Here is a 55,244-nt window from a genome sequence, read left to right on the forward strand (position 1 = left end):
CCCCCACCAGATCAGCCAATTCGGCCCGCATCGCCATCAGCCTGGTGGCGCTGCCGGCGCAGTCCCCGTCGTGGGCGACTTCCTTGCGCATGGCGCCTTCGGTCTCCCGCATTTCCAATCTCAAGGCACTGATTTTCTTGCGGATTTTATTAACTCTATTGTCCATGGCGAGACCCCTTGCGGTTGTCACGCAAAGAGAACAAATATAGAACATAATTGCAAGTGGCAGTTTTGCCGAAACGGAGGTTTCGATGACGTACGACCGCTATCCCGACCGCCTGCAGGGCCCGATGAGCCGCGGCCAGGCCAGCACCCTTCGCTCCCTTTCGATCGAGGCGTACCAGCCCAAGCAGTTTGCGGAGGATCTGACGGCCGAGGAAGCCGCCAGACGGATCGAAGCCCTTCGGCAGGAGATCGAACTGGCGAACTCGTTCTGACGGCCCTTTGTTCGGAGCCGTCACCCCCGCGCCCGCCTCAGAGTGGATCGGCGCCGAACCGATTGGGGCCGGCGGTACCGCGCTGGCAAGCCCAGTAGATCAGCACGAGCGTACCGATGATCGTGAACGCGAGCAGTATCCACCAGAACGTCCGATCGATATCGTGAAGCCTGCGGGCGCTGACGGCGAGGCCCGGCAGAAACAATCCCAGTCCGACAATCGTACCAACCATCCCGATGCCGAGCGTCGCATCGATGATATTCGCGACAATGGACGCGATGACGACAAAGAGCGTCCAGTACCAATATTCGGACCGGCAGGCGCGGCCTCCGAATTGAACATACTTGCTAAAGCCCGACGAAATCGCCTCTGCAAAATTCATGTGATGCCCCCCCCCGTGTCCGCCGTGAGATTCCAATCGCGGGATTAGGTCACAATACCCGGTCGTTTTCCAGCTTGGCGTTGGCAACTCCAGCTCGCGAAGTGTTGAATCGCTCAACCACGCAAGATGCCAAGGCGGCGCGCAAACCCCTGCCCCATGGTGCAATTTGCTGCTATTGAAGCCCCGTCACGCCGAAAATGGCCAACAACTTTGTCACGTTCCCAGGGAGCCAAGAAACATGCGTTATCTCCACACCATGCTGCGCGTCCGCAACCTCGATGTCGCGATGAAGTTCTACCGCGACGCGATGGGATTGAAGGAAGTGCGCCGGGTCGACAACGAGAAAGGCCGCTTCACGCTGGTGTTCCTGTGCGCCGCCGAGGACGAGAGCCTGTTCAAGGCCGCCCCGCAGAATCGCGGCGCGCCGCTGGTCGAGCTCACCTACAACTGGGACGAGGAGAAATACGGCGAGGATCGCCATTTCGGCCACCTCGCCTACGAGGTCGACGACATCTACGCGACCTGCGATCGCCTGATGAAGGCCGGCGTCACCATCAACCGCCCGCCGCGCGACGGCAACATGGCGTTCGTGCGTTCGCCGGACCTGCATTCGATCGAGCTGTTGCAGAAGGGCGAGCCGAAGCCGCCGGCGGAGCCGTGGGCTTCGATGCCGAACACCGGCCACTGGTAAGCCGATCGCCACGGCTATTCGCTGTTTTCGAATCGGAATATCGTTGTCCGAAATTCCACAATCGTAAAGCGCGCGGCACGCAGAGATTCCAGTTTCCATCCGGGAACCGGATCGTCCTTCAAAGGTTCTCCTCTCGATTACATCTTGAGGAGGCTGCGATGGGAAAAGGACTTCTGCTGTGGTTGTTGGGTGTGCCGATTCCGGTGATCATTCTGCTGTGGTTGTTCTTCGGCCGCTGAGTGACCGAGGCAATTGCATTTTACGAAAGATCAGGCTCCGCCGTTGCCTCGGCGGGGCCTGATTTTTGTTGGGCCTGCCTCACCTGAAAGCGCGCTTTTTCGCTGATCTTCGGCTATCAACGCTGCAAGACGATCAAAGGGAGCGACAACGCGTGGCCGATAACAACAAACAACAACTCACCATCTGGGGCCGGGCCAATTCGGTCAACGTTCAAAAAGTGCTGTGGTGCCTGCGCGAACTCGATCTCGGCTATGACCGGATCGATGCCGGCCTGCATTTCGGCAAGAACAACGAGCCGCCCTATCTGGCGATGAATCCGAACGGTCGGGTGCCGACTCTGGTCGACGGCGACTTCGTGCTGTGGGAATCCAATTCGGTAATGCGCTATCTGTGCATGGCCTACGGCAAGGACTCCGGCAACGGTTCGCCGATCTATCCGAAAGAGCCGAAATTGCGTGCCAGCGTCGACCGCTGGCTCGACTGGACGCTGTCGACGCTGCAGCCGGTCGACCGGCCGGTGTTCTGGGCGCTGGTGCGCACCCCGCCCGACAAGCGCGACATGGTCGCAATCCAGAAGGATGCCGACGCCGAGGCCGTGGTGTGGCGGATCGTCGAGGCGCAACTGGCGACGCGGCGCTTCATCGAAGGCGATCAGTTCACCATCGCCGATATCGCGATCGGCGCCTATGCGCGGCGCTGGCTCGGCGTCGAAGGCGTGACAAAACCCAAACTGCCGAACCTGGAACGCTGGTTCGCGCAGTTCGAAAGCCGACCCGGCTTCGTCCAGTTCATCGCGCCGCCGATGACGTGAGCTGAGTTGGCTAGAGCGTTTTCAAGCGAAGTGGATGCCGGTTCGCGTAAAGAAAACGCGTCAAAACAAAAAGCTTCGACGCTCAGCGCGCGCCCATATAGGCGCCCGCGCCGGTGCTGACGACGCCACCCACTTTCACGCAGGTATCGGTGCCATCGACCTTGACGAAGCCGGCGCCAAACGCCGCGCACGAACCGGCCGATGTCGCGCCCCTCACCGGCAGGAGTTTGCCCGGCTTGGCCGTGTTTGCGGATTTCGGAACAGCCGGCTGTTCGGCCAGCGCGCTCACGGCTGGCAACGTCGCGGCAACGATCGCAAGCAGGAATTTTCGCATCCCGGCTTTTATCGCCTGCCGTGCCGCAGCGCTAGTCTGGCGGTCCTGGGCAGGTTTTCAGGATGGAGCCCATGTCGTCAATGGCGCTCGCAGTCAAATCCGTCTCACGGTCGAATAGCGGAAAGGGTGCGCGGCTTTACCCAAGGTGATTGAGGCATTAGAAGTTAGACCGCCTCTGCCGTCAGGGGCGGAGCAACACGGCGACGCCATTTTATCGCGCTTCCGGGCGCTACGGCCTGCATGCCCGCTCGGTTCGCGCGCGTTCCACCCGACCCGGGTCAAATCAGGACAGAGGGTGTAATCCTTTTTTGCGTATTCCGTTTCGTTCAGATCTGCCCTAGCAAGTAACCTTCAGAAGTGAGGCTAATTGCCAGGTCGCTTGCGCTCTTAGCCCAGCTGCATGTGGCGCCGCTCGATGTCCAGTTCATTTCATAATGCTGATCAACGCACGCACCGAAAAATAATGTTCGTGGGCTTACTGTTTTGCGCGGCGTTTGTAGCCATCAGCTACTTTGCAAGAGAACAGCCTGACAATGACTACGTTCTCGTCAAAGCGGACAAACTGGTTCGTACTGCCGGCACGCCGTTGCCCACCAAATGAATTCCTTGATCGCGAGCCGCTGCCTGGTACGCACTGCATCGCCCATGTGTTCCAGTCATTAGCGAACCCTGCGACCACTGCACCCGAACGGGCGTAACCGATATCACGTCTAAGCCCGAACGCTCCAATCCGAATTGCCGTCTCGGCTTTTGGCTAGCCGAGGACGAGAGTTCTCCTTGAAGTCGGGAGAGGCCCGTCGGGTTGTGCGGAGCGATTGCGACCAGGGAGAGCGACGATGAATTTTTGGCAGCTGTCGGATGGAATCCGACCGCATCATCAGGCCCATCATGGGCATGGTGGCGGGCCTGCTTCCGAATGGCCGGACTCTCTGTCGTATTCCAGGATTGACACTGGGGACGGCGGCGCCGGCGATGGTGGCAATGGCTTCCTTTCCGGATCGGGAGCGAACGCGCCAGTCCCGATCTTCAGTCCGTCAGAGCCCGCTGGCGGAAACAGTTTTGTCCCCGAGCCCCCCGCCGGCTCAGCCCATCCCGATACCCATGCCTGGCTTGGCTCCGGTACGATCGACAGCGGGGCCAATACGGCCGGTAACGGCGGTGACGGCTATTTTTATGGAGGCATCATTCACGCGTCCATGGTCGTGTATGAACCCGTCAACATCAGCGTGGCGGCGGGATACGGTTCCATCGCCCTGGCCAACCAGACGAACAATGCAAGCTTCGATCAATCCGCCGTTCAGATGGCCGGTATCGGCGGGAACGGCGGCAACGGCAATATCGCGTCGGGGGGCAACGTCAGTACGGCTTCCTCCGGCGCCGACGTGATCGCGACCGGCGGCAACAGCGCGGGCAATGGCGGCCACGGCGTCTTCTCAGGAACGCTGGTCGATGCCCCTATCGTCATCTACCACCCGATAAACATTGCGGTCGCGGGTCCCGGCGGCACGGCCGAAGCTTCTCAGTCCAATACAGTGGACATCAATCAAGCCGCAATCCAGGTAGCAGGGGTCGGCGGCAATGGCGGAAGCGGCAACGCCGCCATCGGCGGTGACGTGTCTATGACCGGATTCGGTTCTGCGTCAGGTGGTTGGGAGATCCAGAGCGGCGGCAGCCATGCTGGCAACGGGGGGGACGGCTACGCTTACGGAGGGCTCGTCCACGCATCTTTCGCGCTGTATGACCCGATCAACATCGCGGTGGCGGGATACAATTCCAGTGCGAACGCCACCCAGACCAACAACGTGCATCTGGATCAATCCTCCTCACAGATGGCCGGCGTGGGGGGACATGGCGGCAGCGGCAACGTCGCAATGGGCGGGAATTGCAGCATCCCTTCCTTAGGCTTGGGCGGCGGCTCCGACGCGATCGCAACCGGGAGCAACGGCGCGGGCAATGGCGGCAGCGGCCACTTCTCGGGGAGCCTCGTCGATGTCAGTGTCGCGATCTATGCTCCAATCAATATCGCGATCGCGGGGCCCCATTCGACGGCCGAAGCGGATCAGGTCAACAACGTGCACATCGACCAGAGCGCGATCCAGATGGCCGGAATCGGCGGCCACGGCGGCTACGGCAATGTTGTGCTGGGCGGTGACGTTGCCATGCACCTTCTGTCCGATCTTCATTTGATGTCATAGAGCGACAACGCGCACCGGTTGTCCGGCTCGATGTTCAGGCCAAGGGTGTGCCGGCGCTCCGGCACGCCGCCGATCCACGCGCCATCGAGACGTCCACGAGGCATGTAAGCCTTTCGTGTGTAGCCCATCGAACCGGATGACATCCCATTTGGCATCTATCCCACTCAAGCAAGCTCGGATCACACTAGGCGCGCAAATCCGTCATCCTGATCCTGGATGGCTGATGCAAGAAACACAAACTCATCACGGAGGCTCGCATGACGATTGCAAAACCATCAATTAACGTTTCCGACTCGATCCATTTCAAGTCGATCGACACTGGCGGCAACAGCGCCGGCAATGGCGGCGATGGTAGTTTCAAGGGATACGTCGTCAATGCGCCGACGCTCAACTTCGATCCATCCAACACGGCGAACGGCGCCAGCGTGCATGTCAACACTGGCGATCACGTTGATCAAAAGGCCTCTTGGGACGCAGGCAAGGCGAGCGCGGAGGCGGAGAAGTGGTCAAAGGCCTATGCCAACGCCAACTCGAACGGCGATCAGAGCTCGAAGAGCGGCCACGATACCTCCAAGGTGTACGCCAATACGACGGCCGATCAGACAAACACACTCTCGGTGGACCAGCACCAGGACGTGATGGCCGGCATTGGCGGCCACGGCGGTGACGGCAACCTCGCAATGGGCGGGAACGTAGACTTCAGTTTTGACAGCTCGATCTGATCGGTGATCCGTCCGGCTGGCGGAGACCGGCGGCACACGCTGCCGGTCTCCGATGACCGCCAGTCTATCTGTCACGGCATCAGATCGACGATCAAGTAAAGGCCGAATTTCAAATCCCTGGCGGTAACGACAATGCTAATGCCGCCCATCCGCCTCCACATCGCTCCGCCTCCACAGACCCCGCTACTGGCGGCCCTGTGGGCCTGCGCGGGCCCGCTTGGTCTCGTGTTCGCATACAGTTGCAGCTACAATCTGCTGCTCTTTGCTCCGTCCATCTACCTCCTCCAGATCTATGATCGCGTCTTGTCGAGCCACAGCAGCGACACGCTGCTGATGCTCACACTGATCGTTGCGCTTACGGTTGTGGTCGGAGGCGTGCTTGACGCTTTGCGGCGCGCTGTATTGGGCCGGCTCGCCGCGTGGTTTGAAGATCGGCTTCGCCCCAGCGTGCTGTCGGCTTCCCTGGAATCCGCCTTCCGCGGCGATCCGGCACGCGCGTCGGACATCTATCGGGATCTTGCCGTTCTGCGTCAATTCATCGAATCCGGCGCTTGCCCGATGCTGTTTGACGCGCTCTGGGCGCCTCTTTTTCTGATCGTCCTCTTTCTCGTGCATCCCCTGCTTGGCGTGGTAGGCGCCTGCAACGTGCTCGCTCTCTTCGGCCTCACACTTGCCGGCGAGTTCCTCACGGAAGAGGCACTGGCAAGGTCCGGCGCTGCGCTGTCGAGAAGCTATGGCCGGCTCGCGACAGCTGCCGGCAACATTCACGTGATCCGGACCATGGGAATGTTCGACGGCGCCGCGCGCCGGATCTACCAGTCCGCGCAGGAGGCGCGAAGCGAACAAGACCTGGCCCAACGGCGATGCGAGATCATCATGCTCGTCGCCAAGCCGGTACGCGGGCTGGGGCAGGTCCTGATGATGGGCGCGGCCGCGTGGCTTGTCCTTGATCACGGCAGAAGTCCCGCCATCATTTTTGCCTCGACACTGCTATTCGGCCGCGCACTTGCGCCGGTCGAGGGCGCTATCGCGGGTTGGAAGGCTCTCGCGGCGGCCTTGCGCGCCTATCGGCGGCTCGGAGGCGTTCTTGCCGCCAATTCCGCTGTACCAGGAGAGACAGACGTTCCAGCGGATCAACCGCGGGCCGGTCTCGTTGTCGACAATGTCGGTGTAGCCCTGCGGGAGCCGCATTGCTTCCTGCTAAACGGCGTCTCGTTCAGTGTCGCGCCTGGCGAATGCCTGGGCATCATTGGTCCGTCGGGTTCGGGCAAATCAATGCTCGGCCAGATCATTGCTGGAATCTCACGGCCTACGCGCGGTCGAGTCCTGCTCGACAATATTGAGGTGTCGGGTTTGCGCGAAGGGCGGAGCGGCTGTCACCTCGGATATTTGCCCCAGGACATCAACCTGTTTGGGGAAACGATAAGGGAGAATATTGGGCGGCTCGGCGATCCCGATCTCCAGAAGGTCATCGAAGCCGCGAAGCTCGCTGGAATCCATGACACGATCGTGCGTCTCCCAGAGCGGTATGACACCCCTGTTCCCAACGGGGGCTTTGGCTTTTCGCGCGGATTTCGCCAGCGTCTCGGCCTCGCGCGGGCCTTCTTTGGTGACCCGCGCCTTGTGGTTCTCGACGAGCCAAACGCCAGCCTCGACTACGTCGGCGAACGCGTGCTCCTGGATGCCATTGAACAAATGAAGATCGCCAACAGCACGGTGATCGTCATCACCCATCGAATGGGTATTCTCGCCGCTACGAACAAGATTGCTATCATGCAGGATGGCGCGGTCACCGCTTTCGGCGACAGCGAGGAAATCTTCGAAAGGCATTTAAGCCGACCTCAGGTTCCGCCGCAGGTCACCCTGCCCGGGAGTACCGGCACGGCCGCGAAAATATCGGCGGAGCGAGTTGTCCCGTGATCTGGAAGCCACAAGATGTGCAGTCGCCTTCGCCCGACCTACTCCGCGGGCGTCGGCTCGGGGGCGTGATTACCGGAATCGACGAATTCGTGCCGCTTGAGTTTGCTTGGTGCTCGGCTCCGATGCCGACCTCGCCTCGCACGAGGCTTCGCGGTGTCACCCTGGCAGGCAATCTGCTTATACTCGGATTTGTGCTTGGTTTGGGAACGTGGTCGGGCTTCGCGCCACTTGAGAGCGCCGCGGTCGCTTCCGGCGTCGTGGAATCGGAGTCGAGCCGAAAGACGATCCAACACCTTGAGGGTGGCATCATCAGGGAAATCTTGATCGCAGACGGCGATATTGTCCGCGCCGGACAAACACTGATCTCGTTGGAGGACACCAAGGCCCGGGCCGAAGCCCAGAGCCTGCAAGGCCAGTTATGGGACGCGACGGCGCGAGAGGCACGGCTGCAGGCGGAACAGCACGGCGAAGAGCGGGTCTCGTTTCCGGAGAAGTTGGAGATGGCGCGGCACACGAACCCGTCCGTCGCGGCGGTCCTTGCGGGCCAGCAGAGTATCTTCGAAACGCGTCGGCAGGTCTTTCAGTCGCAAGGTGCCGTAAATCGGGAAAAAAGGTCGCAGGTAGAGAAAGAGATCGAGGGCCTCAGGGCGCAAAAAAGCGCGGCCTCGAGGCGCATCGAAATTGTCCGCGAGGAAGCGGATACGGTTGCCATGCTTGTGAGCAAGGGACTCGAGCGGCGCCCGCGCCTTCTGAACCTCGAGCGGGAAATGGCTGATATCGAGGGCCGGCGGGGTGAGATTGTCGCGCAGATCTCGCGTGCCGAGCAGGTTATCAATGAATCGAAGGTAACTCTCCTCAAATTGGAAAATGATCGTCAAAGCGAGATCGCGCAGTCGCTGCGCGAGGCACAAAGCCAGATTTTTCAGATACGCGAGCGATTGCAGGCGGCCGAAGATCAACTGCTGCGAACGGAGGTCAAGGCGCCCGAAGACGGCGTGGTCACCGACCTGCGGATCCATACCCCGGGTGGCGTGGTCGCGGCCGGCGCACCTCTCGTGGATTTGGTCCCCCGGCAGGATCGTCTCATCGTGACTGCGCGCGTCAGGCCCGAAGACATCGATGTGGTCCGTCCCGGGCTAACCGCCGACGTGAATCTACTTCCCTACAACCAGCGCCGCGTGCCACGGCTCATGGGAACCGTGATGCACGTTTCTGCCGACCGCCTCGTCGATAGACGCACCGACCAGCCTTATTACGCCGCGAAGATTCGGGTCGAGGATCCGCGGATCGCTGAGATCGATGGTCTCCGGATGGTTCCGGGAATGCCGGCCCAGGTGTTCATCAAGACCGGCCGCGGGACCGTGGCACTCTACGGCCTCAAGCCTCTGCTCGACAGCTTCAACAACGCGTTCCATGAGGATTGAACCACGACCAGGATAGCCTTCGATGAGATGAAGGGAATCATGAGCGTGGGTGACCGTTATGACCAAGCAAACGTCCGCTCCAGCGAAGGACCGCCTCGGTGCGGTTATGAGCGGAGTACTTCCGCAGGATGTGTTGAATATGCATTTTTACCGTGTTTTCCGAAAGGTTGAGCTTGGCGGCAATCAACTTGTTGGGAAGGCCGAGCTCCAGTAGCGCGAGAACGTGTTGCTCGCGGGGCGTAACGTCAACCATCGTCTTGTCGGGCACGATCGTTGTGGCGCCATTACCCTTGTTGATTATGGATAGCTCGGGAACGTCGGTATATGCCGGTATCGTCTCGAGACGCGATGCTTCATCATGTCTGATAATCGGCAGTGGTCGGTACACCCCACCGGCAAGAACCAGGCGCAATCCGGCGATAGCGACCTCGACTGGGATCGAGGTCGGAAAAAAGCCCCGGACTCCCCGCTGCAGCGCGGCTGTGGCGGTGGCCTCGTCGTCGCAATTCGACAAGAGCGCGATGTAGGCATTCGGAAAGGATTCGGCAACGAGCGGGAGACTTTGCTCGATCGAAGGATCCGTGATCGGCTTGTCCCCGATATTCAGCGCGATCAAGCGGACGTCTCTTCCTGATAACCAGTTCAGACCACTCGTCGTTGGCATTTCGACGATTTCGAACTCTGGGAACTCCCTCCTGAGGATACGGAGGATGCAGGTACGCGCCAGGACGTGATGCTCGATGATTACGAGCGTCGGCGGTGCATGTGACGCCAGCGCTAGTTCTGCAGGATTGGTAAGATCGTCCATGATGTCCCCGAATTCAGAAAATGCCGAGCCACTCCACCAGTCTGGATTTCCATGGAACAAATTGGCTTCATACGACCTGCGGCGGTTTGCTTTCCAATCGCGACGTTGCCATCGATGTTCGAGCGCAAGCGCAGGGAGCGTCGATCAGCGGATCCGTCAGGTCCACCGCGGCAAGTTTCAGCAGGAGTTCAACTGTTCCATGCTAGTTGCAAATGTTGCGATACGCGGTCGCCGCCGCTGAGTTAGCGGAGCCGTCGACGACGTATGCATCATCATCCCGCACGAGATATAGAAACGGCCTGTCTCCGATATCTTCGCCCGACGCTTTTTTTCCTTTGACGCGACCGCAAATGCTGTCGACGGATTCTCCCAGTAAGTTCTTTCGCATGGCGCGTTTCATTTCGCCGAACTCGGCAGACGCCGGGTTCTCCAGCTTCGCGGCGATCGTGGTTTTTGCCTTGATAAGGACCGGATCGGACGTTTCAGCGGCCTGACCAGATGTCGAAGGTTCGCCTCTCGCGGCAATCATGGCGACTTTTTTCACGGCGGGATGGGCCCTATTGCGGGCGTCAGCAGACGGCGGTTTTTCGGTCTTCGCCGCAATGCTGGACTTGACCTTGATTGTCGCAGAGTGGGCCTTGAGTGACGAAGGCTCTGGTTCAATCGGTTGATTGGCCGGTGTCCCGTCGTAACAGAATCCGTTCGCGTCCGGACATTGGTCCAGGCTCACTTGCCGTAGCAAGGGGCAGCTACATCCGACCAAGGTTGCGGCCAACGCGACAATGACAAGCGTTCTCATTCAGTCCCCCGAGAGTCGGAGTTCCGCTCGCAATTCTTGCTGCGTCATAATGTTGTGCGCTGATAGGTTAAATCTTGCGTACAAATATTAAGCGCTCATTAAGCGTCCGGCCTTCGCGGCGGGAAGCTCTCGCATGGTTAATAATCAGCACAGTGTCGCGGAACGATACACGACTGGCGACGCGGAAATTGGTTGGTCTGGTCTAGCGGACGAATTTGACGCCGACGGATTTGCCGCGGCGCCAGACCACTTCGCAGGGCCGCCCGGTCCGCGCATCGCGCGAAAATGCCAGCCGCAGTTTGGCAGGCAGCGAGTTGGAATCCTCGATCGTGACCTTGGCGCCGGTACTGGACATGTCATGCACCACGCACGGCCGCGCCGCAAAGCCACCTTCGAGCGTGATCCAGCCTGCCTGCTGCAGCGATTTGCGCAACTCGCGCTTTTTGGTGCCAAAGGCCATGTCAGAAGTTCCCCTGGTCACAGCCCTAAGCCACGCGGCTTAAAAAGCCGTTGCGGAATACCCGGATTTTCGGCCTACCGGGAGGCCGCGCGGCACGCCTGCCGGTGGCGTCGCACAGCGGGAGCGGCCGCGATCGTGACGTATACCGACCACAACGATGTCCAGGCCTGTCTTAACAATTTCTGTTAGCGCGCCTAGCCAAGGTTATCGGCGATCACCTTGTCGATTAAGCTTTCATTGTGCCGGATAAACTCATCTCGCGTCATTCTGGAGGCTTGCCACGCGGCCTGAAGGCCAGCGTCTTTTTCAAGCCATTGGTTTCGCGTTTGATGGTCAAGCTTATGGCGCCGCGCGTCCTGTGATCCATGCGAGGCTTTGTCATGATCCTTGGACATTGTATATCCTCGTATATCTAATCTACGTTGATACTCTCGTCGGCTGTGGCGCAAAGCCTTTGCCACGTCGGCAGCGAACGCGCGGTCGTAGGGATAAATTATGGAGCCCACCGCGCAAGGAGGTACCCTTCCATAATATCAGCATGGAAGTTCGTTTAACAATTGCCAGCGCAGAAAACTCTTGCGGAACCGCCGGTCAACAATATCCGTGGTCAGATCATCTTGCCGACAACCGCCGTCATCTCCGCCGCCGAGAAAGCTCGCAACGACTCGGTGCGGACGTTACCCAGCGCGCCAAGACTCAAGCTAAGCGACATGGCGGAAGACTCATCTGGCGCTTCGACGATTGTCACGACGTCATACCGTCCCTGCGTCCAGAAAAGGTCCTTCACGGTCACTCCAAACGTCTTCGCCATTTGCTTGAAGGCATCTGCCCGCTTCGGGGATTCCTTGGCGTTGCGGATTCCTTGATCGGTGAAATTCGCAAGCACGACATAAGTTACCATGGTCGTCCTCCCTGGTTAGGACTCTATGCAACTTCGCATGAGGAAGTTGTGCCACAGCATCTCCATTGCGGCTTGATTTATAGCATTGCTGCACCCGACATGCATGGCCAGGAGATCTTTGGCTTGGAAGTATATGCACGCTATCCACCAAATGTTCGCATTTGCGGCGCGACCTCTTAAAAGCCCGCCATCGGGATCCGGCAGATAAATCGCAGAAAAGTGAAATCAATTGCCGACACCCAGCGCTAAGGTCTGGGGGTCGCATGAGCCACCGTCGCGCCTGAACGCGATGAAGAGGAGTCTCCGGCGCTAAGTTGATTTTGGATCACCGTCTAAGCGAGCGTGGCTTCGAAACGACGCTGACCATCACGGCAGTAGTTCTGACCCAACATCGGTTTCTTGCAGCCAATATGCGAAGCTTTGAAGAGGGAGCGGATCATGCGCCTCTTGATCATTGCATTGTCAGTCATTGGTATTCTCGCCAGTTCAAATGTCGCCAACGCCGAGCGTCGCGTGGCCTTTGTGGTCGGCAATGGCGCATATAAAAATGTTGCACCGCTTCCCAATCCGTCAATCGACGCCAGGTCGATGGCGACCGTGCTCCGCAAAGTGGGCTTCGATGTCGTCGAGGGCACCAATCTGACTCGCGACCAGATGACCGAACGGCTGCTCGAATTCGGCGATAAGGCCCAGGGCGCGGAATTGGCGGTATTCTTCTACGCCGGTCATGGTATTGCCATTTCTGGCACCAATTACCTCCTGCCAGTGGATGCCGACGTCAAATCCGAAATGGACGTCAAGCTCGGCAGCGCGATCAATGTCGACGTGACGCTCGACCAGACCATGCGCGATGCCAAGGTCAAGCTGGTGTTCCTCGATGCCTGCCGCGACAACCCGTTTGCAGCAAAAATTCGCTCGTCCGCGACTTCGCGCAGCGTGAATGTGCAGAGGGGACTGGCCGAGATGAAATCCGGCGAAGGCACCCTGATCGCATTCGCCACTGGCCCCGGGCAAACCGCGCTGGATGGCAAGGAGGGTACAAACAGCCCCTTCACCCGTGCGCTGATCGACAATATCACCAAGCCGGGCGTTGAAATCCAGCAGGCAATGACCCAGGTCCGGGCCCAGGTCAACGAAGAGACCAACAAGGGTCAACTGCCTTGGGGCCATACCAATTTGATCGGATCCGTTTATCTCAATCCGGCCGCTGCGCGGCCAGCAGCCTCGGCTGCCGAGGCACCGAAAACACCGGTATTCTCCACGAGCGCCGCATCCGATGTCGAACTCGAGTTCTGGCGTTCGATCAAGGACTCAAACAAACCGGAAGAACTCGATGCCTACGTGACCAACTATCCCAACGGCCAATTCAAGTCGCTCGCCTTGGCGCGCATCGCCTCGTTACAGGATGGTTCAAGCACGACGACGACGCGCAATCTGACCAAAGGCATCGATCCTGCAACTTTTACCGACGAAGCCACACTACTCACCGAAGACCAGATTGGCCTCGACAAGGGCCAGCGTCGCGACGTGCAGCGCCAACTGACCGGTCTTGGCTTCGACACCAAGGTCAGCGGCAAGTTCGATGATTCCACCCGCGCGGTCATCCGGCGCTGGCAGGCGGCACGCGGCTATCCCAGCAGTGGCTTTTTGAACAGACTGCAACACAAGGCGCTGCTGAGCGAGATCGTCGCTACGGTGGACGCGAGCGCAAGTGACGATTCAGGCGATCGTCGGAGTCGTCCGCACCACAGCGGGGGCGGCGGCCATCATTATCGCGGTGGCGGAGGAGGTGGTGGCGGTCCCGGTCCGGGTCCCGGCGGTCTCCTTGGCGGCATGATGGGCGGATTATTCGGACGAAGGTGATCCGAAATGCGCTTTGGACAATCGGGTGCCTCCGGGCAAGGACGCCAGCTACTCCACACCGGTTTCAAGATTGTCGCCGCTTGCGATGGCGGGCAGATGGCTCGCAACCGCGCAAGTCCGCCGTCATGGCGTTCCAGGTCAAATCGAATTGGCAAACCAGCAAGAAGCGCGATTAAAAACAGGCACTTCGGGAAGCCTTGGCGCTCCCTAGCGGAATCGAACCGCTCTCTCCACCGTGAAAGGGTGGCGTCCTAACCGATAGACGAAGGGAGCAAAAACAACGAGAAATCAACACCTTATGGGCCTGATTGGTCGCGTTGGTCGCCGACCGACAGGTCAATCAAGGCGGCGACGGGCGAACGTATAGTGGCGTTTGGCCGAGCGGGCAAGCCGCCCGGCAACCTCTTTTTGTGGCCGATTTCATGCTGTGCGGATTGGACGTTTTGTCGACCGCTGGAAAGCGTCAATATGGTCTCGCCCGATCTTCACCCGGACCGTTGCCATACAGACGTCCTGACCGATATTGTCGGCACGCCCGACCGATTGAATGTTGATTGACGATCGCGCTGAGCCGACGAGTGCCGTCGTTCCAAACAGGCTATGGACGGACCATGATCCCCTCGCCCACCGAGCGAGACGAGCTTTTCAAGCGCTTCGCACGCGCCCTGTTCAGGGGCGATATGGATGCGCTCTATCAGGTTGTCACGCCGGGCTTCCTCTGGAGTTTCCATGACGGTCTCGCCGTGACCAAGTCCCTTCAAGGCCCCGACGCCATCGTCGCGCACCTTGACGAGCAGAAAGCGCTGCTCTCGGCGCAGCGTTTTCACGACGTCGCCTTTCATCATGCCGGTGACACCAGTTTCATGACGTTCCGTGTCAGCGAGACGGTGCGGGAAACCGGCGAGCAACGCGAACAACTCGGCATCGAGCGCTACAGTTTTGGGGACGGACGGCTCGCGGCCAAGGACGTCTATCGCAAGCCACTCTGATTTTGGAAACACAGCAAGGGCACGTCATGCCTGACAATCATTCAGGCGTCGACGGCGCCCAGGTCCTGGCGGATCTCAGTGCGCTCCGTGCCATCGGCGCCTACAAGACCGGCGTGCACAAGCCGACCTTCTCCGAGCCGCATATCCGCTCGCTGCAGTGGCTGGCGCAACGGCTGCCGGAAGCCGGGCTGACGGCCGAGATCGACGGCATCGGCAATGTACTCGGCACCAGCGACAAACCGGGACCGAAATTGCTGGCCGGGTCGCATCTCGAAAGCCAGAATTACGCGGGCTGGCTCGATGGGCCGCTCGGCGTCGTCTATGCGCTTGAAGCCGCCCGCGTCATCAACTCCGACCGCAACGCTCACGGCATGATCGAAGTCGCGGCCTGGTGCGACGAGGAAGGCCATTTCGGCAGTTTTCTCGGCAGCCGGTCCTATGTCGGCGGCGTCACGGATGCGGAAATCGACGCCGCGCGCGACCGCAGCAGCGGCAAATCCATGCGCGATGCGCTGCGCGAAGCGGGCCTCGCCGGCCGGGCGCGCGTAGCGTGCGAACGCGGGCGCCACCTCGGATATCTGGAGGCGCATATCGAGCAAGGTGAGAGGCTTGAAGGCAGCGGTCTCAAGATTGGCGTCGTCACCTCCATCGTCGGCATCTGGCAATACCGGATCGCCTTCACCGGCGAACAAAATCACGCCGGCACCACAAGGATGGCCGTTCGCAGGGATGCCGGACTGGCGCTGGCGAGGTTTTGCGTCGATATCGACGATCGCTTCCCGGCGCACTGCGGACCGCGCACGGTCTGGACCACCGGCCGCATCACCCTCGATCCCGGCGCGCCGAGCATCATCCCGGGCGCCGCCGAAATGCTGTTCCAGATCCGCGACGACGACGCTGAAGTCATCGCCCGCCTGGAGGATCTGCTGCGGAGCATGGCCGCCGATATCAGCGCGCGGGGCCGGTGCACGGTCGCAGTGGAGCGTATTCGCACCGGCGCACCGGCGCTGATGGATGCCTCGATCCAGACTGCCGTCGAGGCAGCGAGCGCAGCCTTTGCCGGCGGCAAGTCGATCCGCATGCCGAGCGGTGCCGGTCACGACGCCCAGGTTCTCGCGACCGTGATGCCATCGGGCATGCTGTTCGTGCCGTCGATCGGCGGCATCAGCCATCACTGGACCGAAAACACTGCCGATGCGGATATCGTCACCGGCGCCGAGGTCTTTGTTGACGCGTGCCGGCGCCTGCTGAAGGGTCATAGCGTTTTCGAGCGAAGTGGACGCCGGTTCGCGTAAAGAAAACGCGTCAAAACAAGTAAGCCGCGAAAACACTGCGAGCGCCCCAATGGCAGCCGACACCGGGCCGACCGGTTCGATCAGGGATATTCCGGTCAGCATCTGGACCCTGGGCTTCGTCTCGATGCTGATGGACATCTCGTCGGAGATGATCCACGCCTTGCTGCCGGTCTATCTCGTGACGGTGTTCGGCGCATCGATGGTGACGGTCGGCGTTATCGAAGGCATCGCCGAGGCGACGGCATCGATTACCAAAATATTTTCCGGCGCGCTTTCGGATTGGCTCGGCCGGCGCAAATGGCTCGCGGCGTTTGGCTACGGCCTCGCCGCGTTGACCAAGCCGGTCTTTCCTCTGGCGCCGACCATCGCCTGGCTGGTCGCGGCGCGCTTCGTCGATCGGATCGGCAAGGGCATTCGGGGCGCGCCCCGTGACGCGCTGGTAGCCGACCTCGCGCCGGCCGACCTGCGCGGCGCAAGCTTTGGTCTGCGCCAGTCGCTCGATACGGTCGGCGCTTTCCTCGGCCCGCTGCTCGGCATCGCGCTGATGTGGTGGACATCCGACAACTTCAAGGCGGTATTCTGGTTCGCGGTCATTCCCGCCTTTCTGTCGCTGGCGCTGATCAGTTTCGCCGTACGCGAGCCGGCACGGCCGCTAGGCCGGCGTCGCGTCCGCAATCCGGTCAGCCTCGCTGAGATCAGGAAACTCGGCGCCGCCTATTGGTGGGTGGTGGCCGTTGCGACCGTCTTCACGCTGGCGCGCTTCAGCGAAGCCTTCCTGATTCTGCGCGCCCAGAATGTCGGACTGCCGATCACGTTGCTGCCGGCCATCTTGGTGGTCATGAACGTCGTCTATGCCGTCGCGGCCTACCCGGCCGGCGCGCTTTCGGACCGCATCAGCCGCGTGCCCCTGCTGGCAACAGGCATTCTGTTGCTGGTTGCCGCCGATGTCGCGTTGGCGCTGCTGCCTTCGCTCGGCGGCGTCGCCCTTGGCGTCGTGCTGTGGGGGCTGCACATGGGATTTACGCAGGGGCTGCTGGCCGCGCTTGTCGCGGACACCTCGCCGGCCGAGTTGCGCGGCACCGCCTACGGGTTCTTCAACCTGCTGGGTGGGCTGGCGATGCTGGCAGCAAGCGTCATCGCCGGCGGCCTGTGGGATATCGCCGGCCCTAGAGGCACCTTCCTTGCCGGCGCCGGTTTCGCTGTCATCGCACTGGCGGGTTTGCTCGCTGTGCACGGCAAGGTTGGAGCCAAGGTCTCCAGCAAGGACGCCGGCTAGCCGGCTGCCGGACCAAAGCGGCGATCACGTAAAACCGGCCTCACCGATGCCCCCAGGAAATCGCGCTCCAGACCCGTTCGTGCAGGTAGTACCAGGCGATCTTGGTGACGACCTCGAGGCCGGCGATCGAACCGGCGATCTCGACCCTACCGGTCATGAACCAGCTGATGGCAAAGGTATCGAGCGTTCCGAGCGTCCGCCAACTGACGGCCTTGAGAACCGACCTCGTATGTGTCTCCGTTCCACGAAACAGCACCCGGCAATGCCTCCTGTATGTCGTCGGGCCGAATCTACCACGCCGGCGTACCAAGCCGCTTGACCATCCTCGGTTCCCGCCGACTTTTCGGTTCCGTCGCTGCCACACAACGGTCCAAGGTGTCCGCTTCTTGGACGGCCGAACGTGGCTCTGATATGCCCGCAGTGTCGGCGCGCGATGCGCAGCCAGACACCTCTGGATCGGACGTGGAGTTGAAATGCGACTGGCTATCGTCCTCGGTGCGATCTGCGCGCTGACCCAGGCCGCTTCTGCCGAGATCGGCGACTGCAGCGCGATCGCGGAGACCGCCGCAAAGCTCGCCTGTTACAACAATGAGCCGCAGCGCACGGCTGCGCACCCGGCGGCAGCAAGGATCCCCGGCGTCGCAAGACCTCCGGCCGCCGCCACCAATAGCCCACAACGGATCGATCAGCCCGGAGACGAGGACGCCGCTCTCAATGCCAAGATGCGAAGCATCTGCCGCGGCTGCTGAGCGGCGGCGTACCGATATCGCGCGCACGCGCTTCGTTGAGGACGCCGCTCTCAATGCCAAGATGCGAAGCATCTGCCGCGGCTGCTGAGCGGCGGCGTACCGATATCGCGCGCACGCGCTTCGTGCGAGCCGTGCAGCGAATCGCAACAGTTCCTCCACACAGCAAAAAGCCCCGGCGATGCCGGGGCTTTCAACTGGTCTGGAGAGGACCTTAAGTCCGCTCGGCAGGTCTCAATACTTCGCGACGACCGGGCCACCCCAGTTGAACTTGTAGTTCACGCCGACCAGAGCGGTCGAGGCTGTTTGCTTGATGCTGACGTGCTCACCAGTCGGCACCAGTCCCGGCGCTGCGATGAAGTTCACCGTTCTGGTTCCAAAGTCCATGTAGTTATATTCGCCGAACACGGACCAGCCCGGTGCGAACATCCATTCCAGGCCGCCGCCAACCGTCCATCCACTAGCATTCCAGTTGCCTGAGGCTTCCGAAAGCCCACCTCCCGGCAGCTGTAGGAAGTCCGAGCTTCTTGTCCAAGCCCCGCCGCCCTTCACGTAACCCAGAAGCTGCGGAGCAAACAGGTAACCGATCCTGCCCGTCACCGTCCCAATGAAGTCGGTCTTGTCAAACATGGTGAAGGTCGGGAAGGCCGGCAGGGCATGGGAGCCTTTAATGCTGCCCCAGTCGCCCTGGACCTGGATGCCGACGACCCAGTTGCCCGCGAACTGATAGTCGCAGCCAACCTGGCCGCCGCCAATGAAGGCGCTTCCGGTTTCTCCGCCATAGTTCGCCGGTGCGGGCCCGATGCCGAACTGGTCGATACGGAATTGATCCTGCTTGGCCCAACCACCACCTATGTTGCCGCCGATGTAGCAGCCGGTCCAATTGTAGACCACGATCGGAGCCGGGGGCGGCGCCTTCGTGTAACGGGGTGCCATATCAGCCGCGACGGCCGAACCGGTCATTGCGACCGCAGCGAGCATTCCAAGAGCAAATTTCTTCACGGTTATTTCCCCATTTGCTAATCGAAACCACGGAAATCCTAGGCTTAGTTGTAGAGGAATCGGGCAACCAACGTTGTTGCGTGTCGGACACAGTCGCAAGGAAGATTCAGCGCCATTCTTCCCGTAGCAGAACTCAGCACCCCCCTATCTCAGGCGTAGTACGCGTTTCATCGCCATCAGAGGCTTGGAGTTGCGAACCCGCGCGGCGAAAAGGAGCCGCGACGGATTTTGTTGCAAACCGCTGAATTTGCGGCCATTTTCGTTTCATGCAAGGCAAAGTTTCCTGACATGCTGCTGCTTCAGGCCCTCCCCACCTCGATCGGCGCCGCCGCCATCGCGCCGGCATTGCTGGTGCTATGGCTCGTGATTGCCGCGGACGAACGCCCCGGTCCGCCTGCGCGGGTGTGGCTGGCTTTTGTGCTCGGGGCCGCCAGCATTTCATTGCTGGGAATCGCGCGCGCCCCGTTTGCAGCGATTCTCGCCGTCCCCGGAAATCCCTGGATGACGCAGGCGCTGCGCTCGGTGTTCGGCGTAGCAGCGCCGGAAGAAATCGTGAAGGTGCTCGTGATCGTTGTGGTGTCGGCGGTGGCGCGACGGCGCACCTTCGCCGATCCGATGGACACCGTGGTCTATGGTGCCGCTGCGGGCCTCGGCTTCGCCGCCTACGAAAACCTCGCTTATCTGGTGCAGCATACCGACATGTGGCGATCGCTGGCCGCCTTACGTAGTGTGCTGACCGTGCCGTTCCATGGTGCGCTCGGCATCATCGCCGGCGCCTATATCGCGATCGCGCGCGCCGGGACCGCGCTCGGCGCAAATCGGCATCATCGCGACTGGGCGCGCATCTCGAGCTGGAGTCTCGTCCTGTTCGCGCCCGTCGCGCTGCATGCGGCGTTCGATTTTCCGCTGCTGACCCTGCAGAGGAATCCTGACCTCGATCCCACGACCCGGCTGCTGCTGGGAACAGCCAGCGTCATCATCGGGTTCAGCTCGATCGGATTTGCGGTACGGCTGGTGCGCCGCGTCGGCCGACACCACGCGCCGCGTACCGACATCGCGCGAGAACGGTTGAGCCAGTTGCGGCGGATGTGGGCGCTGCTGGTCGCAGGCGGCGGCGCGGGCTTTGCCGGCATGGCCTTTCTGCTGACCTCGATCCACCACTGGTTCGTCAACCCGGAGCGCAACGTCTCCCTGGTGCTGATCCCGCTCGGCCTCACCTCCATTCTGATCGGGCTCGCGCTGCTAGCGGCCACGACGGCGATCTATATTTTCGGCCGTAACCGGATCCGCACGTCGTCGGAGGGCTTTTCGTCCGCACCCAAACCCGGCTGAAGGTCGCGCGGCCGTCGTTGATCTCCCTCAAGAAAATCGCACAACAATTTTCACCGGTGAGCACCGTGCGAGTTATAGTGTGCGTCCAATCCACGCGGCGCGCATCGGGAGTTTCCAATGACCCATCCCCAGGATTTTGGCAAAGACATCGAGAAAATGCAGGCAGCGGTCGGCGCGACGGTCAAGGCTCATTGGAAAGCCTTCCTGTTCGAAGGCATCGTGCTGGCGGTCCTTGGCTTCGCGGCGATGATCGTACCGCCGCTGGCGAGCCTCGCCGTCACCATCTTCCTCGGCTGGATGTTCCTGCTCAGCGGCATCGCCGGATTGATCGTCACGTTCTGGGCCCGCCAGATGCCGGGCTTCTGGTGGTCGCTGTTTTCGGCAGCGCTTGCCGTTCTCGCCGGCCTCGTCCTGCTAGCGCGACCGGCGCAGGGTATCCTGACGCTTACCATCGTCGTCGGCGCCTATTTCCTGGCCGAAGGCGTCACCACCATCATGTACGCGCTGGAACACCGCCGCGAATTGTCGGAGCGCTGGTCCTGGCTGCTGGTTGCCGGACTGGTGGATATCCTGATCGCATTCCTGATCATATCAGGCCTTCCCGGCTCGGCGGAATGGGCCATCGGCCTGCTGGTCGGGATCAATCTGGTGTTCGGCGGCGCATCGCTGATCGGCATGGCGCTCGCCGCGCGCAAATCCTGAGCGCAATCAAGGGACGCGCCCTGCCCGACGATTTGGGGATGACAAAGCGCCGCGGGTGCCCTATATAGCCCACATGATCAACCTCGCCGCCAACAGCTATTGGTACTTTAGCTACGACAGCTCGCTGGCGGTGGGAGGATCGCGCTCAATCTGACAAATTGCAGCCAAGAAGTCCGAACAGCCGCCAGACCCTGGCGGCTTTTTTATTGCCGGCAGGTCTCCAAGGAAACAGGAGCCACAGCCGTGTTGAGCACCACAGACGACCTTCGAATTAGCGAACTGAAAGAACTGAGCACGCCGCAAGAGGTGATGCGCGAGATCCCGCGTACCCTGACCGCGACGCGCATTGTGATGGCGGCCCGCAACGCCACCCATGCCATCCTGAACGGGACCGATGACCGCCTGCTGGTCGTCGTCGGCCCCTGCTCGATCCACGACCCCGCAGCAGCCGTGGACTACGCCGAGCGCCTCGCCACCATGCGCGAGAAGCTCGCCGGCCACCTCGAAATTGTGATGCGCGTCTATTTCGAGAAGCCGCGCACGACGGTCGGATGGAAGGGGCTGATCAACGATCCCGGCCTCGACGGCAGCTTCAACATCAACCGCGGCCTGCGCCTTGCCCGCAACGTATTGTCGGCGGTGAACAACCTCGGCCTGCCGGCCGGTGCGGAATTCCTCGACATGACGACGCCGCAATACATCGCCGATCTGGTGGCGTGGGCGGCGATCGGCGCGCGAACCACCGAGAGCCAGATCCACCGCGAGCTCGCTTCCGGACTGTCCTGCCCGGTCGGCTTCAAGAACGGGACCGACGGCAATGTGCGGATCGCCGCCGAAGCGGTGAAGTCGGCGTCGCATCCGCACCATTTCATGGCGGTGACCAAGGGCGGACGCTCGGCGATTGCGGCAACCACCGGCAATGAGGACTGCCACATCATCCTGCGTGGCGGCCACGCGCCGAACTACGACCACGCCAGCGTCGATGCCGCGGCAATCGAACTTGCGCGCGCCGGCGTCGCACCACGGATCATGATCGACACCAGCCATGCCAACAGCGGCAAGAAGCCCGAGAACCAGCCGCTGGTGGTGGCCGATATCGCCAGGCAGATCAGCGGCGGCGAGCAGCGCATCATCGGCGCCATGATCGAGAGCAACCTGGTGGCCGGTCGTCAGGATGTCGTGCCCGGCACGCCGTTGACGTACGGTCAGAGCATCACCGATGGCTGCATCGACTGGGACACGACGGTGTCGGCGCTAAACGGGCTGGCGGAAGCGGTCGAGGCGAGACGGAATGCACCGTCGCGCAAATTCCAGGAGCTTTCGGCCTAAAAACCGAAAGCGTGTGCTCAAGCCTGCTCTGTCACCCCAGCGTAACGGCGCTGGGGTGCCGGAGATGGAGGAGAATCGTCCAGGAAACTAGGCTCTCGTATCACCCGACTGACGCGGATGCGCCTCTTTCAAGCCTGGAAGCGACGCTCGCCGTCGAGCCAAGTCTCACGAACTGGAATATCCCGGATCGCGAGCGGATCGACCAACGTCGGGTCCTTGTCCAGGATCACGAGATCGGCCGCCTTGCCTTGCGACAAGACTCTGGTGAAGTCGTAGCGGCACTGCCAGGCAGCGTCGGAAGTCACCATGCGCAGCGCGGCTTCGACCGAGATCCGTTCGGCCGGGTTCAACACCTCGCCGCCGTCGCGCATGGTTCTTGTCACTGCGTTCTCTACCATCCGCAACGGGCCGATATCGGTCACGCTCCAGTCGGAATGCAGGGTCGGCCGCAGGCCGCCCTTCAGTGCAGACGCGCAAGGGTCCAGCCTGTTGGCGCGCTCAGGACCCAGGATATCGTCGCGGAAAGCGCGCCCCCAATAATGGACATGACCGATCAGGAACGACGGTGAAAGCTCGAGCGCTTTCATACGTGCAATTTGATCGTCATGCAGGATCGAGCAGTGTTCGATGCGATGACGGTGGTCAGCGCGCGGCTTGGCCTTCAACACCGCCTCGTAAGCATCGATCGTCGTGTCGATCGCGGCGTCGCCGTTGGAATGAACGCAAACCTGCCAGCCCTCTTCGTGCGCTTCGCGAATTACCTGGGTGAGTTGTTCCGGCGTGTAGTTCAGTGCGCCCCGGCTTTCTGATTTCAGATAGGGTTGGCGCTGAAAGCCGGTGCGGCCCTGGTTCGAACCGTCCGACCATGCCTTGACAGCATTGATGCGAAAGCGATCGTTGCCGAAGCCGGGCTTGAGGCCGGCGTCCCGCCAGGCCTTCATTTGCGTGGACACGAGCGTGCCGCCGAAGCGGATTGGCGGATCCTTCGCCATCACCGCCTGGAGCAGCTTCAGGTGACCGGCATTCGGAAAGCCGATGGCACAGTCGAACAAACCGGTGCAGCCGCGGCTCGCTGCCCTGTCGAACAGCCGTCTCACGGCGGCTGCGATCTCGTCGGGCGTCGGCTGGCCCATCTTCGCGACAAAGGGTTCAAACGCAGCCCCCTCTTCCAGCCGACCCGTCAGATTGCCGTTGGCGTCGCGGCCGAAGCGCCCAAGTGGGGGGTCGGGTGTGTCGCGGGTGACGCCTGCAACCGCCAGAGCCTTCGAATTGACATGCGCGATGTGGCCGTTGCTCTCGAAAAGATAGAGGGGATTGTCCGGTGCGATCTGGTCGAGCAAGGCAAGGTCGATATTCGCCTTGCCCGGCGTGATCGTTGCATCGAACTGCCACGCCTTGATCCAGGCGCCCGGCTCCGCTTTGGCAACACTCGCCTTCAACCTGGCAACGACGTCCTCCATCGTCGCGTTGACAAACGGACCGGCGTCGATCCAGTTTTCGAACAGCACAAAGACGCTGTGCATGTGCGGGTCGATCAAGCCTGGCAGCAGCGTTCCGCCGTCAAGATCGATGATCCTGGTCTGCGGCGAGCGCAACCCTTCCAGTTCGCTGTCCGAACCGACGCCGATAATCTTGCCGCCGCTCGCCGCAACTGCCTGCGCACGCGGCTTCGACGGGTCCATCGTGATCACCGTGCCGTTGCGAAACAACAACTCGGCCCGTGGGTCCTGCGCGCGGACCTCGGGCAACCAGAGCGGCGCCGTCAACACTGCCGCGCTGCCCCCAAGCACCGCGCGGCGAGATGTCATCATTTCCAGGAAACGGACCATTCCGGGGTTGCACGAGAGGCACATGGAGCGCTCCAATCTCGTTGAAGAAGCTGAGCAAAGCACCGCTTTGCGCCCAGGTCGAGAATAATTGTGGCAACTGGAAAGCGTGGCCGCGCAGCGGCCGCGACTTCGGATCCAGGCGGCGACAGGGCCCATCGCAGAGGGGGCATCTTGGTCGGCGTCAGGCTACGACTGCCGTTTCCCTTACTACCTACGAACTCCACTCGTTGGGCTGGAAAGCGCCGCTTTGGAGGGCCGAGGACGAGCTTGGCCGAAAGCCGGCGTAAGATACCCGAGCATGTCTTGGCGCGCGCTGACGCTCCCGCTTCCGACAGTTCACGAAAAAGCGCCTCCGCTGGAGAGAACGGCGGCTTGATCAGCAGATACTCCAAGCCAAAACGGAGTCTCAGAGAACCCGTTAGATCTACGTCAAAGGAAAGGGAGGATCGTATGTTTCAGTGCCTGGAAGACAATTCGTCCCCGCACGAATCCGTAGAGCCAACAATTGGTTGCCTCTGTCACAGTCCAGCCCTTGTGCGACTTAGCCTAGCAGCCGCGGCAGATGCTCTTGATCTTCTTGTCGAGGGCAGCGTTTTCCTTGCTCAGCGCGTCGTTGGGATCGCTGAGATTCTTCTCGTTCGGCACGTCGCCGGCCCGCGGCTGACGGTGACCGACCGGCGCCTGTATCGTCGACTTCTCCGAGTTCTTTGGAACCGACGACGATCCGCCTTGGGCGAATGCGCCCGAGCCGGTCAGAACCATGAGCGCCAGCGACAGGATCGTTTTTTGCATCTTGGTTCTCCCGTTTCGGTTTCTGTCGTCTTCGTTTCTGTTTCGTTTCTGCCTATCGCGCCGGAGCGTCGATCGTAGCGCAATTGCGACGCCCCTGGGCGGCACAATCCTGTACCTTTCGTAGATCGGCCATGGTGCCGAGCAGCCAGATTCCGGCGACCACCAGCACCGCGAAAAATCCGAGCATCACCGCGTTCTCGACGTTGCGATTGCCCTCGTCTTCCGGCGGCGCCCGTTTTTCCTCTTCGCTGTCGGCCATCGCTTCAGGTCACAGCGCGGGAGGGTAAAGATGAACGTCGCCGCAATAATCGACGATACGATACTTCTTTTCCGAAGATAGTTCACCATCTGCGGAATTCGCATGCGACAAATAATTCGGGCCGACCGGCGCCTTGCCGTGGCCGCCGGGGATGTCGAGCACGTAGTCCGGCTGGCACAGGCCTGAGACGCGTCCCCGCAGGCTCCGCATCAGTTCCTGCCCATGCGCGATCGTGGTGCGGAGATGGGCCGTGCCCGGCGCAAGATCGCCATGGTGGAGGTAATAGGGCTTGATCCGGCACTCGACGAAGCTCCGCATCAAGGCTTCCAGGACAGCGGCATCGTCGTTGACGCCCCGCAGCAATACCGATTGGCTCACCAGCGGAATGCCGGCGTCCACAAGCCGCGCGCAGGCGGCGCGGGCCTCGGTGGCAAGCTCGCGCGGATGGTTGGCGTGAACGGCGATCCAGGTGGTCGCGCCATCGACCCGCAATGCGGCGACCATGTCGGCGTCAATCCGCGCCGGTGCGGCCACGGGTACGCGGGTGTGGATGCGGATGATCTTGACGTGATCGATCGCCGAAAGATCCGTCATGATCTCGGCAAGCCGCCGCGGCGACAGCATCAGGGGATCGCCGCCGGTCAGGATCACTTCCCAGATTTCCGCGTGGCTGCGGATATAATCGAGCGCATCGCGATAGGCGGTGTCCGACAGCGCAGTCGCCTTGCCGGGCCCGACCATCTCGCGGCGAAAGCAGAACCGGCAATAGACCGCACAGACATGCACCAGCTTGAACAGCACCCGATCCGGATAGCGGTGCACGATGCCGGCAACGGGAGAATGCGCGTCGTCGCCGATCGGGTCGGCATTTTCGCCGGGCGCGCTCACCAGTTCCAGGGCGCTCGGAACGAATTGACGCGCGATCGGATCATCCGGGTTTTCGGTGTCGATCAGGCCGGCGATCTCAGGCGTCACCGCGATTGCGTAGCGCGCCGCGACCCGTTCGAGGTCGGCAAGATCGCCCGCCGGCGCCAGCCCGCGTTCGATGAGTTCGGCGGGTTGCCGCAGCGTCGCCGCCAGCTTCGGATCAATCCTGTTCATGGTTCTGTTTACGTCTCTCCCGCGGGCGGCGTCCAGACCACCTGATCAACCCGCAGCGCACCGCTGGCCAGCATGACCAGGCGGTCGAAACCGAGGGCGACGCCTGAGGCCTCCGGCATCGCGGCGACCGCGTCGAGAAACTCCTCATCGAGCGGATAGCGCTCACCGTAACGCCGCGCCTTCTCGTCCATGGCGGAAGCAAAGCGGCGGCGCTGCTCGGCCGCATCGGTCAGTTCGCCGAACCCGTTGGCGAGTTCGACGCCGCAGGCATAGACCTCGAAGCGCTCGGCGACGCGCCGATCGGAGGTCTTCGCCCGCGCCAGGGCGGCTTCCGGCACCGGATATTCGAACAGGACCGTCAAACGTCCCTGCCCCAGACGGGGTTCGACATGCTCGACCAGCACCTTGCTGAAAATGTCCGACCAGGTGTCGTCGTCGGTAATTCGCACCCGCGTATCCGCCGCCGCCGCGAGCGCCGTGCGGTCGCCCTCGCCATCGGCAATCGTGGCCAGCAGGTCGATCCCGGCAAATTGCTCGAACGCGGCCGCGACCGTCAGCAGTTCCGGCTCGGCGAGTGGATCGGCGGTTTTGCCGCGAAACGAGAACTGTCCGATACCGGTCGCCTGCGCCGCATGCGCGATCACGACGACGGTATCGGCCATGATGGCGTCATAGCCGGTATTGGCGCGGTACCATTCCAGCATGGTGAATTCGGGCAGATGCAGATCGCCGCGCTCGCGGTCACGGAACACGCGGGCGAACTCGAATATCTCGGTCTCGCCGGCGGCGAGCAATTTCTTCGCCGCGAATTCCGGCGAGGTTCGCAGGTAACGTGTCGTGCGCGCGCCATCACTGCGAATGAGCTCGGTGCGGGGGGCATGCAGATGGGTCTCGTTGCCGGGCGAGACCTGCAGGATGGCGGTCTCGACCTCGGCAAAGCCCTGCTCGTCGAACCAGGCCCGCAGTGCCCGCGTGATCGCAGCCCTCGCCATCAGGAACGGCTTTCGATCGGCGTGCCGCGCCGCCGACCACCAAGGTGACGGCTGGTCGTTCCCAGCCATCATCACGCGCCTCTCACAGACCGCTGCAGGTCGCCTATCCATACGTTCAGGAAACCGGAATATACCATTGATATTATTTTACTTTCCCTGAGATGACGCCTTCAACGGGGCTGGGCAATGCGGCTCTCCGCGGTGGGCTCGCCTTATCTGTCGAAAGACCGCGGCCTTGTCCATTTCGATCGATACCGAGATGAACCTCGGGAACCCCTCGCTAGTCCAATGACCGAATTTGGCAACAGGATATCGTCATGGCTGCGCGCTGGTTACTCCGAACGGGAATTGTCTTGCTGTTAGGCCTCGCAGCCGTGGCGCCGGCGCGCGCCGCCAGTCCGGGCAGCGAATTGACCAAGCTGACGGATCCTGATGACACGTTCACCTCGCCCGATGGCCAGGTCATCATCGAACAATATTGGAAGGACAAGGGCGAATACGACCGCGTCTACGAGTACTGGGCCTTCGACGCCAAGCATGAGCATGGCGTGCTGCTGAACCGCGACAAATACATCGATGATGCACGCTATGCCGCCGGATTTCGCTTCAGTCCCAACAGCCAGTGGGTGGTGCGTATGCAGAAGCTCGGCTCAGGCACCCACACGCTGTTCCTGTACCGGCGCAATGGGTCTCAGTTCTCAGAGGCGACGCCGAAGCCGCTCGGCGACATGGCCTGGGACTATTTCTACAGCCAGCCGATTTCCCGCCATATCCATCGGAAATCTGGGGATCGCGACTCGATCGATCACCCTCAGGTCCATCTGGTAAAGGGGGCGGACGACAACTACGCCTCACAGGGAAGGCACTGGCCGGACAGCCGCTACTTGGTGCTGAGCCTGTCGTTCGACGCGCAGGGTGAAGACCGGCCGTTACCCTGGGTCGAGGACTGGCAATGCGTGTTCGACACCAAAACCGACCAGTTCTCGATTCCCGCCGATCTCGCCAAGCATAACGCCGAAACGGTCACCTACCCCGCCCCCAAGCGGAAGTAAGCCCCTCCGAATCCGGCCGTTTCCGGCCTGATCCGGGCTGCCCATAATGCCGGTAAAACACTGGCATCGACGGCCAAAATCAGTATGTTGCAGCCCGAAACCGCCTCCTGGGCCCCACGGACACCACGTCCGGATTGGGCGGAGGCCAGAAATTCGGGAAAAATCGCCTTGAAAGTCATCGCCAGCTCTATTCGCAAGGGCAACATCATTGAGCAGGACGGCAAGCTGTATGTCGTGCTGACCGCCGAAAACATCCATCCCGGCAAGGGAACCCCGGTCAGCCAGATCGAAATGCGCCGGATCGGCGACGGCGTGAAGATTTCGGAACGCTACAAGACCACCGACCAGGTCGAGAAGGCCACCGTCGAGGATCACAACTTCAACTATCTCTATGAAGACGCCGACGGCTTCCACTTCATGAACAACGAAAATTACGATCAGGTTCAGGTTTCGAAGGAGATCGTCGGCTCGGCTGCGCCCTACCTGCAGGAAAACATGACCGTGAAGCTTTCGCTGCACGACCTCAATCCGGTTTCGATCACGCTGCCGCAGCGCGCCACGCTGGAAGTCGTGGAAACCGAACCGGTCACCAAGGGCCAGACCGCCTCCTCGTCCTACAAACCTGCTATTCTCTCCAACGGCGTCCGCACCAACGTGCCGCCGCACATCGGAACGGGAACGCGAATCGTGGTCATGACCGAGGACGGCTCCTACGTCGAGCGCGCCAAGGACTGAGCCCACGCAGTTGTAACAGGGCACGCGCCCGGGGGCGATGCATTGAGTACAAAGGCTGTCCGCTTGCTGATGAGTTGGCTGGCAGCCTTTTGTTTGCTCCCTGCCGGGGCGATCGGCGCGTCCGCCGACGAGTTCAGAACGCCTTCGATCTCGGCGGTGCGCGTCGAATGGCGCGCGGTCCTCGATCAGCTCCGCTCCGAGATCAACACCCAGCCGGCGATCGCCCCGACGTTCACGTTCTCCGGCCAACGGCGGGTGCCTGCCTGGAATCCGCGTTCGACGCCGGCGCTGGTGCAATTGAACGCCGTTACCTCGCAGGTCTTCGCCGGGATCGGACGCAGTCCGGTGCCGGTGCTGCTGCCGTTCGATACCGCTGGCTATCTCGAGGCGCGCGCGAGCGGCGCCAAGGACAGCCCATCGGTTTCGCGCCATCAGGCCGACTTCCGCCCCGCCGATCTGTTTTACGCCGGTCCCGCCGGCTACGACGCCCAGTTTTCGCTCGAGCCCGGCGCGGGCGACGGCATGCCACAGAGAACCTTCGCCAGACCGGTCGAGGTGCAGGTCACCGGCTCGATCCTCACCTACGATCTGGCCGACCCCCAGGGCGGCAAGGGCGAGCCCGTCAAGGCGCTGGCCGCGCAATTCCCCGACCTGCGCCGCTTCATCCGCGAAGGCTATGTGCGCTACGCCTTCACGCGGTTCGGCGTACCCTATGTGGTGTCGATCCAGTGTCTCGACTCCGCGCCGCGTCCGCGGCGGCTGGCCTGCCGCGAAGCCTATCCGGTCGCGGAGCATTTCCTCAAAGCGCTGCGTATTGCCGGCGGCCTGCCCTCGCGGCCGCGATGGGATATTTCGTCCGACCTCGCCGAGCGGCCGACAGCGGTTTCGCCTGTGTTCACCTATCGTCCGAGCGGCGACATCATCGCCAGCAGCGGCTCCCGCAAGCAGGGCGGCCATGTCGACTGGACGGCCTATTCCCAGATTCGCTTTCCGGTGGAAAAGGCCCCGGCCTTTGTCATTTCGCAATCATTCGCCCGGCGCGCCAAAACGGAGCACCCTTCCAGCGGCTATTTGTGGCGGGACAATTTCTGCGAGCCGCGCAGTTTCAACGTCGGACAGTGCACCAGCGGCTTCGGACACCAGGGCGAGGACATTCGGCCGGGGTCCTGTGCGACGCCTGCCGAGGGCACACCTACTTGCGATCGGAAGCAGCAAGGGGTCGTCGCGGTTCGCGACGGTGTCGTGATCCGCTCGCCAAAACAGCAGGCGGCGACGCTGCAGATCAATACCGCCAAGGAGCACATCCGCTTCCGCTATATGCACATGAACCCGTCAAGCATGGACGCGGACGGCGTTCTTAGCGGACGCCAGGTCGCCGAGGGCGAAAAGATCGGCGTCGTCTCGAACTACCTCGATCGCCCCAACGGCACGTCGCTGCACCTGCATTTCGACGTGCAGGTGTTCACGCGCGACGGCTGGATCTGGGTCAGCCCCTACACCACCTTGATCTCGGCCTATGAGCGCCTGATCGGCGCACGTGGCCGCGAGATCGGCATCGAGCCCCAGACTCCCGCCGCCGTGGCGCACGCGCTGCCGGAGGACGTGGTCCATCACGACCTGCGCGAAGGCGGCGAGAATTAATCCTTCATGATGCCGCCGCGCCCACGGCCTTCTGCCGCGGCGGCGGGGTCCAGCGATAGGCTGCGCCGAACCTGTTCCAGACGTTGATCGAGGTGATCGCGGACGTGAGATAGGTCAATTCCTTCTCGGAGAATTCCGCGCTGACCTGCGCATAGACCTCGTCGCTGACGCCGCCGGCGAGCAAGGTCAGCGCTTCCGTCCAGGCCAGTGCCGCACGTTCACGCGGCGAGAACTGCGGCGCCTCGCGCCACACCACCACCAGGTTGAGCTTGTCGGTGGGCACGCCGAGGTTTTCACCTTGCAGGATGTGGTACTGCACGCAGAAAGCGCAGCCGTTGATCTGCGAGGCACGCAGCTTGATCAGTTCGAGCAACTGCTTGTCGATGCCGGCCGCCGCCGCGATCTTGCCGAGCGCCAGCACGGCTTCGTAGGCGTCGGGCGCCAGCGTCATGAAATCCTTGTATTCCTTGCGGGCGTGTGACATCGGCTCTGCCTCATGTTTCAAGTGCTCTTCCTCATTGTAAGAGCACTTATATGATATGCCGGCGTCATGCACAGGCCATCGAGCGGCGGCGGGCGGCCGGACTCTCGGCGCGGGCCACGGTCCGGCGCTGGCTCGCCAAGGCTTTGTGACGGAACTTTCAGTTTCCGCGACGTCTTGGCTTTTGGTGCGCGCCTGCGGCGCCGGTAGACTAGACACATGAAACAACCTGATTCTCGGAACTCTCCTTCCCGCCGCGCCGTGCTGCAAGCCGGCATCGGCGTCGGGGCCCTGCTCGCCAACCCGCTCGCGGCCTTCGCCGCCGCGCCACCCGGCTTCGATGCGTGGCGCGACAGCTTTCGTGCGCGCGCGCTGGCCAAGGGCATTTCGGAGGCCACATGGAACCGAGTGATGGGCCGCATCGAGCCTGACATGTCCGTGTTCAAGCAGATGCAGAAGCAGCCGGAGTTTCATGAGCAGATCTGGCAGTACATCAATCGCCGGGTCTCGGACTGGCGCATCATCAACGGCCGCGAGGCGCTGCGGAAAAACGAAGCGCTGTTCGCGCGGATCGAACAGGATTTCGGCGTCGAGCGCGGCACGCTGCTGGCGCTGTGGGGCGTCGAGTCCGCCTATGGCGATCCGCTGGTGCAGCAGAACCACATGACGCCGGTGTTTCCATCGCTGGCAGCGCTGGCCTGGAACGAACCGCGCCGCCGATCCTATTGGGAAACCGAACTGATCAACGCGTTGAAGATCGTCGACCGCGGCTGGGGAACGCCGGAGGAAATGCGCGGCTCCTGGGCCGGCGCAATGGGGCACACGCAATGGATGCCCGAAGTCTGGCTCAATGTCGGGATGGACTACGACAAGGACGGTCGCGTCTCGCCGTTCGGCAAGCCCGACGATGCGCTCGGCTCCAGCGCGCGCTTTCTCGTCAACCGCGGCAAATATCACCGCGGCGAACATTGGGGCTATGAGGTGCGCGCGCCGAATGCTGCCGCGAGCGGCAGCCGCACCTATGCGGCATGGGCCAGCGCCGGCGTCGCCCGCGCCGACGGCCAGCCGTTCGCCCAACCCCACGCGTCGGCACAGATGTGGGTGCCGGTCGAAGGCGGCCCGGCGTTCCTGCTGGGCCCGAATTTCTACGCGGTGAAGAGCTACAACCCGTCGATGAATTACGCGCTGGCGATCTGCCATCTCGGCGACCGCATCCTCGGCGCGCCGCCCTTCATGCAGCCCTTCCCCGGCTCCGAGCGCGCGCTGACCCTTGCCGAAGTCCAGGAGATGCAAACGCGGCTGACCAAGGCCGGCTTCGACACCGGCGGCAATGACGGCCGCGTCGGCAACGACACCATGAAGGCCGTGAAGGATTACCAGACCAAGATGGGCCTGCTGCCCGCCGACGGTTACGGCGGGCTGAAGGTGCTGGCGCGGTTGCGGCAGGGCGGCTAGGTCTCGCCACCGGTCATTGCGACCTCGGCAATTTCGTAGCCCGGATGAGCGCAGCGACATCCGGGACCACTCTCGCATCGCCCCGGATATCGCTTCGCTCATCCGGGCTACAGGCTTCGTGGCTTCGCTCGCAATGACGCGTCACACCCGACGCGCAATGCCACCCGCATTCATGCCGCCGTCGATGACGAGCTCGGTCCCCGTCACATAGCGCGAGGCATCGGACGCCAGATACAAGACGCCCTGCGCGATTTCGACGGCCTCACCGGCGCGGCCGAGCGGAGTTGCCATTTTGGCGCGTTCCTCGGGATCGATCGGCGCGTTCTGTCCGGCGCCCGAGGCTTCTGTCGGGATCTTGCCCCAGATCGGGGTGTCGATGATCCCGGGATGCACCGAGTTGACCCGGATGCCGTCGCCGAAGGTCGCGCATTCCATCGCGATCGCCTTGGCGAACAGCCGGACGCCGCCCTTGGTCGCGCAATAGCCGGAAAGCCCGGCCGCACCGCGCAGGCCTGCCAGCGACGACATCATGATCACGGAGCCGCCGCCGGTCTTGCGCATCGCCGGCAGGCAGTGCTTCACCGACAGGAACACGCCGTCGAGATTGATCGCGGTCTGCCGCCGCCAGTCTTCCAGCGACATCAGCGTGATCGACGGCACCGATATGCCGATGCCGGCATTGGAGACCAGCACGTCGAGCCGGCCATAACGGTTCATCACGTTGGCCACGACGTCAATCCAGCCCTGCTCGCTGGTCACGTCCTGATGCCAAAAGCTGGCCTCGCCGCCGGCCTTCTTGATCCGCGCGACCACTTCAGGTCCGTTCAGATCGTCGACATCGGTCACCGCAACGGACGCGCCTTCGCGCGCCAGCAATTCCGATACCGCAGCACCGATACCGGACGCCCCACCCGTCACCAATGCGACCTTGCCTTGAACCTGTCCTGCCATTTCAACTCCCAATGTTTGTTATTGGTCTTGTCCGAGGTACTACCTGATCAGCGCCGGTCCCGGATCCGGCACCGCAATGTCGACCACGCGCATTTGCACCCGCTCCGATCCCTGCCAGCGATCGACCGCGAGCGATCCCGCGACATGCAGCGGCTGGCCGCGATTTTGCAGCAGCGCGTTTCCCAATTTCTGTCCGATCGAACGAAACGCGATGCCGTTGACGATGGCGCCATCGCCGGATTTGAACCGCAGGCGCAAATGCGCCTGGCCGACTTCATCGGCATAGACCAGTTGATGCGCCGGCAGCGCGATGACAGGCTCCGGATTGGCGGCGCCGAACGGTCCGGCGCGATTGAGGGTTGCCGCGAACTCCGTCGTCACGCCGCGCGCGCTGACCGCGCCGTCGATGAACAGCTCGTTCTCGTGACGGGAGGCGGCGACATCAGCGGCCAGCGCGCTTTCCATGAAGGCGCGAAATTCCGCGAGCTTCTCTTTACGCAGCGTCACGCCCGCGGCCATGGCGTGGCCGCCGCCCTTCATCAGCAATTTCTCTTTCACCGCCTGTCGTACGGCTTTGCCGATGTCGACGCCGGAAATCGAGCGGCCCGAACCGGTGCCGATGCCGCCGGGCTCCAGTGCGATGGCAAACGCGGGCCGCGAAAACTTCTCCTTCAGCCGCGAGGCCACGAGCCCGACCACGCCGGGGTGCCAGCCTTCGGCCGCCGTGACGATAACCGCCCCCTTGTCTTCGAGCCCGAGCGAAGCCAGCGCCTCGGCTTCCGCCTGCGCTTCGGCCGCCTGTTCGATCAGGCGGCGTTCGCCGTTGAGGCGGTCGAGCTCGGCGGCGATCCGAGCGGCCTCGGAAATATCGCCTTCCAGCAGCAGCCGCACACCCAGATCGGCGCGCCCGATGCGACCGCCAGCGTTGATGCGCGGCCCGAGCATGAAGCCGAGATGCCAGGCCTCCGGCGGACCGTTCAGCCGCGACACGTCCATCAGCGCGGTGTGGCCGACATGGTCGCGGCGGCGCATCGCAATCAGGCCCTTGGCGACGAACGCACGGTTCAGCCCGGTCAGCGGCGCGACATCGGCGACCGTACCGAGCGCCACATGATGCAGCATTCCCAGCAGGTCCGGCTCCGGCCGTTCCGATGTCCAGAAGCCGCGGGCGCGCAATTCCCGATTGACCGCCACCAGCGTGATCAGCACCAGGCCAACGGCGGCGAGATAGCCGAGACCGGAGAGATCGTCGGCCCGGTTCGGGTTCACCAGCGCATCGACCTCGGGCAATTCGTCGCCGGTCTGGTGATGATCGATGACGACGACGGACATTCCGAGCTTGCGCGCTTCCGCCAGCGGCTCGAGGCTGGTGGTGCCGCAATCGACGGTCACGAGCAGCGTCGCGCCCTTAGCCGCGAGCCCGCGCACCGCTTCGACATTGGGCCCGTAGCCTTCGAAAATGCGATCGGGGATGTGGATCAATGGATCGAGCCCGCAATGGCGCAGGTGCCAGGCCAGCAGCGCCGCCGAGGTCGCGCCATCGACATCGTAGTCGCCGAAGATCGCAACCTTCTCATTGCGCGTGGCAGCATCCGCGATGCGCTTGGCCGCGGTCTCCATCTGCGTCACGGTGTAGGGATCGGGCATCAGCTTGCGGATGGTCGGATCCAGAAAATCCTCGACCTCGTCGATCCCGACATCGCGGCCCGCCAGCACGCGCGCCAGCATCTCCGGCAACTGGTAGCGCTGGGAAATCGCCAGCGCCCGCGCCGCGCCTCTGGTATCGAGCCGGTCGCGCCAAAGTTTTCCGGTCGCAGAATGCGCCACGCCGAGAAACGCAGGCGGTAGCTCAACGGGAATGGCGGTTACGGGAGGGGTCATGGTGCTTTCAGTCCGGGGGCCAGCCCCACGCCCTATCTGCGCATTTCCGAAATCAATGTCAAAGCAAAGCGGACGCAGTTTTGCCACCCGCGGCGCCGATGCGCCCGAGGATTTGAAAATACCTTGCCCCCGAAAATCAGAGGGCGCGGGGAAGACCGGATGCGCTGCACCCGCGGTCTCATGTGCGATGTGCATTGGAAAAATGCTGCACATGAGCATACAGGTTCAGCGGAGAACATCCGGCCTCCCCCACGCAATGGCTTTACGGCTTATACGATTTCGTCCTGGTGACCGGCTTTCTTGCCACCATCGCTTGCAGATTGCTCCGCTCACTTGACGCCAGCACCGGGGCGTCGGACCCAAACGATTTCACCGTACGCAAGTGCCGCGCTCGTCAGTCGCTGCCTCACGTCCACCGCATCCCACCGCACGGTCGTGACGATCGCGATCGCCCCTCTTGTTGCCGCGAGACGGGCGAAGTTAGACGTCTGATTTGCCCGACGCTGCAACGGAAATATTTTTGCGCGAGGGGCTGGACAGACTTTTGGTGATTTGCCCGTCGGGTTGATTTGTCGCAGGCGCAATTACGCAATTACGGTGACAGTGCACTCCTCGTTTGGTTCTCGCTCCTGATCGCGTTCGGCGTCCGCAAGGAGGCGCGCAAAAGCAGGATCAGTTAATTGAATGCACTATCAGCGTAATCCCGTAATTCTGGAATTAAGTGCACTGTCACCGTAATGGAACCCTACTCATTCTTCCGTAGAGTGTTGCTTGATTCTCACAGCCTCGGCTCGCCCCAGGTTGTAGGCTGCATCCGCGCGCCGGCCTCAGGGGACTTCAGTGAACAAATTGGTTGTTGTTGCGATCGCTGCAATGGCGGTCGCTGGTTCGGCAAACGCAGCCGATCTGAAGCTCAAGGCTCCGCCTCTGGCAGAGGCGCCGATCGCCTACAATTGGTCCGGGTTCTATCTGGGCGGAAACGTGGGTGTCATATGGAGCAATACAAGTGCGGACCCCGGGTCGTTTACAACGACCGGTGTGGACTTTACCGGACGCCAGGCCGTGGGCCAATTTCCGAGCTTCAATACCGGCAATACCGGGTTCACCGGCGGAGTTCAGACCGGGTACAATTGGCAATTCGCTCCAAATTGGGTGGCGGGTATTGAAGCCGATCTCGACTACGCAGGTCTGAACAAGACCGATACGCGAGTATTCGCTGCGACTCATTTTATCGGCGATGGCCCGATCGAGGCCAATACCGAGTCAGCCCAGCAAAGGCTCAGCTGGCTCGGCACCGTGCGCGGTCGCCTCGGGTTTACGGTTCTGGACAACCGATTGCTGGCGTTTGCGACCGGTGGCTTTGCATATGGCAAGGTCGACGACAGCATTCAGACCATTGGCGTGCCAAACGGTGCCGCCGGAGTCCTGGTCCGCGCCAGCTCGGATACGGTTCGCACCGGTTGGACGGCCGGCGGTGGTGTGGAATACGCATTCCCGAACAATTGGAGTGCCAAGCTTGAATATCTTTACTACGATTTGGGATCCCGAATTCTCAATTTGAACTACGGCACAGTTCCGGGCGATGCGGGAAATACGTTGAACTACAAGTTTCATGACAATGGTAACCTAGTGCGTGTCGGCCTGAACCACCGCTTCTGATGAAATTACGGTAAATTACGGTGACAGTGCACTTAATTCTCCGTTTTGTAAGATCAATTAATTGAGTGCACTGTCACCGTAATTCTAAATTCTAATTTCGGTGACAGTGCACTCAATTGACTCATTCTGCGTTTGCACGCATCCTCCCGCATGGCCCGCCTTGCCCGTGTCGTCGTCCCCGGCTATCCGCACCATGTCACCCAGCGCGGCAACGGCCGTGCGCGCACCTTCTTCGGCGACCAAGACTATGCGCTTTATCGCGATCTGCTCGCCGAAAATTGCCGCACCGCCGGGGTCGAGGTTTGGGCGTGGTGCCTGATGCCGAACCATGTGCACCTGATTCTCGTGCCGTCCGATCCCGACGGGCTGCGCCGCGCGCTGGCGCGGGTCCATCGCAGTTATGCCGGCATCGTCCAGGCAAGGCGCAAACGCAGCGGGCATTTCTGGCAGGGCCGGTTCGGCGCCGTCGCCATGGACGAGCCGCATCTCGCCGCCGCGTTGCGCTACGTGGCGCTCAACCCGGTGCGGGCGCGGCTGGTGCAACGGGCGCAGGACTGGCGGTGGTCGAGCGCTGCCGCGCATTTGCGCGGCAAGGACGACGGCGTCACGGCGCTGAAACCGGTTCGGGATCGCTACCCGCGCTTCGCGGACCTGCTGGCGATCGAGCCCGAGACCGACCTGTTTGATCGCCTGCGCGCCGCCGAGAGCATCGGCCGGCCGCTCGGAGACGACCGCTTTCTCTCGCGCCTCGAGCGATCGACCGGACGCGCCCTCAAACCAGGAAAACGCGGGCCGAAGCCCGCCGAACTCGAAGAGACGTGAGAATGGCAAGCGGCAACTAAATGTACTCCATCGAGGCCACAAAAGCCGGATCTGTCAATTGAGTGCACTGTCACCGTAATTATGTCACCGTAATTACCCGTAATTACCGCGTCCGGGACGCGAAAAGCTCAGCAACCCATCTTGTCGGCGATGCCGCCAAAATCCTTGGCGACGACGTCCCAGTCGCCCTTCGCCTCGAAATCATATTTCTGGTGCGGGCCGTATTCGGTGGGACGCGGGACGAAGCCGGTCTTGAGGCCGAGCTTCTGGGCGGCCTTGAGGTCGTTGTTGTGGGCGGCCACCATCATCACCTGCTCCGGTTTCAGGCACAGCAGCTTGGCGGCGCCGAGATAGGTTTCCGGATCGGGCTTGTAGTGCTCGAACAGTTCCGCCGACATCACGAGGTCCCACGGCAGGCCGGCGAATTTCGCCATGTTGGTCAGCAACGCCACGTTGCCGTTGGAGAGCGGCGAGATGATGTATTTCGTCTTCAAGCGCGTCAGGCCGGCCACCGTATCCGGCCAGGCATACAGGCGATGCCAGCCCATCGTCAGGTGATGCAGGTCGGCTTCCTTCAGGCCTTGAATCGAGAATTGCGCGACCAGCTTTTCCAGCGACTGCCGGTGCAGCGTATCGAGGATCATGTAGCCACGCTCGGGATGCTTGCGCACCTCGTCCATCGAAGCGGAATAGACCGCCCGCCAGCCGTCGACCAGCGCCGTCCAGTCGGCCTTGATGCCTGACTTTTCCGACCACTTGGTGAAATCGTTGATCAGACTGGTGCGCCAGTCGACGCAGGTGCCGAACACATCGAACACCAGCGCCTTCACCCCGGAAATATCAGACATGTTCACTCCCGTTTTTGTTGTTGTTGGTTTGATCCCGTCATTCCGGGATGGTCCGAAGGACCAGACCCGGAATCTCGAGATTCCGGGTTCGCTTCGCGCCCCGGAATGACGGTGGCTAAAAAATCTTCCGATACTGCATAAACCCGGAATCATCCGCGACCTGGTCGTAGAGAATTCTCGCCTGGGCATTCGTGGTCTGCGTCAGCCAATGCACGCGGCTGGCGCCGGCTTCTTTCGCCTTCGCGTAGACCGCCTCGATCAGCGCACGGCCAAGGCCGAGCCCCCGCGCGCTGTCGGCCACGAACAAATCCTGCAGATAGCAGTAATTGCCGACCGTCCAGCTCGACCGATGAAACAGGTATTGCACGATGCCGGTGAGCTTGCCGTCGACATAGGCGCCGAGCAAGAACATCGGCTCGTCGGGATCGTGAAACCGCTGCCATGCGACATCACTGGCGCCTTGCGCCAGCGTCGCCTTGTAGAAAGCGAGATAGCCGTTCCACAGCGGCTCCCATGCCGCCCGCTCGTCCTTGCCGACGGGGCGAATGACGACGTTGGCGGCCATCGGATCTTTCCTCAATCCAGGTGGAACTTGTCGAGCTGGCGGTGCTCGGCCTTGATGTAGCGGACGGTGCCGGTGACCGAGCGCATCACGACGGTTTCGGTCTCGATCACGTCCTTGCGGAACTTGACGCCCGAGAGCAGCGAGCCTGTGGTGACGCCGGTGGCCGCAAACAGGCAGTCGCCCTTCGCCATGTCCTCGATGCCGTAAATGAACTTCGGGTCCGTCACGCCCATCTTGTGGGCGCGCTCGCGCTTCTCGTCGCTGTCGAGGATCAGCCGGCATTGCATCTGGCCACCGATGCAGCGCAATGCGGCCGCCGCCAGCACGCCTTCGGGTGCGCCACCGGTACCGATATACATATCGACGCCGGTATTGTCGGGGTCGGCGCAGTGGATCACGCCGGCGACGTCACCGTCGGTGATCAGGCGCACCGCAGCGCCGGTGCTGCGGACGCCGGTGATGATGTCGGCGTGGCGCGGACGATCGAGCACCAGCACCGTGATCGCGGAAGCGTCGACGCCCTTGGCCTTGGCGAGCCGGCGGACGTTGTCAGCCGGCGACGCGTCGAGTTCGACCACGCCCTTCTTGTAACCCGGACCGACCGCGATCTTCTGCATGTAGACGTCGGGCGCATGCAACAGCGTGCCGCCATCGGCCATCGCCATGGTCGCGATCGCGCCCGGCATGTTCTTGGCGCACAGCGTCGTGCCTTCGAGCGGATCGACCGCGATATCGACCTTCGGGCCGGCGTTGAGGCCGACCTTTTCGCCGATAAACAGCATCGGCGCCTCGTCGCGTTCGCCCTCGCCGATCACGATGGTGCCTTCGATCGGCAGCTTGTTGAGTTCGCGGCGCATCGCGTCGACCGCGGCCTGGTCGGCGGCTTTCTCCTGGCCATGGCCGCGCAGCCGCGCCGCCGAAACCGCGGCGCGCTCCGTCACGCGCACGATTTCGAGCGTCAGAATGCGCTCGAGCAATAGCTGCGGTGGAACGGAAATATGGGTCGACATTTCGGCAACTCCCTTAGAGCTTTGTGGCGGCCCCGTTGGGCCGCAATCAATCATATGGTTCGCGCTTCCCTCTGCGAAAGCGCGCGCTAGTTCTTTTCGATCCGTATCACCTGCGGCCGGCCGCTGATCACCTTGTCGCGCTGCACCGCTTCCAGCGCGCGATGGATCGCGTCCTCGGAGGTCGCGTAGGTAATCAGAATGACCGGTACCGGTGAAGCCTTCTTCGCCGCATCCGTCGCGTCGACGCCTTCCGGATGGCGCTGCACGACCGATTCCAGCGAAATCTTCTCTTTCGCCAGACGCGTGGCGATCTTGGCAACCGTGCCGGGCAGATCGCGCGCCATCAGGCGGATGTAGTAGCCGCCCTCGTGGCGCTCCATCGGCGCCTTTTTGGTGTCACGCAGGCGATCCACCGGACGCCCGAACGGTTTGGCGCGGATGCCGCGCGCGACATCGGCGATATCGGCCACGACGGCGGATGCGGTCGCAGCACCACCGGCGCCGGGGCCGACCAGCGTGATCGCCGGGATGCCTTCACCGTCGATGGTCACGGCATTGGTGACGCCCATCACCTGCGCGATCGAGGACGATTTCGGCACCATAGTCGGATGCACGCGCTGCTCGATGCCTTTGGGGGTCCGCACTGCGACGCCGAGCAGCTTGACCCGGTAACCGAGTTCGTCCGCGGCGCGCAGATCTTCCGGCGCGATCGAGGAGATGCCTTCGACATAGACCGCGCTCTGCGCCACCTTGGTGCCGAAGGCGAGGCTGGCCAGGATCGCCAGCTTCTGCGCGGTGTCGTGGCCGTCGACATCGAACGACGGATTGGCTTCGGCATAGCCGAGACGCTGGGCGTCCTTCAGGCATTCGGCAAAGGACAGGCCCTCCTGCTCCATCCGAGTCAGGATATAATTGCAGGTGCCGTTGAGGATGCCATAGACGCGATTGACGCCGGTGCCGGCAAGCCCCTCGCGAAGGGTCTTGATGACAGGGATGGCCGCGCCGACCGCGGCCTCGAAATTCAGCGCGCCGCCGTGCTTCTCGGCCGCCCTGGCCAGGCGCAGGCCGTGCTTGGCGATCAGCGCCTTGTTGGCGGTCACCACCGACTTGCCGTTCTTCAGCGCGGCCTCGATCGCCGACAGTGCCGGTTCACCAGAACCGCCCATCAGCTCGACGAAGCAATCGATGCGGGGATTGTTGGCCAGCGCCAGCGGGCTCTTGACCCAGTCGATACCGCGCAGATCGAGCGTGCGCTTTTTCGCTTTCGAGCGCGCGGTGACGGCCACCACGCGGATGCCGCGCCCGCTGCGTGCCGACAGCGTTCTTGCCTGCTCTTCGATGAGGCGGACGACCGCGGCGCCAACCGTGCCGAGCCCCGCAATGCCCACTCTGAGGGGTGCGACCATGATTGAAAGAACCTGCTGAAGGAATTAGCGCCGATTGGCGAGAGGAACCACGTTGTGCAACGTTTCAATGCCGCTTTCAAGGAAGCGGCGCACACCGCGCGCCGCCTGGCGGATTCGCTGCTCGTTTTCCACCATGGCGATGCGAACATAGCCCTCGCCGTGCTCGCCGAAGGCGACGCCGGGCGAAACCACCACGCCGGATTTCTCCACCATCAGGGTCGCGAACTGCATGCTGCCGACGTCCTGGAACGCTTTCGGCAGCGGCGCCCAGGCGAACATCGAGGCCTGGGGCGGCGGAATATCCCACCCTGCCCGGCCAAAACTCTCCACCAGCGCGTCGCGGCGCTTGCGGTAGGTGTCGCGCATTTCCTTGATGCAATCGTCCGGCCCGTTCAGCGCGGCGGTGGCCGCCACCTGGACCGGCGTGAACGCGCCATAATCGAGGTAGGACTTCACCCGCGCCAATGCGGCGATGATCCGGTCGTTGCCGACGGCAAATCCCATGCGCCAGCCCGCCATCGAGAACGTCTTCGACATCGAGGTGAATTCGACGGTGACGTCGATCGCACCGGGAACTTCCAGCACCGAGGGCGGCGGGTTCTTGTCGTCGAAATAGACTTCGGCATAAGCGAGATCCGACAGGATGAAGATCTCGTGCTTCTTCGCGAACGCTACCAGATCCTTGTAGAAATCGAGATCGGCGACATAGGCGGTCGGATTGGAGGGATAACAGACGATCAGCGCGATCGGCTTCGGGATCGAGTGGATGATGGCGCGCTCGACCGCTTCGAAGAACTGCGGCGTCGGCTCCGACGGCACCGAGCGGATCACGCCGCCCGCCATCAGGAAACCGAAGGCGTGGATCGGATAGCTCGGATTGGGGCACAGCACGACGTCGCCGGGCGCGGTAATCGCCTGCGCCACGTTGGCAAAGCCTTCCTTGGAACCGAGCGTCGCCACGACCTGGGTTTCGGGATTGAGTTTTACGCCGAACCGTCGCGCGTAGTAGGCCGCCTGCGCCTTGCGAAGTCCGGTGATGCCGCGCGAGGCCGAATAGCGGTCGGTTCGCGGCTTGCCCAGCGTCTCCTTCAGTTTCTCGATCACATGGGGCGGTGTCGGCAGGTCCGGGTTGCCCATGCCGAGGTCGATGATGTCGGCACCAGCGTTCCGCGCGGCCGCCTTGGCCCGGTTGACCTGTTCGAACACGTAAGGCGGCAGACGGCGGATACGATAAAAATCTTCCATGGGACCCTTGCTCCGACAACCGGCGAGAATCGCGGGAACCTTGGCGTTGCGAAACCGAATTCGGTTTCGTCCAGAAGTCGCGCTTAATCAATGATTTAGAGCGAATTCAGGCGCAAGGTCCAGGCTCCGGACCCGCTATGCGGTTGAATTGGGGTTCTTTTTATCACGGGAGCCGGGCAGCGCCAGCGATTAGAGCGTTTTCGAGCGAAGGGGACACCGGTTCGCGTCAAGAAAACGCGTCAAAACAAGAAGCTCATTTTGTGCCGGTTTTTGGCGCGGTGCCGGTGGAGGCCTGCCGGTCGCGGGCGGCCACCAGTTCTGCCTGAATTTTGGCCAGCTCGGCGGGCTTCATCGCCGCCTCCTCGCGGTCCGGCGGCAGGTCGTGGACCGGAAGATAGGCGCCGGCCTCCTTCGGACGCTGCGGCGCATCGGTGGGCAAGCCGACGCCGGGCATATCGGCGATCTGCGTCGAGCACCCGCCGATCGCCAGCGCCGATGCAAACAGCGCCGCCATCGACAACAGCCTTATCGTCCGATCCACCGGCATCCGTCCGGAAGTCCCCTGATTCTTGTCCCGCCACGTGCATCTTGCTGACTGCACACCGCGGACGTTTCCGTCTCACTGGTACGAGCCTTGCAGAGCAAAAGTTGCGCGGCTGCATCCATTCAGCCGCAACCTTCAACCGTTCAAATAATTGTCGTCCGAAACGATTAAAGCCCAAACAGCCAATCCGACCGGTGAGGCTTCAATGTGTCAGAACGGCGAAATCGTATCGCACTGCAGCAGGATTAACCCCAAGGTTAACCCCAAGGTTAACCCCGAGCCCGTTGGCGCCAATCGACGCGGTGACGAACCCGAAATGAAGTTATAGTGTCCCCATCATGACCGAAGTTAACACCGAAACCCAGGCTCCGAAAGCGTTCAACGCCGAAGCCTTCGCCATGAATATCGCGAAGGCGATGGAGACCAGCGGCCAGGCGCTCGCGGCCTATCTCAAGCCGCGCGAGAACGGCGAGGCGAAAGACAAGCCGCCGAACGAAATCAGCGAAGTCATCAAGACTTTCTCTACGGTCGCCGAATACTGGCTGTCCGACCAGAACCGCGTGTCGGATCTGCAGAGCAAGATGGCGAAGGCCTATCTCGATCTCTGGGGTTCGGCGGTGCGCCGCATGGCCGGCGAAGAGACGAAGCCGGCGATCGAACCGTCGCCGCGCGACAAGCGCTTCAAGGATCCGGAGTGGCGGACGAACCAGTTCTTCGACTTCGTGCTGCAGCTTTATCTGCTCACCACGCAGTGGGCGCAGGAACTGGTGAAGAACGCCGAAGGCGTCGACCCGCACACCCGCAAGAAGGCCGAATTCTACGTCCAGCAGATCACCAACGCGATCGCGCCGTCGAATTTCGTCTTCACCAATCCGGAAGTGCTGCGCGAGACGCTGGCCTCGAACGGCGGCAACCTGGTTCGCGGCATGAAGATGCTGGCGGAAGATATCGAGGCCGGACACGGCACGCTGCGCATCCGCCAGTCCGATCCGTCGAACCTCGTCGTCGGCGTCAACATGGCGACGACACCCGGCAAGGTGATCTTCCAGAACGAGCTGATGCAACTGATCCAGTACACCCCGGCCACGGAGACCGTGCTGCGCACGCCGCTCCTGATCGTGCCGCCATGGATCAACAAGTTCTACATTCTCGATCTCAAGCCGGAAAAATCCTACATCAAGTGGTGCGTCGATCAGGGCATCACCGTGTTCGTGATCTCCTGGGTCAACCCGGACAAGGAACTCGGAAAGAAGACCTGGGCCGATTACATGGCCGAAGGCCCGCTGACCGCGATGGACGTGATCGAGAAGGTGACGGGCGAACTGAAGGTGCACACCGCCGGCTATTGCGTCGGCGGCACCCTGCTCGCCTCGACGCTGGCCTATCTCGCGGAGAAGCGCCGCCAGCGCGTCACGTCAGCGACGTTCTTTGCCGCCCAGGTCGATTTCACCCATGCCGGCGATCTGCTGGTGTTCGTCGACGAGGACCAGCTCTCGGCGCTGGAACGCGACATGCAGGCGGCCGGCGTGCTCGACGGCGGCAAGATGGCGATGGCCTTCAACATGCTGCGATCGAACGACCTGATCTGGTCCTATGTCGTCAGCAACTACCTGAAGGGACAGACGCCCTCCGCCTTCGACCTGCTGCACTGGAATTCCGACGCCACGCGGATGCCGGCCGCCAATCATTCGTTCTATCTGCGCAACTGCTATCTGGAGAACCGGCTGTCGACCGGCAGCATGGTGCTCGACAACACGCTGCTCGACCTCTCGAAGGTCAAGGTGCCCGTCTACAATCTGGCGACGCGCGAGGATCACATCGCGCCGGCGGATTCAGTGCTCTACGGCTCGCAGTTCTTCGGCGGCCCGGTCAAATATGTGCTGTCGGGGTCGGGCCATATCGCCGGTGTGGTCAACCCGCCGGCGGGCGGCAAGTACCAGTACTGGACCAACGACAACATCAAGGACATCAAGTTGGCCGACTGGATCAAGGGTGCCACCGAGCACAAGGGATCGTGGTGGCCCGACTGGCAGCAATGGCTGGAAGGCCTCGACGCCGAGCGTGTGCCGGCGCGCGCGGTCGGCTCCGAAGCGATGCCGCCGATCGAGGACGCGCCCGGGAGCTATGTCCGGGTTCGCGCGTAGCACTGACGCGCAGACTTGGTTATAAACAATCATCCCGCGCCGGGATTCGAATTCAGTTGAGGGGGAACCAATGACGCGTGAACTGTTCTGGCTGACTCTGACCGTGATTTTGACCGGCCTGCTGTGGATCCCCTACGTGCTCAATCGCTGTCAGGTGCGCGGCCTCGGCGGCGCCATGGCCAACCCGTCGCGCAACGACAAGCCGCTTGCGGACTGGGCCAACCGGCTGCTGTTCGCGCACGACAATGCGGTCGAGAACCTCATCATCTTCGCGCCGCTGGTGCTGATCCTCAACGCGGCCGACTATTCGACCAAATGGACGGTGCTCGCCTGCGCGGTGTATTTCTGGTCCCGCGTCGCACACCTGATCGTCTACACGCTCGGCCTGCCGGTATTTCGCACGCTGGCCTTCGTCGTCGGCTTCATCGCGCAAGGCGTGCTGGCGCTGGCGATCTTCAAGATCGTCTGAGACGAATTCAGGCTTCCTTGCTCAGCCGCCCTTGCGGGCGACAACAAACAGCATCGAAGCCTGTTTGTCGTCGAAGCCTTTGACTTCGCCGCTCTCGATCGCCAGCGAACTCCACTTCCCTGCCTGCGCGTAGGTGGCGCGCAGCCATTCAAGTGACGGATAGTTGTAGTAGCGATTAAGTGTATCGCGCCCGTCGGCATCGCCGGCCTTGTAGCTGGCGTAGAAATATCCGGCGGGCTTCAGCGCGCGCCAGATCAGCGCCAGTACGTCGGCAAGTTGCTCGCGGGGAACGTGCAGCAGGCATGCATTGGCCCAGACCGCGTCGTAGGCCTCGACTTCATTCACGTCCTGAAACAGCAGCGTCTCGACCGGACGGCCGAGGCGCTTCGCGGCGATGTCGGCCAGTTCCGGCGACCCGTCGGTCGCGCGAACGTCGAAGCCGCTCGCGAGCATTTCGGCGGAATCGCCGCCGGCGCCGCATCCAAGCTCCAGGATTTTGGCACCGGGCGACAGCAGTCCGAGAAAACGCGCCATCCGCGCCTGGCGCGAGGTGATCTCGCGCTGCGCATAGGCCTCGGCATTGCGCCGGTAGAATTGCAGCGTGTCGTGGTCCACTGGCAGGCTTCCTTAACAGTCCGCAATCCCGAGCATCAGCCGCATGTTCTGCACCGCCGCACCGGACGCACCCTTGCCGAGATTGTCGAGCCGCGCGATCAGAACCGCCTGCCGGTGCTTCTCGCTGGCAAAGACATAGAGCTCGAGCATATTGGTCTCGTTGAGCGCCTCCGGCTCGAGCTTTCCATTCCTGGTCGCGTCGTCGAGCGGTTTGACCGAGACGTATTTGCTCCCGACGTAACGCTTCGCCAGCGCCGCGTGAAGGGCGGCACCGTCAGGCTTGCCGGGCAGCGTGTCGAGATGCAGCGGTACCGACACCAGCATGCCCTGCCGGTAGTTGCCGACCGACGGCACGAAGATCGGCCGTCGCGTCAGATGCGAGTAAAGCTGCGTCTCCGGCAGATGCTTGTGCTCAAAACCCAGACCATAAAGCTCGAACGCCGGCGCGGTGCCGTCTTCGAAACTCGCGATCATCGTCTTGCCGCCCCCCGAATAACCGCTCACCGCATTGATGGTGATGGGATAATCCGCAGCTACGAGGCCGGCATCGACCAGCGGCCGCAACAATGCGATCGCACCGGTCGGATAGCAGCCGGGATTCGAGACCTTCCGGGCGTTGCGGATCTTGTCGACCTGGTCGGCGGCGAGTTCCGGAAAGCCGTAGGCCCAGTCGGGCGCAACGCGAAAGGCGGTCGACGCGTCCAGCACCTTGGGCGCCGCAGCGCCGAGGCTGTCGATCAGCTTGACCGTCTCCTTGGCGGCGTCATCCGGCAGGCAGAGGATCACGAGATCCACCTCCTTCATCAGCGCCTTCTTCGCCTCCGGATCCTTGCGCTTGTCGTCGGCGATGCTTGCGACCGCCACGTCGTTCTGCGCGCTGAGCCGCTCGGCAATGCCGAGGCCCGTCGTCCCGGAGCCGCCGTCAACGAACACGACGGGCTTCTTCGCGGCGCCGCTGGTCTGGACCTGGCCTTTCGGCAGCTTGGTGTCGGAAACGGTCATGTCGCATTCCTTTCGGGGGAAATCGTTGAATCGGTTTGTGGGGCATTGGCCGGGAACGCCAGCGGGCGCTGCTCGCGCATCAGGCTAGCGATCACTCGCGCATCGGCGTCGGGCTGCGTGGCCAACGCTTCGGTCAGCGCGGTATAATCGGCGTCCGACTTGTGCTGGTTCAGCTTGAAGCTGCCTTCGATCTCTTCCACCGTCATCACCATACCCACGATCGCCTTCTTCATCGCCTCAAGCCGCCCGGCGGTCATCTTCGACGACACCCAGGGCTTCTTCGGCAACAGCCGCCCCTCGAACTTGGCGCTGAGCGTCTCGATCTGCTCAGCGAGTTCGTCGTCGGACAGTCGCCGCACCGTGCCCGTCAGATGCACCGCCTGGTAGAGCCAGGTCGGCACTTGGTCCGGCGAGACATACCAGTCCGGCGACACATAGGCATCCGCGCCACTGACGGCCAGCAGCCAGGATGTGGTCCCGTCGGCCAGTTTTATCAGCGGATTGTTGCGGGCAACATGAAACGCCGCGCGCGGCGTGCCGTCATCGGCAAAGGAAAGATAGAACGGCAGCGACGAGGCAATCGGCTTGATGCCATCCCACGCGCAGGCCAGGCCAAAGCCGCGCGCTTCCGCAAACGCAAGGCTTGCGGCGCGGTCGGACTTGAACATCGGAGGCGTATACATTTGGAACTCCTGCTTAACGTAGGAGCCGCCAGATCAGACCGCGTTTTTGGAAAAGGAAAAGCCGCGGGACCGGATCCGGCGGCAGGGGCGACAATCTAAACGCAGACGTCCGCCCATACCGCGAGAATGCGGCGGCGGCGGGCGGTCAGAATGGTCAAGGCGTTGATCATGGGCGCGGCTATAAGGCCGCGCCCGATTTTCGTCAAGTTATAGCTGTCATTCCGGGATGGAGCGCAAGCAAAGCAGGCGCCCCCGGAATGACGCTCCTCGCGTCAGATCACCGGGCTCCATTGGGCCGGCACCAGCCGGTAACCACTGCCTTCCTTGACGATGTTGCCGAGGCCCGGGAACGGGTAGTGGAAGCCCTGAACCCGCATTTTTTCGGCGGCCAGCATGTCGTAGACTTTGCGGCGCGTGGCTTCAGCCATCGCCGCATCCTGGTCGAAGAACGCCCGCCAGCCCGGATTGGCGACGAACAGCGCCGGATGATTGGTGACGTCGGACTGGATGAAGACCTTGTCGGCGCCGGAAGACAGCACATAGGAAGTATGTCCGGGCGTATGACCGGGAGTTTCCATCGCCAGCAATCCCGGCACGACCTCCTTGCCCCACTCGTACGGCGTCGCCTTTTTGTTCAGTCCTGCTTCGAGGACGCGCCGGGCGTTCTTGAAAACAGTCTGCATCCGACCTTCCGGCGCACGGCTCATCTCGCCGTCATCCATGAAATATTTCCATTCCACGGCCGGCACCAGCACTTCCGCGTTCGGGAATGCGAGCTTGCCGTCCGCGTTCAACAACCCGTTGATATGATCGCCATGGAAATGCGAGATCACGACGGTATCGACCGCCTCGAGCGGTATCCCTGAAGCGATCAGATTGGTCTGGAACTGGCCGTTAGTGCCCTTGCTGGCGGCAAATCCGTCGGGACCCATGCCGGTGTCGAGTACAATCACCTTGCCGCCCATCTTGATGGCAAGCGGCGTGAACAAGAGCGTCATCTTGTCCTGCGGCAGGAAGGCCTTGTCGAGCGCGGCTTTGACATCGTCCAGTTTGGCATTGGGGATAAAGCTTTCGGCAAGCGCAAACGTCGTCGAGCCGTCGAAAATGGGGTTCACCTCGATGTCGCCCACCTTGTAGCGATAGAAGCTCGGCGCCTGCTTGTCGGCCATCGGGGCAGTCGCGTTGGCGGAGATCGCCGGCAACAGCGGCGCGGTGGCGATGCCGGCCGCGCCGGCCAGAACGTGACGTCGTGTCAATTCCATATGGTGTCCTCCCTTTGAAACGATGGATGCGCTCGGCGGCTTGTTTCCCGCACTGTTGCCGTCGCGCGCCATTTTTAGCAGCGTTCCGCCCGCAACGCGATGATGCTGTCTTGTCGGCTAACCCCTGTTTCGCCGCGTTATTCCGCCCCTACGCCCCCCCTGCTGCCAAGTGGCTGTTAACCGGTTTGGGCGGCGGCCTAAAAATTTTTCAGGACCCTCTTGAACTTTTTTCCGGCCTGCCAATTATTTCGATCGCCGCACTTGGTGCGGCCGGGGCGCCTTTGGGCCCCGTAGTTGAGGCGGGCGCCGGCAGGTGTCCGGCGCCGGCTCGTACCCATCTTGCTCTTAGGAGGATTTGGCTATGAGGTATGATTGGACTCCCCTGTGGAGGTCGACTATCGGCTTCGACCGCCTGTTCAACGTTCTCGACGAGGTCCAGCGGACCGCGGAAGAGAGCTTCCCCCCGTACAATATCGAACGGCTCGACGAGAACCGTTTCCAGATTTCGGTGGCACTTGCCGGCTACACGCCGGACGAAGTGACGCTGACCGCCGAGCAGAACGTGCTGACCCTCGAAGGGAAAAAGGCCGAGAAGGAAGAAAAGACCTTCCTGCATCGCGGCATCTCCACCCGAAACTTCAAGCGCCAATTCACCCTTGCCGACCACGTCGAGGTCAAGGGCGCGCGGTTCGAAGACGGACTGCTGCTCGTCGAATTGCAGCGCGAGATTCCCGAGGCCATGAAGCCGCGCCGCATCGCGATCAACGGGATAACGCCCGGCAAGGTCACACAGATCGAGTCCAAGGCCGCGTAACGAACCGGAGGCCTGGACCAACCTGTGCCGCGCGGGATTTCTCGCGCGGCACTCCCAAGCGTCAATGAATGGAGGCACTCATGCGGACGACGCCCGCTCACGACAACGTTTTCGATTTCAACGTCCTCTTGCATCCCGGCACGGTATTCGAGCATCCGCGCGATGTCGTCGCCGATCCGGCGCTCAGCCTTTCAGAAAAGCGAGCCATTCTTGCTTCCTGGGCTTCCGATGCTTCCGCCATCGCATCCTGCCCTGCGTTGCGCGCCCCCGACGGTCTCAAAGCTCCGGTGCACATCGACCACATCCTCGAAGCGCTTTGCGCGCTGGACGGCAGCGGCCCGCGCAACCCACCGGGCGGCAAGCCGATGCGGCTGCGTTCAACCGAGCGATGCGCGGCCGCCTGACCAAAGGTGACTTGAAAGACCGGGAAGGCCATGGCGTGGAACGGGCCTTCCCAAAACCACGAGGAAAAAGCTGGAGACAGTCACGGAGCCGAGCCGACGATGATCGATGAAAACCTCGCCCGTCTGCGAACCCACCGCAACAATATCCATCGCTACCGCCGGCTGCTTGCAACCAGGCTGAGCGAGCTCGAACGCAGCTATGTCGAGCGCCGCCTTCAGCAAGAGCAAGCATCGATGGATGCTCTCGCCAGGGAGACGTTTCCCTTCACACTGTCCGCAGTTGATCCCACTCATCAGAGTGCGGCCTAAGAGGACGGCCATGTTTCAGTTGGACACGTTCATCATACAGGGTCATCAGAAGGTCATCGACCATTACCGCTGGCTTCGCGACACCGCGGGATCCGAGGCTGAACGTGAGCGTTTTCAGCGCCGGATGGTGGAAGAGTACGAGGCGCTGAAGCGTTACACCGAGTCGCGCTCCGACGGGACACGGCGCGCAGCGTAGGCCATGAGGCACGGCAGGCTTGGCCAACCGCGTACGGCCACCTACGGCGCCGGGCAACCTGCCTTGCCCTCTTCAGACCACCCGCCACAGCCATTCGGCAAGTTGTCCGATCACGTCGCCGAACAGCAGCAGCGCCGCCGACCAGATCAGCGCCGAAACGAAATTGGCGACTTGGAATTGCCAGTAGGACATTTCGAAAATCCCGGCGGCGAGCGGCACCGAAGCCCGCAGCGGTCCGAAGAACCGGCCGATGAAAATCGAAGGCACGCCCCATTTCCTGACGAAGGCCTCGCCGCGCGGCAGGATCTCGGGAAAGCGCGACAGCGGCCACATCTGGGCGACCTGTTCCTTGTATTTGAAACCGAACCAGTAGGAGACCCAGTCGCCAAGTGCCGCGCCGATGCCGCCGGCGATCCAGACCGGCCAGAAGCTGATGCCGGTCACACCGATCAAGGCACCGATCGCCACCAGCGCGCCCCAGGCCGGTATCAGCAGCGAGATGAAGGCCAGCGACTCGCCGAAGGCCAGCGCCAGCACGATCGGCGCGGCCCAGCCCTGATGATCGCGCACGAAATCGGTCAAGGCGCGCGCAAAATCTTCCATGTCTTGAATGCCTTCCCCGCCCCGTATGCCCCGGGTTCACAGCCCAGGACAGGTACGCCAGCCGGTTGCGTGACATCAAGTCACAAAGGCGGACACGGGGCGTGATCGCCTTGTTTCGCATCTCGAGGACCTGATATGGGCGCAGGAACCGCGCCGGGGACAGGCGCCACACTAGCTGCTGTCCTTGGTTGCCGTCACTTTCTTGGCCCATCCGTGGCATAGTCAGGGAAACCGATTCGCTGCGCGATGACGCATCGCAACACATAAAGAACCATGGCCAAAGCATTGAAATCAAACGCCAAAGCGAAGGCCGCCAACGATCTGTTCGGGGCCCCGGAATCCAAGGGCCGCGCGCCCGCGAAGACGGCCGCCCGTTCGGGTGGCGCCGAAGAAGCCTATACCGCCGCCGACATCGAGGTGCTTGAAGGGCTCGAGCCGGTGCGCCGCCGCCCCGGCATGTATATCGGCGGAACCGACGAAAAGGCGCTGCACCATCTGTTCGCCGAAGTCATCGACAACGCCATGGACGAGGCGCTGGCGGGACACGCGTCCTTCATCGAGGTCGAGCTCGGCGCCGACGGGTTCCTGACCGTCACCGACAACGGCCGCGGCATTCCCGTCGACCCGCATCCGAAATTTCCGAAGAAGTCCGCGCTCGAAGTCATCATGTGCACGCTGCATTCCGGCGGCAAGTTCGACTCCAAGGTCTACGAGACCTCGGGCGGTCTGCACGGCGTCGGCGTGTCCGTGGTCAACGCCCTCTCCTCGCGGCTCGAAGTCGAGGTCGCGCGCAGCCAGAAGCTCTACCGGATGAGTTTTGAGCGGGGCCATCCCAAGGGCAAGCTCGAAGACCTCGGCAAGATCAACAACCGCCGCGGCACCACCATCCGCTTCAAGCCGGATACCGAGATTTTCGGCGCCAAGGCGGTGTTCAAGCCGCAGCGCCTGTTCAAGATGGCGCGCTCGAAGGCCTATCTGTTCGGCGGCGTCAAAATCCGCTGGCGCTGCGATCCCGAACTGCTGCGCGGCGTCGAGGGCGTCCCTGCGGAGGACGAGTTTCACTTCCCCGGCGGCCTGAAGGATTATCTCGCCGCCGCCATTCACGCCGACACGCTGGTGCATCCGGATATCTTCTCCGGCAAATCCGGCCGCAACGGCGCCCACGGCGCCTGCGAATGGGCTGTCGCATGGACAGCGGATGCAGACGGCTTCCTTTCTTCCTACTGCAACACCGTGCCGACGCCGGATGGCGGCACCCATGAATCCGGCATGCGCAGCGCCATGCTGCGCGGCCTGAAGGACCATGCCGAGCGGAACGGCCAGGGCAAGCGCGCCTCCTCCATCACCTCGGAAGACGTGATGGTGGGTGCTGCCGTGATGCTTTCGGTGTTCGTGCGCGAACCGGAATTCCAGGGCCAGACCAAGGACCGGCTGGCCACCGCGGAGGCCCAGCGCATCGTCGAACAGGCGATCAAGGACCCGTTCGACCACTGGCTGTCGGGCAATCCGCTGCAGGCCAACAAGCTCCTGGATTTCGTCATTGAGCGCGCCGACGAACGGCTGCGCCGCCGCGCCGAGAAGGAAACCTCGCGCAAGACCGCGGTGAAGAAGCTGCGCCTTCCCGGCAAGCTTTCGGACTGCACCAACAGCGCCACCGAAGGCTCCGAACTGTTCATCGTCGAAGGTGACTCGGCCGGCGGCAGCGCCAAGCAGGCACGCGACCGCAAGACCCAGGCCGTGCTGCCGTTGCGCGGCAAGATCCTCAACGTCGCCTCCGCCACCAAGGACAAGCTCACCGCCAACGCCCAGCTCGCCGACCTGATGCAGGCGATCGGCTGCGGCACCGGCGCGCATTACCGCGAAGAGGACCTGCGCTACTCGCGCATCATCATCATGACCGACGCCGACGTCGACGGCGCACATATCGCCTCGCTCCTGATCACGTTCTTCTACCGCCAGACACCGCGGCTGATCGACGAAGGCCATCTCTATCTCGCGGTGCCGCCGCTCTATCGGCTCACCCATGGCAGCAAGACGGTTTACGCCCGCGACGACGCCCACAAGGAAGCGCTGCTGAAAAGCGAGTTCAACGCCAATGCCAAGGTCGATGTCGGCCGCTTCAAAGGTCTTGGCGAGATGATGCCGGCGCAGCTCAAGGAAACCACCATGGATCCGGCCCGGCGCACCATGCTGCGCGTGGTGCTGCTGGCCGATGATCGCGAAGGCACCGCCGATTCGGTCGAACGGCTGATGGGCACCAAGGCCGAAGCGCGCTTCGCCTTCATCTCCGACAAGGCCGAATTCGCCAGCGACGACCTGCTGGACGTCTGATCCCGTCAGAAACCGGCTTCTTCACGCGATTTGGTGCGTTTGGAGGCAGATTAAGCCCGGATTCTGCCCGTTTCTGCGGCATTTCCGGGTGGTTCGTTTTCAGACGGGTGTGCTCCCCCCGCAACAGCATTTTGGCTGGAACTGCGTATAGTCACCGCACTGGGTTTCGGGAATCGGTGCACGCGCACCCGTAGAGCGGTCGAATTCGGCGCTTCTAGATTGAGGGATTAGACATGAAGAAGATTGTGATCGCGCTGACCGCAATGGCGGCATTGACCGGATCGGCTGTCGCGGCTGACATGGCGCCCCGCTACACCAAGGCCCCCGCGCCGGTGGTAGTGGCTCCGAGCTGGACCGGCTTTTACATTTTCGGCGGCGGCGGCGGCGGCCTGTGGGCAGCTGATCAGTATGTTCAGACCACGGGAGCTGCGGTTCCCCTCACCATCAACCAGCGTCAGGGTGGTTCTGGCTGGTTCGGCACGGTCG

General features: G+C 62.3%; 58 protein-coding genes and 1 tRNA gene (2 of these 59 only partly in view). 29 read left to right on the top strand and 30 right to left on the bottom strand.

Annotated elements, in window-relative coordinates; translation table 11 throughout:
- Positions 1-112, bottom strand: the 5' portion of a protein-coding gene (locus tag BLR13_RS38215; RefSeq protein ID WP_074829266.1) for a hypothetical protein. The gene continues 74 nt to the left of window position 1, outside the view; only the first 112 of its 186 coding nucleotides appear in the window; its start codon is at positions 110-112; its stop codon lies off the left edge, out of view.
- Between the two features lie 139 nt (positions 113-251).
- On the opposite strand from BLR13_RS38215, the gene BLR13_RS38220 reads away from it, so the two are divergent.
- Positions 252-437 (top strand): DUF3072 domain-containing protein, encoded by a 186-nt coding sequence (locus BLR13_RS38220; RefSeq protein WP_244525026.1) that lies wholly within the window; start codon positions 252-254, stop codon positions 435-437.
- Positions 438-474: 37 nt separating this feature from the next.
- Here the strand turns inward: BLR13_RS38220 and BLR13_RS38225 are convergent, their stop codons facing one another.
- Positions 475-819, bottom strand: a complete 345-nt coding sequence (locus BLR13_RS38225; RefSeq protein WP_074829263.1) for a DUF805 domain-containing protein — start codon at positions 817-819, stop codon at positions 475-477.
- Between the two features lie 238 nt (positions 820-1,057).
- On the opposite strand from BLR13_RS38225, the gene BLR13_RS38230 reads away from it, so the two are divergent.
- Positions 1,058-1,510: a VOC family protein gene (locus BLR13_RS38230; protein ID WP_074829260.1), complete on the top strand. Its 453-nt coding sequence runs from the start codon at positions 1,058-1,060 to the stop codon at positions 1,508-1,510.
- Positions 1,511-1,901: 391 nt separating this feature from the next.
- A complete protein-coding gene (locus BLR13_RS38235) occupies positions 1,902-2,561 on the top strand; it encodes a glutathione S-transferase family protein (RefSeq protein ID WP_074829257.1) in 660 nt (219 codons plus the stop codon).
- 82 nt (positions 2,562-2,643) lie between these two features.
- Here BLR13_RS38235 and BLR13_RS38240 read toward each other — a convergent pair whose 3' ends face one another.
- Positions 2,644-2,895, bottom strand: a complete 252-nt coding sequence (locus tag BLR13_RS38240) for a porin (protein WP_074829254.1) — start codon at positions 2,893-2,895, stop codon at positions 2,644-2,646.
- Between the two features lie 836 nt (positions 2,896-3,731).
- Between BLR13_RS38240 and BLR13_RS38245 the strand changes: the two genes are divergently transcribed.
- The 4 genes from BLR13_RS38245 (at position 3,732) to BLR13_RS38260 (ending at position 9,156) form a co-directional block, all read left to right on the top strand.
- A complete protein-coding gene (locus BLR13_RS38245) occupies positions 3,732-5,090 on the top strand; it encodes a hypothetical protein (RefSeq protein WP_074829245.1) in 1,359 nt (452 codons plus the stop codon).
- Positions 5,091-5,347: 257 nt separating this feature from the next.
- Positions 5,348-5,812, top strand: coding sequence for a hypothetical protein (locus BLR13_RS38250; RefSeq protein ID WP_074829242.1), 465 nt, complete (start codon positions 5,348-5,350; stop codon positions 5,810-5,812).
- A gap of 132 nt (positions 5,813-5,944) precedes the next feature.
- Positions 5,945-7,732 carry a type I secretion system permease/ATPase gene (locus BLR13_RS38255; protein ID WP_074829239.1) on the top strand — a complete coding sequence of 596 codons (1,788 nt, stop codon included), beginning with the start codon at positions 5,945-5,947 and terminating at the stop codon, positions 7,730-7,732.
- Positions 7,729-9,156 carry an HlyD family type I secretion periplasmic adaptor subunit gene (locus tag BLR13_RS38260; RefSeq protein ID WP_074829236.1) on the top strand — a complete coding sequence of 476 codons (1,428 nt, stop codon included), beginning with the start codon at positions 7,729-7,731 and terminating at the stop codon, positions 9,154-9,156. Before BLR13_RS38255 ends, BLR13_RS38260 begins: the two co-directional genes overlap by 4 nt.
- A gap of 37 nt (positions 9,157-9,193) precedes the next feature.
- On the opposite strand, the gene BLR13_RS38265 is transcribed toward BLR13_RS38260, so the two are convergent.
- From BLR13_RS38265 to BLR13_RS38285, 5 genes are all read right to left on the bottom strand, one after another.
- The gene (locus tag BLR13_RS38265; RefSeq protein WP_074829235.1) at positions 9,194-9,964 is read right to left on the bottom strand and encodes a response regulator transcription factor; all 771 of its coding nucleotides are present in this window, start codon (positions 9,962-9,964) and stop codon (positions 9,194-9,196) included.
- Positions 9,965-10,166: 202 nt separating this feature from the next.
- The gene (locus BLR13_RS42135; RefSeq protein WP_244525027.1) at positions 10,167-10,763 is read right to left on the bottom strand and encodes a hypothetical protein; all 597 of its coding nucleotides are present in this window, start codon (positions 10,761-10,763) and stop codon (positions 10,167-10,169) included.
- 202 nt (positions 10,764-10,965) lie between these two features.
- A complete protein-coding gene (locus BLR13_RS38275) occupies positions 10,966-11,223 on the bottom strand; it encodes a PilZ domain-containing protein (RefSeq protein WP_074829233.1) in 258 nt (85 codons plus the stop codon).
- Between the two features lie 194 nt (positions 11,224-11,417).
- Positions 11,418-11,618 (bottom strand): hypothetical protein, encoded by a 201-nt coding sequence (locus tag BLR13_RS38280; RefSeq protein WP_074829232.1) that lies wholly within the window; start codon positions 11,616-11,618, stop codon positions 11,418-11,420.
- Between the two features lie 212 nt (positions 11,619-11,830).
- Positions 11,831-12,124, bottom strand: coding sequence for a GYD domain-containing protein (locus BLR13_RS38285; protein WP_074829230.1), 294 nt, complete (start codon positions 12,122-12,124; stop codon positions 11,831-11,833).
- 438 nt (positions 12,125-12,562) lie between these two features.
- Here BLR13_RS38285 and BLR13_RS38290 point away from each other — a divergent pair, with 438 nt between their 5' ends.
- A complete protein-coding gene (locus tag BLR13_RS38290) occupies positions 12,563-13,987 on the top strand; it encodes a caspase family protein (protein WP_074829229.1) in 1,425 nt (474 codons plus the stop codon).
- A 198-nt stretch (positions 13,988-14,185) separates the two neighbouring features.
- Here BLR13_RS38290 and BLR13_RS38295 read toward each other — a convergent pair.
- Positions 14,186-14,260 (bottom strand) — tRNA-Glu (locus BLR13_RS38295).
- Positions 14,261-14,541: 281 nt separating this feature from the next.
- On the opposite strand from BLR13_RS38295, the gene BLR13_RS38300 reads away from it, so the two are divergent.
- Genes BLR13_RS38300 through BLR13_RS38310 form a run of 3 tightly spaced genes read left to right on the top strand, consistent with a single transcriptional unit; the run spans position 14,542 to position 17,547 of the window.
- Positions 14,542-14,976 carry a nuclear transport factor 2 family protein gene (locus BLR13_RS38300; RefSeq protein WP_143039819.1) on the top strand — a complete coding sequence of 145 codons (435 nt, stop codon included), beginning with the start codon at positions 14,542-14,544 and terminating at the stop codon, positions 14,974-14,976.
- 26 nt (positions 14,977-15,002) lie between these two features.
- Complete coding sequence (locus tag BLR13_RS38305; RefSeq protein ID WP_074829225.1) at positions 15,003-16,271, top strand: Zn-dependent hydrolase; 1,269 nt, start codon at positions 15,003-15,005, stop codon at positions 16,269-16,271.
- A 49-nt stretch (positions 16,272-16,320) separates the two neighbouring features.
- On the top strand, positions 16,321-17,547 hold the full coding sequence (locus tag BLR13_RS38310) for an MFS transporter (RefSeq protein WP_074829223.1): 1,227 nt from the start codon (positions 16,321-16,323) through the stop codon (positions 17,545-17,547).
- A 40-nt stretch (positions 17,548-17,587) separates the two neighbouring features.
- On the opposite strand, the gene BLR13_RS38315 is transcribed toward BLR13_RS38310, so the two are convergent.
- Positions 17,588-17,803 carry a DUF2061 domain-containing protein gene (locus tag BLR13_RS38315; protein WP_074829222.1) on the bottom strand — a complete coding sequence of 72 codons (216 nt, stop codon included), beginning with the start codon at positions 17,801-17,803 and terminating at the stop codon, positions 17,588-17,590.
- Between the two features lie 217 nt (positions 17,804-18,020).
- Here BLR13_RS38315 and BLR13_RS38320 point away from each other — a divergent pair, with 217 nt between their 5' ends.
- On the top strand, positions 18,021-18,296 hold the full coding sequence (locus BLR13_RS38320) for a hypothetical protein (protein WP_074829220.1): 276 nt from the start codon (positions 18,021-18,023) through the stop codon (positions 18,294-18,296).
- 231 nt (positions 18,297-18,527) lie between these two features.
- Here BLR13_RS38320 and BLR13_RS38325 read toward each other — a convergent pair whose 3' ends face one another.
- A complete protein-coding gene (locus BLR13_RS38325) occupies positions 18,528-19,295 on the bottom strand; it encodes an outer membrane protein (RefSeq protein WP_074829219.1) in 768 nt (255 codons plus the stop codon).
- 288 nt (positions 19,296-19,583) lie between these two features.
- Here BLR13_RS38325 and BLR13_RS38330 point away from each other — a divergent pair, with 288 nt between their 5' ends.
- The 3 genes from BLR13_RS38330 to BLR13_RS38340 all read left to right on the top strand — a co-directional run bounded on the left by BLR13_RS38330 (position 19,584) and on the right by BLR13_RS38340 (position 22,658).
- Positions 19,584-20,627: a PrsW family glutamic-type intramembrane protease gene (locus BLR13_RS38330; RefSeq protein ID WP_074832235.1), complete on the top strand. Its 1,044-nt coding sequence runs from the start codon at positions 19,584-19,586 to the stop codon at positions 20,625-20,627.
- Between the two features lie 117 nt (positions 20,628-20,744).
- Complete coding sequence (locus BLR13_RS38335) at positions 20,745-21,329, top strand: HdeD family acid-resistance protein (protein ID WP_074829217.1); 585 nt, start codon at positions 20,745-20,747, stop codon at positions 21,327-21,329.
- A 243-nt stretch (positions 21,330-21,572) separates the two neighbouring features.
- A complete protein-coding gene (locus BLR13_RS38340) occupies positions 21,573-22,658 on the top strand; it encodes a 3-deoxy-7-phosphoheptulonate synthase (RefSeq protein ID WP_074829215.1) in 1,086 nt (361 codons plus the stop codon).
- 128 nt (positions 22,659-22,786) lie between these two features.
- Here the strand turns inward: BLR13_RS38340 and BLR13_RS38345 are convergent, their stop codons facing one another.
- The 5 genes from BLR13_RS38345 to epmA form a co-directional block, all read right to left on the bottom strand.
- The gene (locus BLR13_RS38345) at positions 22,787-24,511 is read right to left on the bottom strand and encodes an amidohydrolase (RefSeq protein ID WP_074829209.1); all 1,725 of its coding nucleotides are present in this window, start codon (positions 24,509-24,511) and stop codon (positions 22,787-22,789) included.
- Positions 24,512-25,033: 522 nt separating this feature from the next.
- Entirely contained in the window at positions 25,034-25,279 is a 246-nt protein-coding gene (locus tag BLR13_RS38350; protein WP_074829208.1) for a hypothetical protein, read from the bottom strand.
- 52 nt (positions 25,280-25,331) lie between these two features.
- On the bottom strand, positions 25,332-25,538 hold the full coding sequence (locus tag BLR13_RS38355) for a hypothetical protein (protein ID WP_074829203.1): 207 nt from the start codon (positions 25,536-25,538) through the stop codon (positions 25,332-25,334).
- Positions 25,539-25,547: 9 nt separating this feature from the next.
- Positions 25,548-26,639, bottom strand: a complete 1,092-nt coding sequence (locus BLR13_RS38360) for a lysine-2,3-aminomutase-like protein (protein ID WP_074829202.1) — start codon at positions 26,637-26,639, stop codon at positions 25,548-25,550.
- A gap of 8 nt (positions 26,640-26,647) precedes the next feature.
- Positions 26,648-27,700: an EF-P lysine aminoacylase EpmA gene (gene epmA / locus BLR13_RS38365; RefSeq protein WP_074832233.1), complete on the bottom strand. Its 1,053-nt coding sequence runs from the start codon at positions 27,698-27,700 to the stop codon at positions 26,648-26,650.
- 248 nt (positions 27,701-27,948) lie between these two features.
- Here epmA and BLR13_RS38370 point away from each other — a divergent pair, with 248 nt between their 5' ends.
- From BLR13_RS38370 to BLR13_RS38380, 3 genes are all read left to right on the top strand, one after another.
- Positions 27,949-28,683 (top strand): hypothetical protein, encoded by a 735-nt coding sequence (locus BLR13_RS38370; protein ID WP_074829200.1) that lies wholly within the window; start codon positions 27,949-27,951, stop codon positions 28,681-28,683.
- A gap of 168 nt (positions 28,684-28,851) precedes the next feature.
- Positions 28,852-29,418 (top strand): elongation factor P, encoded by a 567-nt coding sequence (gene efp, locus BLR13_RS38375; protein WP_074829197.1) that lies wholly within the window; start codon positions 28,852-28,854, stop codon positions 29,416-29,418.
- Positions 29,419-29,487: 69 nt separating this feature from the next.
- The gene (locus BLR13_RS38380) at positions 29,488-31,059 is read left to right on the top strand and encodes a M23 family metallopeptidase (protein WP_074829194.1); all 1,572 of its coding nucleotides are present in this window, start codon (positions 29,488-29,490) and stop codon (positions 31,057-31,059) included.
- A 4-nt stretch (positions 31,060-31,063) separates the two neighbouring features.
- Here BLR13_RS38380 and BLR13_RS38385 read toward each other — a convergent pair whose 3' ends face one another.
- On the bottom strand, positions 31,064-31,543 hold the full coding sequence (locus BLR13_RS38385) for a carboxymuconolactone decarboxylase family protein (RefSeq protein WP_074829191.1): 480 nt from the start codon (positions 31,541-31,543) through the stop codon (positions 31,064-31,066).
- 216 nt (positions 31,544-31,759) lie between these two features.
- On the opposite strand from BLR13_RS38385, the gene BLR13_RS38390 reads away from it, so the two are divergent.
- Positions 31,760-32,995 carry a lytic murein transglycosylase gene (locus tag BLR13_RS38390; protein ID WP_074829190.1) on the top strand — a complete coding sequence of 412 codons (1,236 nt, stop codon included), beginning with the start codon at positions 31,760-31,762 and terminating at the stop codon, positions 32,993-32,995.
- Positions 32,996-33,136: 141 nt separating this feature from the next.
- On the opposite strand, the gene BLR13_RS38395 is transcribed toward BLR13_RS38390, so the two are convergent.
- Together BLR13_RS38395 and recJ are read right to left on the bottom strand one after the other, a co-directional pair.
- A complete protein-coding gene (locus tag BLR13_RS38395; protein ID WP_074829188.1) occupies positions 33,137-33,946 on the bottom strand; it encodes a glucose 1-dehydrogenase in 810 nt (269 codons plus the stop codon).
- Between the two features lie 39 nt (positions 33,947-33,985).
- Complete coding sequence (gene recJ / locus BLR13_RS38400) at positions 33,986-35,827, bottom strand: single-stranded-DNA-specific exonuclease RecJ (protein WP_074829185.1); 1,842 nt, start codon at positions 35,825-35,827, stop codon at positions 33,986-33,988.
- 840 nt (positions 35,828-36,667) lie between these two features.
- On the opposite strand from recJ, the gene BLR13_RS38405 reads away from it, so the two are divergent.
- Together BLR13_RS38405 and BLR13_RS38410 are read left to right on the top strand one after the other, a co-directional pair.
- Positions 36,668-37,486, top strand: a complete 819-nt coding sequence (locus tag BLR13_RS38405; RefSeq protein WP_143039818.1) for an outer membrane protein — start codon at positions 36,668-36,670, stop codon at positions 37,484-37,486.
- Positions 37,487-37,636: 150 nt separating this feature from the next.
- Positions 37,637-38,308: a transposase gene (locus tag BLR13_RS38410; protein ID WP_074829182.1), complete on the top strand. Its 672-nt coding sequence runs from the start codon at positions 37,637-37,639 to the stop codon at positions 38,306-38,308.
- Positions 38,309-38,436: 128 nt separating this feature from the next.
- Here BLR13_RS38410 and BLR13_RS38415 read toward each other — a convergent pair whose 3' ends face one another.
- The 6 genes from BLR13_RS38415 to BLR13_RS38440 all read right to left on the bottom strand — a co-directional run bounded on the left by BLR13_RS38415 (position 38,437) and on the right by BLR13_RS38440 (position 43,896).
- Positions 38,437-39,156 carry a haloacid dehalogenase type II gene (locus BLR13_RS38415; RefSeq protein ID WP_074829180.1) on the bottom strand — a complete coding sequence of 240 codons (720 nt, stop codon included), beginning with the start codon at positions 39,154-39,156 and terminating at the stop codon, positions 38,437-38,439.
- A gap of 115 nt (positions 39,157-39,271) precedes the next feature.
- Entirely contained in the window at positions 39,272-39,721 is a 450-nt protein-coding gene (locus tag BLR13_RS38420) for a GNAT family N-acetyltransferase (protein WP_074829179.1), read from the bottom strand.
- 11 nt (positions 39,722-39,732) lie between these two features.
- Complete coding sequence (gene glpX / locus BLR13_RS38425; protein ID WP_074829178.1) at positions 39,733-40,731, bottom strand: class II fructose-bisphosphatase; 999 nt, start codon at positions 40,729-40,731, stop codon at positions 39,733-39,735.
- An 86-nt stretch (positions 40,732-40,817) separates the two neighbouring features.
- Positions 40,818-42,137 (bottom strand): homoserine dehydrogenase, encoded by a 1,320-nt coding sequence (locus BLR13_RS38430; RefSeq protein WP_074829177.1) that lies wholly within the window; start codon positions 42,135-42,137, stop codon positions 40,818-40,820.
- Positions 42,138-42,161: 24 nt separating this feature from the next.
- Complete coding sequence (locus tag BLR13_RS38435; RefSeq protein WP_074829171.1) at positions 42,162-43,382, bottom strand: LL-diaminopimelate aminotransferase; 1,221 nt, start codon at positions 43,380-43,382, stop codon at positions 42,162-42,164.
- Between the two features lie 253 nt (positions 43,383-43,635).
- On the bottom strand, positions 43,636-43,896 hold the full coding sequence (locus tag BLR13_RS38440; protein WP_244525029.1) for a hypothetical protein: 261 nt from the start codon (positions 43,894-43,896) through the stop codon (positions 43,636-43,638).
- 368 nt (positions 43,897-44,264) lie between these two features.
- Here BLR13_RS38440 and BLR13_RS38445 point away from each other — a divergent pair, with 368 nt between their 5' ends.
- Complete coding sequence (locus BLR13_RS38445; RefSeq protein WP_074829164.1) at positions 44,265-46,070, top strand: PHA/PHB synthase family protein; 1,806 nt, start codon at positions 44,265-44,267, stop codon at positions 46,068-46,070.
- A gap of 70 nt (positions 46,071-46,140) precedes the next feature.
- On the top strand, positions 46,141-46,539 hold the full coding sequence (locus tag BLR13_RS38450) for an MAPEG family protein (protein WP_074829161.1): 399 nt from the start codon (positions 46,141-46,143) through the stop codon (positions 46,537-46,539).
- 21 nt (positions 46,540-46,560) lie between these two features.
- Here BLR13_RS38450 and BLR13_RS38455 read toward each other — a convergent pair whose 3' ends face one another.
- From BLR13_RS38455 to BLR13_RS38470, 4 genes are all read right to left on the bottom strand, one after another.
- Positions 46,561-47,154 (bottom strand): class I SAM-dependent methyltransferase, encoded by a 594-nt coding sequence (locus BLR13_RS38455; RefSeq protein ID WP_074829158.1) that lies wholly within the window; start codon positions 47,152-47,154, stop codon positions 46,561-46,563.
- A gap of 12 nt (positions 47,155-47,166) precedes the next feature.
- Entirely contained in the window at positions 47,167-48,156 is a 990-nt protein-coding gene (argC, locus tag BLR13_RS38460) for an N-acetyl-gamma-glutamyl-phosphate reductase (protein WP_074829156.1), read from the bottom strand.
- The gene (locus BLR13_RS38465; RefSeq protein WP_074829152.1) at positions 48,153-48,839 is read right to left on the bottom strand and encodes an FMN-binding negative transcriptional regulator; all 687 of its coding nucleotides are present in this window, start codon (positions 48,837-48,839) and stop codon (positions 48,153-48,155) included. The genes argC and BLR13_RS38465 overlap by 4 nt, the downstream gene beginning before the upstream one ends.
- Before the next feature lie 272 nt (positions 48,840-49,111).
- Entirely contained in the window at positions 49,112-50,101 is a 990-nt protein-coding gene (locus BLR13_RS38470; protein WP_074832231.1) for an MBL fold metallo-hydrolase, read from the bottom strand.
- A gap of 361 nt (positions 50,102-50,462) precedes the next feature.
- Between BLR13_RS38470 and BLR13_RS38475 the strand changes: the two genes are divergently transcribed.
- The 4 genes from BLR13_RS38475 (at position 50,463) to BLR13_RS38490 (ending at position 51,824) form a co-directional block, all read left to right on the top strand.
- Positions 50,463-50,915 (top strand): Hsp20 family protein, encoded by a 453-nt coding sequence (locus BLR13_RS38475; protein ID WP_074829149.1) that lies wholly within the window; start codon positions 50,463-50,465, stop codon positions 50,913-50,915.
- A gap of 80 nt (positions 50,916-50,995) precedes the next feature.
- Positions 50,996-51,319 carry a hypothetical protein gene (locus BLR13_RS38480; protein WP_074832229.1) on the top strand — a complete coding sequence of 108 codons (324 nt, stop codon included), beginning with the start codon at positions 50,996-50,998 and terminating at the stop codon, positions 51,317-51,319.
- 99 nt (positions 51,320-51,418) lie between these two features.
- Positions 51,419-51,628 carry a hypothetical protein gene (locus BLR13_RS38485; RefSeq protein ID WP_074832226.1) on the top strand — a complete coding sequence of 70 codons (210 nt, stop codon included), beginning with the start codon at positions 51,419-51,421 and terminating at the stop codon, positions 51,626-51,628.
- A gap of 10 nt (positions 51,629-51,638) precedes the next feature.
- Positions 51,639-51,824 carry a hypothetical protein gene (locus BLR13_RS38490; protein ID WP_074829147.1) on the top strand — a complete coding sequence of 62 codons (186 nt, stop codon included), beginning with the start codon at positions 51,639-51,641 and terminating at the stop codon, positions 51,822-51,824.
- A gap of 72 nt (positions 51,825-51,896) precedes the next feature.
- On the opposite strand, the gene BLR13_RS38495 is transcribed toward BLR13_RS38490, so the two are convergent.
- Positions 51,897-52,427 (bottom strand): DedA family protein, encoded by a 531-nt coding sequence (locus tag BLR13_RS38495; protein WP_074829144.1) that lies wholly within the window; start codon positions 52,425-52,427, stop codon positions 51,897-51,899.
- A 273-nt stretch (positions 52,428-52,700) separates the two neighbouring features.
- Here BLR13_RS38495 and parE point away from each other — a divergent pair, with 273 nt between their 5' ends.
- Complete coding sequence (gene parE / locus BLR13_RS38500; protein ID WP_074829142.1) at positions 52,701-54,758, top strand: DNA topoisomerase IV subunit B; 2,058 nt, start codon at positions 52,701-52,703, stop codon at positions 54,756-54,758.
- 233 nt (positions 54,759-54,991) lie between these two features.
- Positions 54,992-55,244, top strand: the beginning of a protein-coding gene (locus tag BLR13_RS38505; protein ID WP_074829141.1) for an outer membrane protein. Its footprint extends 530 nt past the window's final position; the window shows 253 of its 783 coding nt (coding positions 1-253); its start codon is at positions 54,992-54,994; the stop codon falls past the right edge of the window.

Origin of the sequence: Bradyrhizobium ottawaense, assembly GCF_900099825.1 — a bacterium.
Classification (GTDB): Bacteria; Pseudomonadota; Alphaproteobacteria; order Rhizobiales; family Xanthobacteraceae; genus Bradyrhizobium; species Bradyrhizobium ottawaense_A.

Coding starts and splice junctions, on each gene's coding strand:
- BLR13_RS38440 (WP_244525029.1), bottom strand. CDS start 43,896: ATGGCGGCGCTGTTTGCATCGGCGCTGGCGATCGGCGGGTGCTCGACG.
- BLR13_RS38470 (WP_074832231.1), bottom strand. CDS start 50,101: ATGGAATTGACACGACGTCACGTTCTGGCCGGCGCGGCCGGCATCGCC.
- BLR13_RS38330 (WP_074832235.1), top strand. CDS start 19,584: ATGCTGCTGCTTCAGGCCCTCCCCACCTCGATCGGCGCCGCCGCCATC.
- BLR13_RS38485 (WP_074832226.1), top strand. CDS start 51,419: ATGATCGATGAAAACCTCGCCCGTCTGCGAACCCACCGCAACAATATC.
- BLR13_RS38430 (WP_074829177.1), bottom strand. CDS start 42,137: ATGGTCGCACCCCTCAGAGTGGGCATTGCGGGGCTCGGCACGGTTGGC.
- BLR13_RS38370 (WP_074829200.1), top strand. CDS start 27,949: ATGGCTGCGCGCTGGTTACTCCGAACGGGAATTGTCTTGCTGTTAGGC.
- argC (WP_074829156.1), bottom strand. CDS start 48,156: ATGACCGTTTCCGACACCAAGCTGCCGAAAGGCCAGGTCCAGACCAGC.
- BLR13_RS42135 (WP_244525027.1), bottom strand. CDS start 10,763: ATGAGAACGCTTGTCATTGTCGCGTTGGCCGCAACCTTGGTCGGATGT.
- glpX (WP_074829178.1), bottom strand. CDS start 40,731: ATGTCGACCCATATTTCCGTTCCACCGCAGCTATTGCTCGAGCGCATT.
- BLR13_RS38420 (WP_074829179.1), bottom strand. CDS start 39,721: ATGGCCGCCAACGTCGTCATTCGCCCCGTCGGCAAGGACGAGCGGGCG.
- BLR13_RS38285 (WP_074829230.1), bottom strand. CDS start 12,124: ATGGTAACTTATGTCGTGCTTGCGAATTTCACCGATCAAGGAATCCGC.
- BLR13_RS38310 (WP_074829223.1), top strand. CDS start 16,321: ATGGCAGCCGACACCGGGCCGACCGGTTCGATCAGGGATATTCCGGTC.
- BLR13_RS38395 (WP_074829188.1), bottom strand. CDS start 33,946: ATGGCAGGACAGGTTCAAGGCAAGGTCGCATTGGTGACGGGTGGGGCG.
- BLR13_RS38465 (WP_074829152.1), bottom strand. CDS start 48,839: ATGTATACGCCTCCGATGTTCAAGTCCGACCGCGCCGCAAGCCTTGCG.
- BLR13_RS38245 (WP_074829245.1), top strand. CDS start 3,732: ATGAATTTTTGGCAGCTGTCGGATGGAATCCGACCGCATCATCAGGCC.
- BLR13_RS38410 (WP_074829182.1), top strand. CDS start 37,637: ATGGCCCGCCTTGCCCGTGTCGTCGTCCCCGGCTATCCGCACCATGTC.
- BLR13_RS38335 (WP_074829217.1), top strand. CDS start 20,745: ATGACCCATCCCCAGGATTTTGGCAAAGACATCGAGAAAATGCAGGCA.
- BLR13_RS38345 (WP_074829209.1), bottom strand. CDS start 24,511: ATGTGCCTCTCGTGCAACCCCGGAATGGTCCGTTTCCTGGAAATGATG.
- BLR13_RS38450 (WP_074829161.1), top strand. CDS start 46,141: ATGACGCGTGAACTGTTCTGGCTGACTCTGACCGTGATTTTGACCGGC.
- BLR13_RS38305 (WP_074829225.1), top strand. CDS start 15,003: ATGCCTGACAATCATTCAGGCGTCGACGGCGCCCAGGTCCTGGCGGAT.
- BLR13_RS38355 (WP_074829203.1), bottom strand. CDS start 25,538: ATGGCCGACAGCGAAGAGGAAAAACGGGCGCCGCCGGAAGACGAGGGC.
- parE (WP_074829142.1), top strand. CDS start 52,701: ATGGCCAAAGCATTGAAATCAAACGCCAAAGCGAAGGCCGCCAACGAT.
- BLR13_RS38290 (WP_074829229.1), top strand. CDS start 12,563: ATGCGCCTCTTGATCATTGCATTGTCAGTCATTGGTATTCTCGCCAGT.
- recJ (WP_074829185.1), bottom strand. CDS start 35,827: ATGACCCCTCCCGTAACCGCCATTCCCGTTGAGCTACCGCCTGCGTTT.
- BLR13_RS38265 (WP_074829235.1), bottom strand. CDS start 9,964: ATGGACGATCTTACCAATCCTGCAGAACTAGCGCTGGCGTCACATGCA.
- epmA (WP_074832233.1), bottom strand. CDS start 27,700: ATGGCTGGGAACGACCAGCCGTCACCTTGGTGGTCGGCGGCGCGGCAC.
- BLR13_RS38250 (WP_074829242.1), top strand. CDS start 5,348: ATGACGATTGCAAAACCATCAATTAACGTTTCCGACTCGATCCATTTC.
- BLR13_RS38445 (WP_074829164.1), top strand. CDS start 44,265: ATGACCGAAGTTAACACCGAAACCCAGGCTCCGAAAGCGTTCAACGCC.
- BLR13_RS38415 (WP_074829180.1), bottom strand. CDS start 39,156: ATGTCTGATATTTCCGGGGTGAAGGCGCTGGTGTTCGATGTGTTCGGC.
- BLR13_RS38230 (WP_074829260.1), top strand. CDS start 1,058: ATGCGTTATCTCCACACCATGCTGCGCGTCCGCAACCTCGATGTCGCG.
- BLR13_RS38360 (WP_074829202.1), bottom strand. CDS start 26,639: ATGAACAGGATTGATCCGAAGCTGGCGGCGACGCTGCGGCAACCCGCC.
- BLR13_RS38280 (WP_074829232.1), bottom strand. CDS start 11,618: ATGTCCAAGGATCATGACAAAGCCTCGCATGGATCACAGGACGCGCGG.
- BLR13_RS38475 (WP_074829149.1), top strand. CDS start 50,463: ATGAGGTATGATTGGACTCCCCTGTGGAGGTCGACTATCGGCTTCGAC.
- BLR13_RS38320 (WP_074829220.1), top strand. CDS start 18,021: ATGCGACTGGCTATCGTCCTCGGTGCGATCTGCGCGCTGACCCAGGCC.
- BLR13_RS38495 (WP_074829144.1), bottom strand. CDS start 52,427: ATGGAAGATTTTGCGCGCGCCTTGACCGATTTCGTGCGCGATCATCAG.
- BLR13_RS38390 (WP_074829190.1), top strand. CDS start 31,760: ATGAAACAACCTGATTCTCGGAACTCTCCTTCCCGCCGCGCCGTGCTG.
- BLR13_RS38220 (WP_244525026.1), top strand. CDS start 252: ATGACGTACGACCGCTATCCCGACCGCCTGCAGGGCCCGATGAGCCGC.
- BLR13_RS38240 (WP_074829254.1), bottom strand. CDS start 2,895: ATGCGAAAATTCCTGCTTGCGATCGTTGCCGCGACGTTGCCAGCCGTG.
- BLR13_RS38225 (WP_074829263.1), bottom strand. CDS start 819: ATGAATTTTGCAGAGGCGATTTCGTCGGGCTTTAGCAAGTATGTTCAA.
- BLR13_RS38435 (WP_074829171.1), bottom strand. CDS start 43,382: ATGGAAGATTTTTATCGTATCCGCCGTCTGCCGCCTTACGTGTTCGAA.
- BLR13_RS38490 (WP_074829147.1), top strand. CDS start 51,639: ATGTTTCAGTTGGACACGTTCATCATACAGGGTCATCAGAAGGTCATC.
- BLR13_RS38255 (WP_074829239.1), top strand. CDS start 5,945: ATGCTAATGCCGCCCATCCGCCTCCACATCGCTCCGCCTCCACAGACC.
- BLR13_RS38380 (WP_074829194.1), top strand. CDS start 29,488: ATGAGTTGGCTGGCAGCCTTTTGTTTGCTCCCTGCCGGGGCGATCGGC.
- BLR13_RS38480 (WP_074832229.1), top strand. CDS start 50,996: ATGCGGACGACGCCCGCTCACGACAACGTTTTCGATTTCAACGTCCTC.
- BLR13_RS38275 (WP_074829233.1), bottom strand. CDS start 11,223: ATGGCCTTTGGCACCAAAAAGCGCGAGTTGCGCAAATCGCTGCAGCAG.
- BLR13_RS38385 (WP_074829191.1), bottom strand. CDS start 31,543: ATGTCACACGCCCGCAAGGAATACAAGGATTTCATGACGCTGGCGCCC.
- BLR13_RS38350 (WP_074829208.1), bottom strand. CDS start 25,279: ATGCAAAAAACGATCCTGTCGCTGGCGCTCATGGTTCTGACCGGCTCG.